Annotated in this window: 49 protein-coding genes (1 of these 49 running past the window's edge); 25 read left to right on the top strand and 24 right to left on the bottom strand. The window is 33.6% G+C overall.

Translation table 11 applies throughout. From position 1 onward, the window contains the following. Nucleotides 1-153: the 5' end (the start) of an LEA type 2 family protein gene (locus DFQ09_RS15670; RefSeq protein WP_115811998.1), read on the bottom strand. It extends 306 nt beyond the left edge of the window; only the first 153 of its 459 coding nucleotides appear in the window; its start codon is at nucleotides 151-153; its stop codon lies off the left edge, out of view. Nucleotides 154-202: 49 nt separating this feature from the next. Between DFQ09_RS15670 and DFQ09_RS15665 the strand changes: the two genes are divergently transcribed. The 5 genes from DFQ09_RS15665 to DFQ09_RS15645 all read left to right on the top strand — a co-directional run bounded on the left by DFQ09_RS15665 (nucleotide 203) and on the right by DFQ09_RS15645 (nucleotide 5,104). After that, complete coding sequence (locus DFQ09_RS15665; protein ID WP_245940374.1) at nucleotides 203-694, top strand: GNAT family N-acetyltransferase; 492 nt, start codon at nucleotides 203-205, stop codon at nucleotides 692-694. Nucleotides 695-697: 3 nt separating this feature from the next. Beyond that, nucleotides 698-1,594 (top strand): peptide chain release factor N(5)-glutamine methyltransferase, encoded by an 897-nt coding sequence (gene prmC / locus DFQ09_RS15660; protein ID WP_115811994.1) that lies wholly within the window; start codon nucleotides 698-700, stop codon nucleotides 1,592-1,594. Nucleotide 1,595: 1 nt separating this feature from the next. Then, nucleotides 1,596-2,267, top strand: coding sequence for a hypothetical protein (locus DFQ09_RS15655; protein ID WP_115811992.1), 672 nt, complete (start codon nucleotides 1,596-1,598; stop codon nucleotides 2,265-2,267). 3 nt (nucleotides 2,268-2,270) lie between these two features. Next, nucleotides 2,271-4,265: an NAD-dependent DNA ligase LigA gene (gene ligA, locus DFQ09_RS15650; protein ID WP_115811991.1), complete on the top strand. Its 1,995-nt coding sequence runs from the start codon at nucleotides 2,271-2,273 to the stop codon at nucleotides 4,263-4,265. Nucleotides 4,266-4,366: 101 nt separating this feature from the next. After that, nucleotides 4,367-5,104 (top strand): hypothetical protein, encoded by a 738-nt coding sequence (locus DFQ09_RS15645; RefSeq protein ID WP_115811989.1) that lies wholly within the window; start codon nucleotides 4,367-4,369, stop codon nucleotides 5,102-5,104. Between the two features lie 65 nt (nucleotides 5,105-5,169). Here DFQ09_RS15645 and DFQ09_RS15640 read toward each other — a convergent pair whose 3' ends face one another. Continuing rightward, the gene (locus tag DFQ09_RS15640) at nucleotides 5,170-6,084 is read right to left on the bottom strand and encodes a bifunctional metallophosphatase/5'-nucleotidase (RefSeq protein ID WP_115811988.1); all 915 of its coding nucleotides are present in this window, start codon (nucleotides 6,082-6,084) and stop codon (nucleotides 5,170-5,172) included. 3 nt (nucleotides 6,085-6,087) lie between these two features. After that, entirely contained in the window at nucleotides 6,088-6,846 is a 759-nt protein-coding gene (locus DFQ09_RS15635) for a 5'-nucleotidase C-terminal domain-containing protein (RefSeq protein WP_115812069.1), read from the bottom strand. A 71-nt stretch (nucleotides 6,847-6,917) separates the two neighbouring features. On the opposite strand from DFQ09_RS15635, the gene DFQ09_RS15630 reads away from it, so the two are divergent. The 16 genes from DFQ09_RS15630 (at nucleotide 6,918) to DFQ09_RS15555 (ending at nucleotide 24,330) form a co-directional block, all read left to right on the top strand. Beyond that, entirely contained in the window at nucleotides 6,918-7,436 is a 519-nt protein-coding gene (locus DFQ09_RS15630) for a DUF6913 domain-containing protein (protein WP_115811986.1), read from the top strand. Beyond that, on the top strand, nucleotides 7,436-8,320 hold the full coding sequence (dapA, locus tag DFQ09_RS15625; RefSeq protein WP_115811984.1) for a 4-hydroxy-tetrahydrodipicolinate synthase: 885 nt from the start codon (nucleotides 7,436-7,438) through the stop codon (nucleotides 8,318-8,320). Before DFQ09_RS15630 ends, dapA begins: the two co-directional genes overlap by 1 nt. A gap of 174 nt (nucleotides 8,321-8,494) precedes the next feature. Further along, a complete protein-coding gene (locus DFQ09_RS15620) occupies nucleotides 8,495-9,295 on the top strand; it encodes an outer membrane protein assembly factor BamD (protein WP_115811982.1) in 801 nt (266 codons plus the stop codon). 11 nt (nucleotides 9,296-9,306) lie between these two features. Continuing rightward, entirely contained in the window at nucleotides 9,307-9,633 is a 327-nt protein-coding gene (locus DFQ09_RS15615; RefSeq protein ID WP_020896009.1) for a DNA-directed RNA polymerase subunit omega, read from the top strand. A gap of 14 nt (nucleotides 9,634-9,647) precedes the next feature. Next, nucleotides 9,648-10,859, top strand: a complete 1,212-nt coding sequence (gene coaBC, locus DFQ09_RS15610) for a bifunctional phosphopantothenoylcysteine decarboxylase/phosphopantothenate--cysteine ligase CoaBC (RefSeq protein ID WP_115811980.1) — start codon at nucleotides 9,648-9,650, stop codon at nucleotides 10,857-10,859. After that, nucleotides 10,852-11,739, top strand: a complete 888-nt coding sequence (gene porD / locus DFQ09_RS15605) for a type IX secretion system protein PorD (protein WP_115811978.1) — start codon at nucleotides 10,852-10,854, stop codon at nucleotides 11,737-11,739. Before coaBC ends, porD begins: the two co-directional genes overlap by 8 nt. A 133-nt stretch (nucleotides 11,740-11,872) precedes the next feature. Continuing rightward, nucleotides 11,873-13,525, top strand: a complete 1,653-nt coding sequence (gene recN / locus DFQ09_RS15600; protein WP_115811976.1) for a DNA repair protein RecN — start codon at nucleotides 11,873-11,875, stop codon at nucleotides 13,523-13,525. A 13-nt stretch (nucleotides 13,526-13,538) separates the two neighbouring features. Beyond that, complete coding sequence (locus tag DFQ09_RS15595; protein WP_147298361.1) at nucleotides 13,539-13,799, top strand: hypothetical protein; 261 nt, start codon at nucleotides 13,539-13,541, stop codon at nucleotides 13,797-13,799. A gap of 70 nt (nucleotides 13,800-13,869) precedes the next feature. Then, nucleotides 13,870-14,688: an enoyl-ACP reductase FabI gene (locus DFQ09_RS15590; protein WP_115811972.1), complete on the top strand. Its 819-nt coding sequence runs from the start codon at nucleotides 13,870-13,872 to the stop codon at nucleotides 14,686-14,688. Nucleotides 14,689-14,922: 234 nt separating this feature from the next. Beyond that, nucleotides 14,923-16,323: a T9SS type A sorting domain-containing protein gene (locus DFQ09_RS15585; RefSeq protein ID WP_115811970.1), complete on the top strand. Its 1,401-nt coding sequence runs from the start codon at nucleotides 14,923-14,925 to the stop codon at nucleotides 16,321-16,323. A gap of 264 nt (nucleotides 16,324-16,587) precedes the next feature. Next, nucleotides 16,588-19,248 (top strand): T9SS type A sorting domain-containing protein, encoded by a 2,661-nt coding sequence (locus DFQ09_RS15580; protein WP_115811968.1) that lies wholly within the window; start codon nucleotides 16,588-16,590, stop codon nucleotides 19,246-19,248. Between the two features lie 160 nt (nucleotides 19,249-19,408). Next, nucleotides 19,409-20,413, top strand: coding sequence for a glycosyltransferase (locus tag DFQ09_RS15575; protein WP_115811966.1), 1,005 nt, complete (start codon nucleotides 19,409-19,411; stop codon nucleotides 20,411-20,413). A 24-nt stretch (nucleotides 20,414-20,437) separates the two neighbouring features. Further along, nucleotides 20,438-21,382: a YbbR-like domain-containing protein gene (locus tag DFQ09_RS15570; RefSeq protein ID WP_147298360.1), complete on the top strand. Its 945-nt coding sequence runs from the start codon at nucleotides 20,438-20,440 to the stop codon at nucleotides 21,380-21,382. 2 nt (nucleotides 21,383-21,384) lie between these two features. After that, complete coding sequence (coaE, locus tag DFQ09_RS15565; RefSeq protein ID WP_317124907.1) at nucleotides 21,385-21,972, top strand: dephospho-CoA kinase; 588 nt, start codon at nucleotides 21,385-21,387, stop codon at nucleotides 21,970-21,972. Nucleotides 21,973-22,044: 72 nt separating this feature from the next. Further along, nucleotides 22,045-23,613 carry a sensor histidine kinase gene (locus DFQ09_RS15560; RefSeq protein ID WP_245940373.1) on the top strand — a complete coding sequence of 523 codons (1,569 nt, stop codon included), beginning with the start codon at nucleotides 22,045-22,047 and terminating at the stop codon, nucleotides 23,611-23,613. Nucleotides 23,614-23,622: 9 nt separating this feature from the next. Then, complete coding sequence (locus DFQ09_RS15555; RefSeq protein ID WP_115811958.1) at nucleotides 23,623-24,330, top strand: response regulator transcription factor; 708 nt, start codon at nucleotides 23,623-23,625, stop codon at nucleotides 24,328-24,330. 67 nt (nucleotides 24,331-24,397) lie between these two features. Here the strand turns inward: DFQ09_RS15555 and miaA are convergent, their stop codons facing one another. The 10 genes from miaA to DFQ09_RS15505 form a co-directional block, all read right to left on the bottom strand. Continuing rightward, a complete protein-coding gene (miaA, locus tag DFQ09_RS15550) occupies nucleotides 24,398-25,315 on the bottom strand; it encodes a tRNA (adenosine(37)-N6)-dimethylallyltransferase MiaA (RefSeq protein ID WP_115811956.1) in 918 nt (305 codons plus the stop codon). 15 nt (nucleotides 25,316-25,330) lie between these two features. Continuing rightward, complete coding sequence (locus DFQ09_RS15545; protein ID WP_115811954.1) at nucleotides 25,331-26,227, bottom strand: ion transporter; 897 nt, start codon at nucleotides 26,225-26,227, stop codon at nucleotides 25,331-25,333. Nucleotides 26,228-26,251: 24 nt separating this feature from the next. Continuing rightward, complete coding sequence (locus tag DFQ09_RS15540; RefSeq protein WP_115811952.1) at nucleotides 26,252-28,198, bottom strand: DUF3857 domain-containing protein; 1,947 nt, start codon at nucleotides 28,196-28,198, stop codon at nucleotides 26,252-26,254. A gap of 5 nt (nucleotides 28,199-28,203) precedes the next feature. After that, the gene (locus DFQ09_RS15535) at nucleotides 28,204-29,568 is read right to left on the bottom strand and encodes an exonuclease domain-containing protein (RefSeq protein WP_115811951.1); all 1,365 of its coding nucleotides are present in this window, start codon (nucleotides 29,566-29,568) and stop codon (nucleotides 28,204-28,206) included. Between the two features lie 80 nt (nucleotides 29,569-29,648). Further along, nucleotides 29,649-30,308 carry a YggS family pyridoxal phosphate-dependent enzyme gene (locus DFQ09_RS15530; RefSeq protein WP_115811949.1) on the bottom strand — a complete coding sequence of 220 codons (660 nt, stop codon included), beginning with the start codon at nucleotides 30,306-30,308 and terminating at the stop codon, nucleotides 29,649-29,651. A 6-nt stretch (nucleotides 30,309-30,314) separates the two neighbouring features. Beyond that, nucleotides 30,315-30,503 (bottom strand): hypothetical protein, encoded by a 189-nt coding sequence (locus DFQ09_RS15525; RefSeq protein WP_115812067.1) that lies wholly within the window; start codon nucleotides 30,501-30,503, stop codon nucleotides 30,315-30,317. A 35-nt stretch (nucleotides 30,504-30,538) separates the two neighbouring features. Further along, the gene (locus DFQ09_RS15520) at nucleotides 30,539-31,777 is read right to left on the bottom strand and encodes a DUF1015 domain-containing protein (RefSeq protein WP_115811947.1); all 1,239 of its coding nucleotides are present in this window, start codon (nucleotides 31,775-31,777) and stop codon (nucleotides 30,539-30,541) included. 97 nt (nucleotides 31,778-31,874) lie between these two features. Continuing rightward, entirely contained in the window at nucleotides 31,875-32,246 is a 372-nt protein-coding gene (locus DFQ09_RS15515) for a four helix bundle protein (protein WP_020895988.1), read from the bottom strand. Nucleotides 32,247-32,320: 74 nt separating this feature from the next. Further along, the gene (locus DFQ09_RS15510) at nucleotides 32,321-33,211 is read right to left on the bottom strand and encodes a 3-hydroxyacyl-CoA dehydrogenase family protein (protein WP_115812065.1); all 891 of its coding nucleotides are present in this window, start codon (nucleotides 33,209-33,211) and stop codon (nucleotides 32,321-32,323) included. A 155-nt stretch (nucleotides 33,212-33,366) separates the two neighbouring features. After that, the gene (locus DFQ09_RS15505; RefSeq protein WP_115811945.1) at nucleotides 33,367-34,326 is read right to left on the bottom strand and encodes a Gfo/Idh/MocA family protein; all 960 of its coding nucleotides are present in this window, start codon (nucleotides 34,324-34,326) and stop codon (nucleotides 33,367-33,369) included. A gap of 267 nt (nucleotides 34,327-34,593) precedes the next feature. On the opposite strand from DFQ09_RS15505, the gene DFQ09_RS15500 reads away from it, so the two are divergent. Then, nucleotides 34,594-35,235: a protein-L-isoaspartate(D-aspartate) O-methyltransferase gene (locus DFQ09_RS15500; RefSeq protein WP_115811943.1), complete on the top strand. Its 642-nt coding sequence runs from the start codon at nucleotides 34,594-34,596 to the stop codon at nucleotides 35,233-35,235. Nucleotides 35,236-35,415: 180 nt separating this feature from the next. Here DFQ09_RS15500 and DFQ09_RS15495 read toward each other — a convergent pair whose 3' ends face one another. The 6 genes from DFQ09_RS15495 to smpB all read right to left on the bottom strand — a co-directional run bounded on the left by DFQ09_RS15495 (nucleotide 35,416) and on the right by smpB (nucleotide 42,725). Beyond that, complete coding sequence (locus DFQ09_RS15495; protein ID WP_115811941.1) at nucleotides 35,416-37,257, bottom strand: Xaa-Pro dipeptidyl-peptidase; 1,842 nt, start codon at nucleotides 37,255-37,257, stop codon at nucleotides 35,416-35,418. Between the two features lie 174 nt (nucleotides 37,258-37,431). Beyond that, a complete protein-coding gene (locus tag DFQ09_RS15490; protein ID WP_115811939.1) occupies nucleotides 37,432-38,445 on the bottom strand; it encodes a TQO small subunit DoxD in 1,014 nt (337 codons plus the stop codon). Nucleotides 38,446-38,518: 73 nt separating this feature from the next. After that, nucleotides 38,519-38,902 carry a hypothetical protein gene (locus tag DFQ09_RS15485; protein WP_147298359.1) on the bottom strand — a complete coding sequence of 128 codons (384 nt, stop codon included), beginning with the start codon at nucleotides 38,900-38,902 and terminating at the stop codon, nucleotides 38,519-38,521. Nucleotides 38,903-39,025: 123 nt separating this feature from the next. Continuing rightward, entirely contained in the window at nucleotides 39,026-39,553 is a 528-nt protein-coding gene (locus DFQ09_RS15480; RefSeq protein ID WP_115811935.1) for a hypothetical protein, read from the bottom strand. A gap of 9 nt (nucleotides 39,554-39,562) precedes the next feature. Next, nucleotides 39,563-42,028 (bottom strand): DUF5686 and carboxypeptidase regulatory-like domain-containing protein, encoded by a 2,466-nt coding sequence (locus DFQ09_RS15475; protein WP_115811933.1) that lies wholly within the window; start codon nucleotides 42,026-42,028, stop codon nucleotides 39,563-39,565. Between the two features lie 238 nt (nucleotides 42,029-42,266). Further along, nucleotides 42,267-42,725 (bottom strand): SsrA-binding protein SmpB, encoded by a 459-nt coding sequence (gene smpB / locus DFQ09_RS15470; protein WP_115811931.1) that lies wholly within the window; start codon nucleotides 42,723-42,725, stop codon nucleotides 42,267-42,269. A gap of 138 nt (nucleotides 42,726-42,863) precedes the next feature. Here smpB and DFQ09_RS15465 point away from each other — a divergent pair, with 138 nt between their 5' ends. Further along, nucleotides 42,864-43,649, top strand: coding sequence for a DUF6503 family protein (locus tag DFQ09_RS15465; RefSeq protein ID WP_115811929.1), 786 nt, complete (start codon nucleotides 42,864-42,866; stop codon nucleotides 43,647-43,649). Here DFQ09_RS15465 and DFQ09_RS15460 read toward each other — a convergent pair. From DFQ09_RS15460 to clpB, 4 genes are all read right to left on the bottom strand, one after another. Further along, nucleotides 43,635-44,147 carry a SixA phosphatase family protein gene (locus DFQ09_RS15460; RefSeq protein ID WP_115811927.1) on the bottom strand — a complete coding sequence of 171 codons (513 nt, stop codon included), beginning with the start codon at nucleotides 44,145-44,147 and terminating at the stop codon, nucleotides 43,635-43,637. The genes DFQ09_RS15465 and DFQ09_RS15460 overlap by 15 nt on opposite strands. A gap of 80 nt (nucleotides 44,148-44,227) precedes the next feature. Continuing rightward, on the bottom strand, nucleotides 44,228-44,926 hold the full coding sequence (gene deoD, locus DFQ09_RS15455; protein WP_115811926.1) for a purine-nucleoside phosphorylase: 699 nt from the start codon (nucleotides 44,924-44,926) through the stop codon (nucleotides 44,228-44,230). Between the two features lie 27 nt (nucleotides 44,927-44,953). Further along, on the bottom strand, nucleotides 44,954-45,616 hold the full coding sequence (gene deoC / locus DFQ09_RS15450) for a deoxyribose-phosphate aldolase (RefSeq protein WP_115811924.1): 663 nt from the start codon (nucleotides 45,614-45,616) through the stop codon (nucleotides 44,954-44,956). Nucleotides 45,617-45,995: 379 nt separating this feature from the next. Continuing rightward, nucleotides 45,996-48,602, bottom strand: coding sequence for an ATP-dependent chaperone ClpB (gene clpB, locus DFQ09_RS15445; protein ID WP_115811922.1), 2,607 nt, complete (start codon nucleotides 48,600-48,602; stop codon nucleotides 45,996-45,998). Nucleotides 48,603-49,178: 576 nt separating this feature from the next. Between clpB and ytxJ the strand changes: the two genes are divergently transcribed. Then, the gene (gene ytxJ / locus DFQ09_RS15440) at nucleotides 49,179-49,565 is read left to right on the top strand and encodes a bacillithiol system redox-active protein YtxJ (RefSeq protein ID WP_115811920.1); all 387 of its coding nucleotides are present in this window, start codon (nucleotides 49,179-49,181) and stop codon (nucleotides 49,563-49,565) included. Between the two features lie 15 nt (nucleotides 49,566-49,580). Then, nucleotides 49,581-50,087: a hypothetical protein gene (locus tag DFQ09_RS15435; protein WP_115811918.1), complete on the top strand. Its 507-nt coding sequence runs from the start codon at nucleotides 49,581-49,583 to the stop codon at nucleotides 50,085-50,087. A 106-nt stretch (nucleotides 50,088-50,193) separates the two neighbouring features. On the opposite strand, the gene DFQ09_RS15430 is transcribed toward DFQ09_RS15435, so the two are convergent. Beyond that, nucleotides 50,194-57,669 (bottom strand): LamG-like jellyroll fold domain-containing protein, encoded by a 7,476-nt coding sequence (locus tag DFQ09_RS15430; protein WP_147298358.1) that lies wholly within the window; start codon nucleotides 57,667-57,669, stop codon nucleotides 50,194-50,196. Nucleotides 57,670-57,671 lie beyond the last annotated feature (2 nt).

Genomic DNA, 57,671 nt, shown 5'->3' with positions numbered 1-57,671 from the left:
CAGAAAAAGGGCTTCTGTTCTTATGGTTATATTTTTAGAGTTAGAGTCAATGACTTTAAAGTTTTCTAACCTCACAAACTCTGGCTTTTTTGTAAACGAGCAGTTAAGAAGTAGTGTACAAGTTAGGGAAAACATTAAGAGTCTTTTAAACATAAAATTGTTTTTATACGTATTTTTGGTGTCTTCTAAAAAATTTAATTCTGTGCGTAAAGATACTATTGTTATTCGAGAAATTGAAACCAAGGACAATCCTAAAATTGCTAAAGCCGTTCGTTCTGTTTTAATAGAAATGGGAGTTCCTAAAGTAGGAACGGCCTATGAGGATGTGGCTTTAGACTGTATGACGGAAACGTACAATGAACCTAAGAAAGCTTATTTTGTTGTAGAACGTGGAGATGAAATTATTGGAGGAGCTGGAATTTCGCCTTTAGAAAATTACGAGGGTAATGTGTGCGAATTGCAAAAAATGTATTTTATGCCAGAGGCTAGAGGAAAAGGTTTGGGAAGCGAAATGATGAGTACATGTCTCAATTTTGCCAAACAAGCTGGTTTTGATCACTGTTATTTGGAAACCTTGCCTTATATGGAAGATGCACGTAAACTCTACCGAAAAGTAGGTTTTAAAAGTTTAGAGAAGCCTATGGGGAACACTGGTCATTACTCGTGTACAGTATGGATGCTTAAAGATTTATAAATAATGGTATTAAAAGAACTTCAGCATATATTTCACATAGAATTAGATGCAATTTATGGTCAGCATGAAGTGGATAGTTTTTTCTATTTGTGTACCGAGCATTATTTAAGTGTGGCAAGAATTCAATTGACATTAGAACCAGAACTCACAATCACTAAACCTGAAACCGATACTTTTTTTAAAGTCTTAGAAGATTTAAAACAACAAAAACCAATTCAATATATATTAGGTGATACAGAATTCTTCGGGTTGCCATTTAAAGTCAATGAAAATGTATTGATTCCAAGACCGGAAACGGAGGAGTTAGTGGATATGATCATTCGAAATCACTCAGGGCCTTATGACTGTACTCAAGACGTGCTGCGTGAAGAATCTCAATTTAAAATCCTAGATATAGGAACAGGTTCTGGTTGTATCGCAATTTCGCTGGCTAAAAATTCACCAAATGCAAAAGTGTATGCTTTAGATGTGAGTCTTGAAGCGTTAAAGGTAGCGACCCAAAACGCAAAATCAAACAACGTAGAAATAACCTTTATTGAAGCAGATATTTTAAACGCGTCCACTTGGAATTTGTTTTTTGAAAATTTAGAATTTGATATTGTGGTGTCTAATCCACCATATGTAAGAGAATTAGAAAAACAAGAAATACAGCCTAATGTTTTAGAGAACGAACCGCATCTAGCTTTATTCGTAGATGATAATAATCCTTTAATATTCTACAAAGCTATTACTGATTTTGCTGTTAAAAAGTTGAAACCAAAGGGTAAATTATATTTTGAAATTAATCAATATCTTGGAGAAGAAACAAAGGCCTTATTAGCTGATGCTAATTTTGAAGATGTAACGTTGTTAAAAGACTTAAATGGGAATGATAGAATGTTGAAGGGTGAAAAGATATAGTATGAGAGTTTTGGTTGTCTTTTTTATTTCAGTGCTTTGCTTTTCTTGTAAAGAGAAAAAAGAAGATGTTTTAGAGGTTGAGTATGAAATTAAAATCGATACGCTTTCAACTATAAATAAGGAAGACGAATTGATAAGACAAAAACTTCAAGAATTAAAAGAAAGATTTTACCATATAAAACTTTATAATTCAGAAATAGTAACAGATACTATTGTTGGGTTTGACTTTTTAGAAAGTGATTCAAACTTAGATTACACATTCGATTACGAGCCTTTTGTTAAAAGAGGTAATTTAGATTCTATTAGTTTATATACCAAAAATATTGAAGTTGTCATCCTTAAATCTAAGTTTGATAAAACGAAATCAAAACTCACTTATGATAGTGATAGTTTAAACATTATTCAAATTGATAATCACAATGTTATTGGAGCAGAAGATGTTCCGAACACCTATATTTCTAAAATATACTTAGATTTAAGCAACAACTATGTTGAAATCGATAAACGTTATTATGAAGACTTATATGAACCAAATTTCAATTTAACCGAAGCTTATTATTATGATAAAGAAATTATTGTAACAATGGGTAACAGTGATGGTTATTTAGGTTATAAGGTCAATTTTTTTATTGACGAACAATTAAATATAAAGCGCATTATTTACATTCCTTAAAAAATGAACACAAAACAAAAAATAGAATCACTCAGAGAAGAATTGCGTCAGCATAATTATAATTACTATATTTTAGATGATGCAACAATAAGTGATTACGACTTCGATATAAAACTAAAAGAACTTCAAGCCTTAGAAGACGCTCATCCTGAGTTTTTTGATGCTAACTCCCCAACCCAACGTGTCGGGGGTGCTATTACCAAGAATTTTAAAACAACGGTTCACGATTCAAGAATGTACTCTTTAGATAACTCGTATTCTAAAGACGATTTGTTGGATTGGGAGACACGTGTCAAAAAAATGGTTGATGGTGAGGTTAGTTATACCTGTGAGCTAAAATACGATGGAGCTTCCATTAGTCTTACTTATGAAAACGGTAAATTATTAAGGGCAGTTACGCGTGGCGATGGTGTGCAGGGAGACGAAGTAACCGCAAACATAAAAACCATTAATACGGTGCCATTGCAATTAAAAGGAGATTTTCCTGAGCGTTTTGATATTAGAGGAGAAATTGTGCTACCAATTGCAGGGTTCTTAAAAATGAACGCGGAGCGTATAGCTAATGAAGAAGAGCCATATAAAAATCCGAGAAACACGGCTTCAGGAAGTTTAAAATTACAAGACAGTTCTGAAGTTGCTAAACGTCCTTTAGAATGCTTATTATATAGTATTGTAGGAAACAATCTTAACATCACATCGCAATCTGAGGGTTTAGCCAAAGCAAGAGCTTGGGGTTTTAAAGTGCCACAAGAAGCAAAATTGGTAAACTCTATTGATGAGGTTTTAGAATATGTTGCGTATTGGGATGAAAATAGACATAATTTACCTTATGAAATTGATGGAGTCGTAATTAAGGTTAATAATCTGTATCAACAAGATGAGTTAGGTTTTACAGCAAAAGCACCACGTTGGGCAATGGCTTATAAGTTTAAAGCCGAGCAAGTATCAACAAAACTAAACGAAATTACGTATCAAGTAGGTCGGACAGGAGCTATAACACCTGTTGCTAATTTAGAACCTGTGCAATTGGCTGGTACGATAGTAAAACGCGCCTCACTTCACAATGCAGATCAAATTGAAAAACTAGACATTAGAGTAGGAGACGAGGTGTTTGTTGAAAAAGGAGGAGAGATTATCCCAAAGATAATTGCTGTGGATTTATCTAAACGACCATTGTATTCTGTGCCAACTCTATATGTAACTAATTGTCCAGAATGTGACACCGAACTCGTTAGACTAGAGGGGGAGGCTAAACATTATTGTCCTAATGATACGGCTTGTCCTCCACAAGTTGTTGGTAGAATACAGCATTACATATCTAGAAAGGCAATGGACATTGACGGACTGGGAGGGGAAACGGTGGCGTTGTTAGTTAAGGAAGGTTTGATTGCTAATTATTCGGATTTGTATGAGTTGACTGTGGAGCAAATAGTTCCGCTAGAACGTATGGCGCAAAAGAGTGCAGAGAATTTAGTAAATGGAATTGAGGCTTCTAAACAAATTCCGTTTGAGCGTGTACTTTTTGGTTTAGGTATACGTTATGTAGGTGAGACAGTTGCAAAAAAATTGGCCAAGCATTATAAGTCTATCGATGCACTAATGTTTGCTTCACTATTAGATTTAGTTACGGTAGATGAAATAGGAGAGCGTATTGCGCAAAGTGTCGTTGAGTATTTTAGTTCAGAAGACAACAAGCAAATTATAGAGCGTTTAAAGTTGTTTGGTGTACAATTAGAAATCTCTGCAGAAAAATTAGCCAACCAAACCGAAAAACTAAAAGGGTTATCTATCGTAGTTTCGGGTGTATTTGAGAACGTCTCAAGAAATGAGCTTAAAAAACTGATAGAAGATAACGGTGGAAAAGTGTCTTCATCTATCTCATCTAAAACAAGTTATTTAGTTGCTGGTGATAAAATGGGGCCAAGTAAGCGGGTAAAAGCAGAAAGTCTAAATGTTCCAATATTAACTGAAGAGTCGTTTTTAGATGCTTTGAAGTAATTTCTTACAGAAATATAGTTGTTTATTCGGTAAAATGTATAATTTTAACGTTTATACGTAAAAAAAATAGTTATATTTGCTTTGTTAATAAGGGATGATTAATGTTATTAAATAAAATTTTAAAAGTAGTTTTACTGCTCTTAGGTGGTACCTATATTTTACTTCAAGGCTTTGCTTTAGAGGTAGAAGGAGATACGGTAGGAGCTATTGGATTCATTTTACTTACAGTCCTATATGTAGGTTGGACCAAAAATAAATCAAAATTGTTTTTAATGTTTTTGGTTGCTTTTACTACAGCACAAATATTAAGTTTTATTGGTTGGCATAGACCGGGACTTAGGGATGGGCAGACTGATTATTTATATTATATAGCAAACATTCTTAGTATCATTTCCTATGCTTTGCTTATTCTTAAAGTCTTCATTCACTTAAATTTAAAAACAGTATTTTCACAACTAACAGTTCCTATAATCATACTTGTGATTTTAGACATATTTTGTGTAACATTAATATCTAGCACTACAGAGAATTCATTCAACTTGTATGAGTACATTTTAGAATATGTCTATAACGCTGTTATAATGCTGCTTTTATCAATTGCGCTAATTAACTACATGTATAGAAATAATTATAAGTCAATGCTTTTTTTAATCGGCTCAATCTTTATAATGTTTTCAGAGATTATTCAATTAGCTTATTTCTATATCCTTAAAGATGATAACTTGGGTTATGTTTACTCTTCCTTTTTAGTTGTTGCATTTATCTTTTACTACCTACAGTCACAGCACTTAGTTACAGAGCCAACACCTGCATACACAGATGATCCTATAGAAGCCTGAGTCTTAAATAAGAATAGGTTTCCAGGCATCTTATTTATGTTTTTAAGAGGTAACTTAGACGCTAGTTAAACTATAATAGAAGCTCCTTCTGCAGTCACCTTTTTACCAGGTTCGAAATAAAAATCAATTTTACCAAGATATAAACCAAAACAACCCACTTGGTTAACTAATACGTTTTTACCGATACTATTTGTTTCTATAGTTGGTTTTGGTAAGAAAGTATGTGTATGTCCGCCGATAATTAAATCGATATCCTTGGTTGCTCTTGCTAGAGTAATGTCACTTACCTTATCAGGGTTATTCTTATATTGATAACCAATATGAGACAAACAAATTACTAAATCGCAAGATTGTTCTTCTTTTAAGATGCGCGACATGTCTTGCGCAATCTCAATAGGATTGTGGTAAACAGTTTCTTTATACATGTCTTTATTTACTAAGCCATCAAGTTCAATCCCTAAACCGAAGATGCCGATTTTTATACCATCCTTAACAATTATTTTATAAGGCTTAACATGTGTATCCATCACTGTATTAGAAAAATCGTAATTGGCTGATACAAACTCAAAATCAGCATTTGGAATTTGAGCATAAAGTCCGTCAATACCATTATCAAAATCATGGTTACCAATAGTTGCGACATCGTATTTTAGCATGCTCATTAGTTTAAACTCTAATTCACCACCATAATAATTAAAATAAGGAGTGCCTTGAAAAATATCACCTGCATCTAATAATAGCGTATTAGGGTTTTCCATTCTAATAGACTCAACCAAAGTCGCACGTCTTGCCACACCACCTTTATTGGCATTTCTTCCGTCTTCAGGCCCAAAAGGATCAATATGGCTATGCACATCGTTGGTATGTAGAATCGTTATTTTTTTCGTTCTAGGCGCACTAAAAGATTGTAAACCTAAGCCACCAACACTAGCTAAAACTGTGGCTGCTGTAGATTTCTGAATAAATTGTCTTCTCTTCATGGCTTAATCTTTTAATTTTATAAAACGTTGATCTTGTTTAGGGTTTAATGTATCTGTCTTTTTAAAGTTGTCAATTAATACATTTCTAATTTTATAATTTAAGACATAGAGTCCTTCATTGGTTTGAAAAAAGTCCATACCATCACCTCCGTTATAGAGGTAATCATTAGTAGCTACGTAATAGGTTCTATTGATATCTATTGGTTTTCCGTTAACAGTAGCCGAACGAACTTCTGAATTTTTATCTAAAGTTAATTGTAATTGATGAGATACAGGATGTGCACGTTTGGCCATAGAAAGGTACACCATCATTTCATTAATCTGCTCTCCTTTAAGAGCAACTACAACGACAGAATTTTCAAAAGGCATAATTCCATACGCAGTTCTGGTTGTAACATTTCCTTTAGAAAGGATGGATCGAATACCTCCATGGTTGAGTAGAACAAAATCAATGTTTTTTTTAGATTGTTGCATAAAGACAGGATTACCTTCGCTATATACAGCATCAGCCATTAAATTTCCAATCGCAGTATTAAATTCTCCATCAGATTTCGTATAGGTTTCTGGTGCATAAGAAATGATACTATCCATATCTTTATTAACGTGAAGCCTGTAAGGAGTTATAAAGTCTTCTACGGCTTTATTGGCGGATAGGCTGTCATCGATATCGATTCGTTTGCCTTCAATTTTAGAAATATTTGATGATGCACAAGAAAAAATGAGCAACAATAAACAGAGTTTTAGAATATGTTTACTAGTCATTGAATAACTTATAAGAAGTTTGTAATAAAATGTAAGTGCTTTTATTAAATTTGCACAAAGGCTAAAGGTAAATGATTTTAAAAGCATTTAAAGAAAAATCTAATCGAAAATATGTCAATAATTTATTAGCTACTCGTCAATCGACAGTTAATAATGACAAAATAAAAACAGTGGCGGTGCTTCTTAATGCGAACGAATTTCATGAATTTGAGGTGTTTAGAGTTTATTTTAAAGAGCTAGGTTTAGTCTCTCCAAAGCATAAAATTATTGCTTTTACTTTAGATGATAAATTAGAGCACAATAAGTGGAATGTACATTGTAGCCCAAAAGACTTTGGCTGGAAAGGAAAAATAAAAAACCCCGACTTAGAAGCTTTTATCAACGAACCGTACGATATGCTGATTTGCTTTTTTAAAAATGAAGTGTTGCAATTAAATCTTATGACGGCAGCATCTAAAGCGAATTTTAAAGTAGGAATTAGTAAAGAAGACGAACGTTTATATGATTTAATAATAGACGTAGAGTTAAGAGATATCAATATTTTTAAACAAGAGTTAAAAAAATACTTAAATATTTTAAACAAATTATAATGACCAAATTTATAGGAACTGGTGTGGCATTAATCACACCATTTAACGCAGATCTGAGTATCGATTTTGATGCATTAGAGCGTTTAGTGGAGTATAATATTGCCAACGGCACAGATTATTTAGTAATTAGCGGAACAACAGGAGAGAGTGTTACCGTTACCCCAGAGGAAAAAAAGGAGTTAATAGCGTTTATTGCTAAAATTAATAATGGAAGATTGCCATTAGTTTTAGGTATAGGTGGTAATAATACTGCAAGTGTTATCAATGAAATTAAAGCAACAGATTTTTCTACTATTGATGGTGTTTTATCAGTTTCTCCTTACTATAGTAAACCAACACAAGAAGGAGTTTATCAGCATTTTAAGGCCATTTCTGCCGTAACTCCAAGACCAATTATTTTATATAACGTACCAGGTAGAACATCCTCAAACATGTCTCCTGAAACAACGTTGAGGTTAGCAAAAGATTGTGATAATATTGTAGCGGTTAAGGAAGCAGGTAATAATGTGCATCAATATTTAGAATTATTAAGAACTAAACCAGAAGATTTCTTAGTGTTATCTGGCGATGATGACTTAGCCTTAGGTGTTGCATTAGCAGGCGGATCGGGTGTTATTTCTGTTATAGGACAAGCATTACCTAAAGAATTTTCAGAAATGATTCGTTTAGGAATTGCAGGTAAAGCCAAAGAGGCTTATGATATCCATTTTAAGTTAATGCCAATAACCGGACTTATTTTTTCTGAAAATAATCCTTCTGGTATAAAAGCAGTTTTAAGTGCTTTAGAAATTTCAAAATTACATGTGCGTTTACCACTTGTTGAAGCGACAGATAACTTACAGGCAAGGATTAAATCAGAGTTAAAAAATCTTGGAAAAAGTTAAACTTAATATAAATAGGTATTCAGGCTAGATACAACGCTTAATTTAGCAGACAATAATTGTTTTTTAAATCCGTTAATAATGCTTACTTTTGCATTCTGTTTAAAAATTAGAAAATGAGCTTGTTATTTCATAGCACATTCTATTTGACAGATGCAAAGCAATTAAAGTGACCAAATGAAAAGAGGACTTTACATACTACTTATCAGTATTCTATTTATTTCTTGTAGTGACTTTCAGAAAACACTAAAATCTGAAGATACTGCTGCGAAATTTGAATTGGCTACAGAACTTTATGACGCTGAAAAGTGGAATAAATCTTATAGATTGTTAGATCAAATACTTCAACAATATAGAGGAAAGCCACAGGCAGAAAAACTAACCTTTATGCATGCAATGTGTTCTTACCAATTAGGAACGTATTACGAAGCAAGTTATCACTTTGATAAATTTACAGATATTTATCCTCAAAGTGAAAAAGCGGAACAAGCTTCATTTTTAGCTGCTAAAGGGTATTATTTTAATTCGCCGGCGTATTCTAAAGAACAGAAAGAAACGATTGAAGCGATAGAAAAATTACAAATTTTTATTAATGAGTATCCTAATTCACAGTATTTAGCTGACGCTAACGAATTAGTTAAAGAGCTAGATTTTAAATTAGAGAAAAAGGCTTTCGAAATTGCAAAGCAATACAATATAATTAGAGAATATAAGGCTTCAATTAAATCATTTAATAACTTTTTGCTAGAGTTCCCTGGTGCTTCCTTAAGAAGTGAAGCTGTTTATTACAGATTTGATTCGGCATATAATTTGGCTGTTTTAAGTATTGAATATTTAAAAGAGCAGCGTGTAAAAGACGCTATCGGTTATTATAAAGTATTAAAGAAGTTGTATCCAGAATCAGAACATATGGAAGCGGCTACTTTAATGAATGAAGAATTACAAGAACAATTAAATACGTTTACGACTAAAAGTTAAACATTATAACGATGGATTTAAAAAAGACAGATGCACCAGTAAGTACAATTACTTACAACAGAAACGAAATAGATGCTGCAACAGATAATATCTATGAAGCAATTTCTGTAATTTCTAGACGTGCAGAGCAGATTAATACTGACATCAGACGTGAGTTAATAGACAAACTAGAAGAGTTTGCTACATATAATGATAGTCTTGAAGAGATTTTTGAAAACAAAGAACAAATTGAAGTTTCTAAGTTTTACGAAAAATTACCAAAGCCACACGCTTTAGCAGTAAAGGAGTGGTTAGATAATAAGATCTATCACAGAAATACTGAGGATCCTCAACCATAAATCTAAAGCCTTAGATGTCTATTCTAAAGGATAAGAATATTTTATTGGGCATTACTGCTGGTATTGCCGCCTATAAATCTGCCAGTTTAGTCAGATTATTCATTAAAGCAGGCGCTAACGTCAAAGTCGTTATGACGCCTGCTTCTAAAGAGTTTGTAACTCCTCTCACACTTTCCACCTTATCAAAAAATCCGGTATATTCTTCGTTTACAGATGAAGAAGATGGCAACCAAATATGGAATAACCATGTCGATTTAGGCCTTTGGGCAGATCTCTTTGTGATTGCTCCTGCTACAGCCAATACTATGGCAAAAATGGCAAATGGTGCTTGCGATAATATCCTTCTAGCTACGTACCTTTCTGCTAAGTGTCCAATTTATTTTGCACCTGCAATGGATTTGGATATGTATAAGCACGATTCAACTAAAGCTTCCTTTCAAAAACTAAGATCTTACGGAAATAAACTTATTCCGGCAGGAACAGGAGAACTCGCAAGTGGCTTAATTGGTGAAGGTCGCATGGCGGAACCGGAAGATATTGTTAGCTATATTGAAAATGATATTTTAGACCAATTACCTTTAAGAGGAAAACGTGTATTGATAACTGCTGGGCCAACTTACGAGGCCATAGATCCTGTACGTTTTATTGGCAATCATTCTAGTGGGAAAATGGGCTTCGAAATAGCAAAGGCTGCCTCTAATCTAGGGGCTGAGGTTGTTTTAGTAACTGGTCCAACGCATCAAAAAATTATACATAATCTCGTCACGGTTACACCTGTGATAACTGCAGAAGACATGTATAATGAAGTGCATAAGCATTTCAATACCTCAGATATTGCTATTCTTTCTGCAGCTGTGGCAGATTATAGGCCAAAGAATGTTGCTGATCAGAAAATAAAAAAGAAAGAAACCACGTTTACTATTGAGTTAGAAAAAACTAAAGACATTTTAAAATCCCTTGGTGAGATCAAAAAAGATCAATTTTTAGTTGGTTTTGCATTAGAAACTAATAACGAATTGGAACACGCTAAAGGAAAACTGACATCTAAGAATTTAGATCTTATTGTTTTAAATTCTTTACAAGATAAAGGAGCTGGTTTTGGAGTGTCAACAAATAAAGTTACATTTATAACGTCTTCTAACGACATTATAGAAAATGAATTAAAATCAAAAGCAGACGTTGCTAAAGATTTAATGCACCTTATATTAAAACAAACTCATGCGTAACCTATTTTTTTTATTTACTTTTTTAGTAACCTCAGTAACGTTTTCTCAAGAGTTAAACTGTACGGTATCCGTAATAGCGCAGCAAACAGGAGCTGAAAATGACATTTTATTTAAAACCTTAGGAAACCAACTTACAGAATTTATAAATAATACGAAATGGACTAAAAAGACGTTTGGTCAACAAGAGCGTATTAATTGCAGTATGGTAATTAATGTAACGGAACAAAGCAATAATTTGTTTTCAGCATCGATTCAGGTATCTTCTTCTAGACCTATTTTTAATTCAACGTACAGTTCTCCTGTTTATAATTATAATGATAGAAATTTTAATTTTGAATATTTAGAATTTCAGAATTTGGTTTTTAATGAGAGTCAATTTGAATCTAACTTAATTTCTGTGTTGTCATTTCATGTTTATATGATTTTAGGAATAGATGCAGATACGTTTGAGCTTAATGGAGGCGATGAGTATTTTAGTCAAGCACAAACTATAGCGAGCTACTCACAACAACTCAATGGTCAGGGTTGGAAAGTAGAAGACGGATTACAGTCCCGCTTTGCTTTAATCGATAATATAATGTCCCCATCATTTAAAGATATGAGATTAGCTATGTATAAATATCATATTGAAGGCTTAGATATTATGAACGAAGGCGCAAAAGAAGGAAAGTCACAAATAATTTCTGTGCTAGACGATTTACAAAAGGTGCACAGAGTAAGGCCAAATTCGTTTTTAATGCGTGTGTTTTTTGATGCTAAAGCAGATGAAATAATGGATATACTCTCTGGGGGACCAAGTGTTAATATTACAGCAGCAATGGATATCTTAAACCGAATTGCTCCAATGCATTCTCAAAAGTGGAGGAATATTAAGTATTAATCTTTATTTATATTCTGTATTTTAAGTTATTGCATCAAGCCGAGGTGCTTTAATAGCTTAAACATATTTCCACTATAATTTCATATTACTTAGCCTTAAAAACTTAATTTTGTAATACAATAAATTTAAGCGCTTGTTAACATCACTTTACATAAAAAATTACGCACTCATCGATGAGTTAAACGTATCTTTTAATAATGGTTTAACTATTATTACAGGAGAAACAGGTGCAGGTAAGTCTATCTTATTAGGTGGTTTATCCTTAGTTTTAGGGAAACGTGCCGATCTGAGTCAGGTGAAAACTGCAGAAGAAAAATGTATCATAGAAGCTGTTTTCGATATTGCTAATTACGATTTAAAGTCGTTATTTAAATCTCTAGACTTAGATTATGATGTGCAAACCATCATTAGAAGAGAAATTTTAGCATCCGGAAAATCTAGAGCATTTATTAATGATACGCCAGTAACTCTAGAGAGCTTGGTGGCTTTGAGTAGTTATCTTATAGATATTCATTCACAACACCAAACACAACAGTTAACGCAAGACGATTATCAGTTTAAAGTTATAGATGCCTTAGCGGATAATCAATTGAATTTAGAAGAATTTTCTAAAGGTTTGAGTGTATTCAAAAAACTTCAAAAAGCATTAGCAGTATTAAAACTGTCTAAAGCTGAATTGATAAAAGAGTACGATTATAATCTGTTTTTATCCAATGAATTAAATGAAATTAATTTAGAGAAAATTAATCTCGAAGATTTAGAAAATCAATATGAAGAACTTAACAATGTTGAAATCATTGGTGAGAAGCTAAGCAGTGCTAAAGCCATATTAGATGCTGAAGGACTAGGTGTCATAGATCAGATTAATTCTGCAAAACAAGAATTATCTAAAATAGCCACTTTTGGAAAACCTTACGAATCTTTAAAGGAACGTATCATTAGTGTAGGGATTGAATTAGATGATGTGCTTATTGAAATTGATAACCTAGAAGATAATTTATCTACAGACCCACAAGAATTAGAACGTATTAATAGTAAACTTCAAATTGTAAATAATCTATTTCAAAAGCATTCCGTTTCAGAGATTGAAGACTTAATTGCGATTAAGGTCGATTTACAATCTAAAATAAATGATACTGAAAGTTTAGATCAAACCATATTAGATAAAGAACAAGAGATTTTAAAAGCTAACGAAAAATTAAATCAAATTGCTTTAAAGATTTCAAAGAATAGAAAAAAAGTAATTCCAATATTTGTATCTAAGTTAGAAGCTATTCTTTCTGATTTAGGGATGCCAAATGCCAGATTTAAAGTCGATTTAGAGCCAACAGAGCAGTTTGTTAAAAACGGAAAAGACAGCTTGCAGTTTTTATTTATGGCTAATAAAGGTTCTAGCTTTAATGAACTTAAAAAGTCCGCATCTGGTGGGGAGTTATCGCGTATTATGTTAGCGATAAAATCTATTTTGGCAGAATATATTCAGCTACCATCAATAATGTTTGATGAAATTGACACCGGAGTTTCAGGTGAAATTTCAAATAAAATGGGTGAAATCATGAAGCAAATGAGTAGTAGTATGCAAGTTTTTACGATTACGCATTTACCTCAAATTGCAGCCAAAGGCAATTCGCATTTTAAAGTATTTAAAACAGATATCGACGATATTACGCATACGCAACTCAAAAAATTAAACGAAGACGAACGTATAGTTGAAGTCGCGCAAATGTTAGGTGGTTTAACAATTACAGATTCTGCCATGGCACATGCAAAACAATTGTTAAACTGATTCAATTGAATAGATGAAACACTATTTTGCTATCCTATTGTTTATGGGAAGTTTTGCGCTTATAGGTTGCGCAGATGATGAAGATCCATGCGATGTAAAGCATGTTATTATTAATGGCGAATGTGTTCCAGATTATATTTTTCCAGACAATCAAACCATACAAAATGGAGATAAATATTATCATCAAGAATTTGGTGTTATCATATACAAAGACACAAATTGGGTAGATGAATGGGATCATATTATTGAAGATCTAAAAATCAGAACCGATTAATACGTTCAAAGTTTTATTAACTTTGAAATCTTTACAATTCAACAAACTATCAACTAAATATATTGTAAACATGTCATACAACTTACTTAAAGGAAAGAGAGGAATTATATTTGGCGCATTAGACGAAAACTCTATTGCTTGGAAAACAGCTATACGCGTCCATGAAGAAGGAGGAACATTTGTATTAACCAACGCACCAGTTTCCATACGTATGGGACAAATAGATGAATTAGCAGAAAAGACAGGATCTCAGATTATTCCTGCAGATGCAACTTCAGAAGAAGATTTACAGAATTTAGTAGCACAGTCTATGGAGATATTAGGAGGCAAAATAGATTTTGTATTACATTCTATTGGGATGTCTATAAATGTAAGAAAAGGAAAACATTATACGGATCAAAACTATGCATGGACTCAAAAAGGAACCGATGTCTCTGCAATGTCGTTTCATAAAGTTATGCAAACGCTTTATAAAGCAGATGCTATGAATGAATGGGGGAGTATTGTAGCCTTAACTTATATGGCAGCGCAACGTGTGTTTCCAGATTATAACGATATGGCAGACAACAAAGCTTTTTTAGAAAGTGTAGCGCGTAGTTTTGGCTATTTCTTTGGTAGAGATAAAAAAGTACGGGTTAATACCATTTCACAATCTCCGACACCAACAACTGCTGGGACAGGTGTTAAAGGCTTTGATGGCTTTATTGCTTATGCTGAGAAAATGTCGCCTTTAGGAAATGCTACAGCCATCGACTGTGCTAACTATACTATTACTTTATTTAGTGATTTAACCAGACGCGTCACACTTCAAAATCTTTATAATGATGGAGGATTTAGTAATATGGGGGTTAGTGATGTGGTTCTAGAAAATTTTATAGAAAAGCAATAACACGTAATCACTTTACTTTAACTTATCTAAGCTTTTACATTACCTTAATGTAAGAGCTTTTTTTTGCCTTAAATTTAATTTAGGCGTCATATTCTATTGTACGAAAATACTTACAAGAGTAAATCAGTGTTTTTTGTCGTTTATATGAGTGTTTTAACGATTGTGTTGTTAAAGCTAATTATATTCTAAAGATTTAACATATTTTTAGAGAATAACTAACTTAAAATTTATTTTATGAAAAAAATTACATTCTCAATTTTATTTTTTGGACTATCCTTACTAGGATTTTCTCAGGTCATTCAAAATTTCGGTACTACAGGAGTAGATAATGACGCGGTTGTCCTTACAATTAACAGCGTAGATATTACTGTTAATGGTGCTGACCCAATTACAGCTATTTCATTAGCTACATTTACTGTTCACTATAATAGTGCAACAGGTGGTACAACTTATTGTGGGGATTGGTATGATTTTGATTTAACAGTTATAGGTGGTGCCTCAGACGGAACAACTATTCCTGCTGGATGTGATGCTGACTTTAACGGCTTAGATGTTACGGGTTTTACTACTATAACGCTTACTTCGAATGATCTTGACGGTTATTTTGATGTAATATTTTTTGATATAGATTTATTAGTTAGCTTTGATGCATCTAGTCCACCATCGTGTAATGCTATGTTATCTGCAACTGAAAATGTAACTTTAGAAGGTGATATTTCATGGTCAGAAGCTTCAGGCCTAGTTGATGGTTATGATGTAGCTGTAGGAACAGCCTCTGGATTATCAGATGTTTATTCTGAAACATTAGGTAATGTTTCTACGACTAATATTGGTGCGCTATTAGAAGGTACAACGTACTATGTTACTATTACACCATTTAACAGTGCAGGGGCATCAATTGATTGTGCAGAACAAACGTTTGTTACATTTGTATTTCCTGTCAATGATGACATTGCAGCAGCCATAGCAGTTACTGTAGACGAAGGATTTTGTGATGGTACAAATACTAATGCACATAATATTCAAGCATCAGGTTCTGCTGAAGCATTTGGATCTTGTTTTCAAGGTACAGAGGCGCTTAGTGATGTTTGGTTTACATTTACCGTTCCTGCAAATGTTGCAACTGTAGATGTTTCTACTGATTTTACAGGGGGAACTTTATTAGATACTGAATTGGCAGTTTATTCTGGTACTCCAGGTAGTTTAGTAGAAATTGGTTGTAGTCAAGATGATGGTGTTACCGATTTATCTAATGGTTTTTCTTGGAATTCTCTAATTACTGATTTAGCAGTTACTGCTGGAGAAACTTACTATATACAAATAGATGGTTATACTACGCAAACAGGAACGTTTTGTTTAGATATTTCTACAAACCAAGTATTAAGTACTAATAGCTACGAAAATGAAGCTGCTTTCACATACTATCCAAACCCAGTTAAAAACACATTATCATTAAATGCTCAAAAAACAATAGAGCAAGTGTCTATGTTTAATATGCTAGGTCAAGAAGTATTAAGAGCTACTCCTAATACTGTTGATAGTGATTTAGATATGTCTAACTTGGCAACAGGTGCTTACTTTGTTAAAGTAACTATAGCAAATGTGACAGAAACAATAAGAGTGATTAAGCAATAAGTATTAAACACTTTATCATATACAGGAAGCCGCTAAAATTAGCGGCTTCCTTTTGTTTTAAACTCTATTAAATCTCTAAGTTATGCCGTATTTATAGCGTTGAAAATAAAAAAAATTAAGTTCAATTGTTAGACGTTTAAATTTATATAGATGGTTTAGTGCTAAACGTTTTTTTTTGCATTTAAACGATTTGAAGGTTAAACCTCAGATTTATATGAATAATTAACATATTTTTAAAGAATTACTAACTTAAATATAAATTTCATGAAGAAAATTACATTAATTATGGCGATTTTGTTTACATCGCTTTCTTTTTCTCAAGTTACCATAGGTACAGGTAACGACGGTGGGACTTTTGAATCACCTCCAGTAACAGCTTATTATGGTTATTCTTATGGTCAATCTATTTATTTGGCTTCGGAAATAAATTCTACGGGTGATATCACATCGATGGATTTTCAGCTTATAACAGGAGCCGATATGTCATCTGCAGATGAAATGGTAGATGTTTGGATTGGACATACTACTAAATCCTCATTCGAGTCTACAACTGATTGGGTAGATGTTTCAACTTTAACACAAGTATTAACTAACGGAACCGTTACAATAGCAGCAGATGTTTTAACAGTTACATTTAGTACTCCGTTTACCTATAATGGAACAGATAATCTAATAATTGCTTTTGATGCAAATGAAGCAGACTATGGAGGTGGATCTGATCGTGTTTCTGCAACAGATGGTCCTACAGCTAATTTGTCATTAGTTTATAGAACAGATACTCCTGCAAATAATCCAGACCCATTAGCTCCACCAACAGGAGTTAGATTTCAGTCTAGAGGTAATGTTACTTTTAATGGAATAAGTGCGTTATGTGCACCAGCAGCAGCTACTGCTTCAATAGTTGAAGATTGTGATAACGCTCAATTCTCAATATTAGTAGATGTAACTGATTTAGGAGACTCTACCAATCTTGAAATCACTAACGATGCAGGCGTTGCTTCAACAATGGTGACTGAAACAGGTGAAGTTACTGTAGGGCCTTTCCCTATTGGAACACCTGTAGTGTTAACGCTTGAAAATGAAAATGAAGATACTTGCGATGTTGTGCTAGACTCAGTTTTGGATTTTTGTCCAACTGCGGCTACGACATTAGATTATTATAACTTACAATGGCCTGCTGCATTAACATTTGCTGAAAATGAAGCGGCTGACCAATTGGTTTTTGCACAAGCATACGAAGCAGGTTTAACTGACACCACTACAGGTGCAGCAGCAGGTATTGAGGCGTGGATTGGTTACAGTGATACAGATACAGATCCATCAGGTACAGGTTGGACTTGGGAAATTGCACCATTTTTCTCTGAAGAGGGAGGTAATAACAACGATCAATTTGCTGTAGCTATGCAAGATCTTGGTTTAACCGAGGGAACTTATTATTATGCGAGTCGTTTTACTTTGAACGCAGGTCCTTATATGTATGGAGGTTTTGAAGGAGCATGGGATGCAACAACTAATCCATCTGGTGTGTTAACGGTTACAGCACGTTTAGCAGTTCCTGGTGATGATTGTGCAAACCCAATTGTTATAAACACTTTGCCATATAACACTACAGATGATACTGTTAATTACACTAATTTTTTCGGGAATGGTGATAGTGTTTGTAATGCTAATTATTTAAGTGGAAATGACGTTGTTTATACATATACACCAAGCGCAGATGCTAATATTAATTTAGGTTTAACAGAATTAACAGCTACGTGGTCTGCTATTCATTTATTAGATGGATGTCCTACGGATGAAGCAACGGCTTGTGTAGGTTTTGCAGGTTCTGCTGGTAGTACCGATAGAGGTATTGAAGGTGTAGATGTTGTTGGAGGAACTACATATTATATTGTGATTTCTACATTCGCAACACCAAATTCTGTGGGTTACACTTTAGATATTACAGAAAACACTTGTGCCAATGCAACGGCTACATATACTGTAGTTAGTGATTGTGGTACTAGTGGTGGATTTAATATCGAAGTAGATATTACAGATATGGGAACAGCTACTGCTGTTACTGTAACTGACGATCAAGGGAATGATGCTCAAGCAGCAACAGAGGCGACAATATTAACATTTGGTCCATATACAAATGCTACAGATGTAGTGATTACAATTGCAGATGATAATGATGGAACGTGTGAGCAATCAAGTGAAGCTTTAACACAATTAGCATGCCCTCCTGTAAATGACGATATTGCTACTGCAATAGCAATTACAATTGATGAAGGGTTCTGTGATGGATCAAACACCAATAGTTCTAACATTTCAGCAACAGACTCTGCAGAACTGATAGGTGATTGTTTTAGTGGTACTAATGCAGCTAGCGATGTTTGGTTTACTTTTACTGTACCTGCAGATATAGCAAGTGTAGATGTTTCTACTGATTTTACAGGAGGAACATTAACAGATACTGAATTAGCAGTTTATTCTGGTATTCCAGGTAATTTAGTAGAAATTGGTTGTAGTCAAGATGACGGTACTACTATTTTATCTAATGGGAGTTCTTACAATTCATTAATTACAGATTTAGCAGTAACAGTTGGAGAAACTTACTATGTACAAGTAGATGGTTATACTACGCAAACAGGAACGTTTTGCTTAGATATTTCTACTAACCAAGTATTAAGTACTGTTAACTACGAAAGTGAATCTGCTTTCACATACTATCCAAACCCAGTTAAAAATACATTAACATTAAATGCTCAAAATACAATAGAGCAGGTGGCGATGTATAATATGTTAGGTCAAGAGGTATTAAGAGTAACACCTAATGCTGTTGATAGTGATTTAGATATGTCTAACTTGCAAACAGGGACTTACTTTGTTAAAGTAACTATTGCAAATGTGACTGAAACTATACGAGTGATTAAGCAATAAGCTTATTAACTTTATAATTCTTAAAAAGCCGCTAATTTTAGCGGCTTTTTTTTTGCTCTAAATCAACGAAAAGCAATGAGATTTATTTCTATATTTTGAATTTATTTTAAGCTATCGTAACTGTTAAAAATTGTATTTGGTTTAATTACCTTTGTGACTTATGAAGGCCATTAATTTTTCATTTATTATTCCTGTTTATAACAGACCCAACGAAATTAAAGAACTACTAGAAAGTTTTTCAAATTTTGAAGGTCAGCATACCTATGAAATTGTAATCGTAGAAGATGGCTCAACCGAAACATCAGAATCTATTGTAAAGTTGTATAATAATCAGCTCAATATTTCTTATTATTTTAAAGAGAATTCAGGGCCAGGGGATTCTAGGAATTATGGTATGGAGAAGGCTAAGGGAAATTATTTTATCATTTTAGATTCAGATGTACTGTTACCTTCAAATTACCTAGTAGAAGTAAAAACGTTTTTAAACACATCTTATTATGATTGTTTTGGTGGCCCGGATGCGGCTCATAGTTCGTTTACTAATCTTCAGAAAGCTATAAATTTTGCTATGACTTCTTTTATAACTACAGGAGGTATAAGAGGAGGGAAGCAAAAAAAGGTAGACGATTTTCAGCCACGTAGTTTTAATATGGGATTGTCTAAAAAAGCCTTTTTGGCTTCAGGTGGATTTGGTAAAATTCATCCAGGCGAAGATCCCGATTTATCCTTGCGATTACGTAAGCTAGGTTTTAAAACGACTTTAATTGAAACTGCTTTTGTGTATCACAAACGACGTATTTCTTGGTCTAAGTTTTACAAGCAAGTTCATAAATTTGGTATGGTAAGACCTATTCTAAATCAATGGCATCCAAATTCTAAAAGTATTGTCTACTGGTTTCCTACAGTATTTAGTTTGGGCTTTATCGTTTCAATAGTTATGGCGATTTTTCAAATGCATCTACTGTTGTATTTTTACGAATTATATTTTGCTACAGCTTTTGTATTGGCTTTAATTTCAAACCGAAGTTTAAGTGTTGCTTTTCAAGCGTTGCTAGCTATAATTATTCAGTTTTTTGGATATGGACTCGGCTTTTTGAAATCGATATTTAATTTGGTTATATTAAGAAAGAACCCTGAAGACTCATTTCCACAACTATTTTTTTAATAATAAATGAAAACGAAGAAGAACTTGAACATATTAGACCATTTAAAAAAGAAGAACTTTAAACGGTTTACTTTATTTTTTGTGGTGGCCTTTGTGTTTCTAATTTTTTCAAAATTGTCTAATGACTACAAACAAACCATAAAATTAAAAGTTAATTTGGTTAATGTTGATGATGAGATACTCTTAAAAAAGGATTCGACGAACTATATTCAAGCGTATGTAGAAGCAAAAGGGTTTTCATTAATGCCCTTTATGTTTAATAACTCTAAGGAGTTAGAAGTGGATGCAAAAAGTGAGGTCACTTTAAAATCTCAAAATTTTGTTTTCGATGTGTTAAAGCACAAATATCTTATTGAAAGTCAATTAGGTAGTGCTTATGAGGTTATTTCTATAATGCCAGACACACTATTAATTGCGTACTCAAAAAGAGCTTCAAAGACGGTTCCTATAAGATTTAAGAAAGCTATTAATTACGCTGTAGGTTATGATTTAAAAGGGGAATTTAGTTTTAATATAGATAGTGTAAAAGTAGTTGGTTCGTTAGAAGAAGTAGATAAAATCGATTCTGTAATTACAGAAGCCCTGGTGCTAAATGATATAAAAAGTGATATTAAACATATTGTGAGATTAGATATTTCTGATTATGATCATATTGATGTATTTCCAAAATCACTAGAGGTAACAGGTAATGTTACGCGCTTTACTGAAGGTATAATAGAAGTGCCTATTGTAATAACAAATCAGCCAGAAAATATTACAATTAATTACTTCCCTAAAGCTGTTACACTTTCGTATTATGTAGATTTAGAAAATTATGATGCCATAAAAGCTTTAGACTTTAAAGTTGAATGCGATTATGCCGAATTAGAAGAAAATCAAACCTTCTTAATACCAAAAGTAGTTAAGAAACCCAATTTTATAAAACATGTTAATATCAAACAGAAACAAATAGATTTTATAGAGCTCTAATTATGATCGTAGGATTAACAGGCGGAATTGGGAGTGGTAAATCCACTATTTTAGAATGTTTTAAATCATTCGGGATTCCTGTATACATTGCTGATGACGAAGCAAAAAAGTTAATGAACCGTTCAAAGGTTATTAAGCGAAAATTAATAAGCTTGTTTGGAGAAAATGCTTACGTTGATGACCAATTGAATAGACCGTATTTAGCTTCAAAAATATTTAATGATAAGACGTTGCTCTCTAAAATGAATGCTATTGTGCATCCAAAAGTAGCATCGCATTTTAACCACTGGCTTAATAATCAAGATTCAGAATACGTTATAAAGGAAGTCGCCATCATTTTCGAAAACAACCTACAAGACCAATACGATTATATTATAACGGTTGTTGCAGATGAAGATCTACGAAAGCAACGCGTTATGAAACGTGATAACGTATCAAGGGAAAAAGTTGAGGCTATTATGAAAAATCAATGGTCTGATGCGGATAAAATAGAAAAATCTGACTTTGTTATTGTTAATGATGATCTACAAAAAGCTAAGAAGCAAGCTCTAGATATTCATAATATGCTACTTAAATTATTAAAACACTAAATATTTACTTTCATTTGTTAACGTTAGGTTAAACCTAATTTATACTAAATGTTAAAATGTTAAATTTGACTGATGAGCAAAAAGCTATTTGTGTTATTGATAGTTTTAATGAGTTTATCTCTCATTGGGATTATTTTTGTACAATCATTTTTTATAAATAACAGTATAATAAATGAAGACAAAAACTTTACGTTTAGTGTAAAGCGTTCGCTAAGTTATGTTTCTAAAGCAATTGAAGAATATGAATTTAGAAATTATTTCGATAAAATAGGACCGTATCTAAACAAAGAGAATAAGATGGATTCTTCCATCATTAAACAATTGTTAATATCGGAAGAGGATGATATTAATGATAAAACCATTGTACATCGTAATACAGTTTTAGAAGAACGATTTAAGGTGCCTTCATTGTTTAATGAGATAGATGCAGATAGTTTTAGTATCAGTAAGTTATATAGTGAGCGTATTACAGAGACTTACAATATTACAACTATAGATGGTGTAAGGCGAATAGACCCAGAAACTAGAATAAGAGAATATTCTTCTTTAAATGCTTTTGATAAACAGTTTTATGAAGATTCTTTTAAAGATTTGTTAAAAGATAAATTGGTTTATAACCGTGTTACGGCAAAACAGGTTGAAACTTTTTTAAGACGTGAATTAGAAGATGAAGGTGTAAGTTTAGATTTTGAATTTGCCATTTATGACAATGATTTAGCAACCAAAGTGCAATCTCAAAATTTTGAAATGTCACCAGACGCTCATGGCGTAAAGATATTTTTAGATAATAATAATGAAAGTAGTTATAATCTTTGGATTGATTTTCCTGAAAGAAAGAAGTATTTAATATCATCTATATTTTGGATGATTGTACTTTCAATAATATTTACAGGTATTATAATTATTGCTTATACGAGTGCCATTTATCAGTTAATAAGACAACGTCAAATATCACAGATTAAGACGGATTTTATTAATAATATGACACATGAGTTTAAAACACCAATTGCCACAATTAATTTGGCGTTAGACTCCATAAAAAATCCTAAAATAATCAATGACCAAGAAAAGGTGTTGCGATATTTAGGAATGATAAAAGAAGAGAATAAGCGTATGCATGCGCAAGTAGAAAATGTATTGCGTATTTCTAAGTTAGATAAAAATGAATTAAATATAAGTAAGGAACGTCTAGATTTACACGACCTAGTAGAAGATGCTATTACACACGTAGAATTAATAGTAGAAGATAGAAAAGGTTATGTAAAAACACATTTAAAAGCAGACCATACATCAGTTTTGGCAAACGATACGCATTTTACAAATGTTATTGTTAATGTATTGGATAATGCTATTAAATATTCGGATAATGCACCAAAAATAGATGTACATACCGAAAACGTTGGAAATAATATTATTGTAAAAATATCAGACCAAGGTAATGGAATGTCTAAAGCCGTTGCGAAACGTGTGTTTGAGAAGTTTTATAGAGAACATACAGGAAATGTGCACAATGTAAAAGGGCACGGTTTAGGTTTGGCATATGTTAAGAAAATAGTAGAAGACCATCAAGGTCATATATCAGTAGAAAGTGAAAAAGGAAAAGGCAGCACTTTTATAATAAAGATGCCGTTAATATCATAAAAACGAATTATGGAAGAGCAAAACAAAAAAATTCTTTTGGTAGAAGACGATCCAAATTTTGGAACTGTTTTAAAAGATTATTTAATGATGAACGATTACGACGTAGTACATGCTAAAAATGGCATGGAAGGTTTTGAAAAGTTCAAAAAGGACGATTATGATCTTTGTATTTTAGACGTTATGATGCCTTATAAAGATGGTTTTACATTAGCCAAAGAAATTAGAGAAAAAAATGAAGATGTACCTATCGTATTCTTAACGGCTAAAGCCATGAAAGAAGATGTACTTAAAGGTTATAAAGTAGGAGCAGACGATTATCTAAATAAACCTTTTGATAGTGAGGTTTTATTAATGAAGATTAAGGCTATAATGCAACGTAAAGCTAAAGATACGGTTGCAGATAGCAAACAATTTGAATTTAAAATTGGTCGTTTTGATTTAAACTCTAAACTACGTTTTCTTAAGTTTGATGGCGGAGATCCTTCTAAATTATCACCAAAAGAAAACGAATTATTACGCTTATTAGCATTACACGAAAATGATTTAATGCCGAGAGAATTAGCATTAACAAAGATTTGGAGAGATGATAATTACTTTACGTCTCGAAGTATGGATGTGTATATTGCTAAATTACGTAAATACTTAAAACCAGACCCGAATGTTGAGATTTTAAACATTCACGGAGAAGGCTTCAGATTAGTTATTAATAACAAATAAGTCTTTACTTTATATATAAAGAATCCAGTTCATTGAGCTGGATTTTTTGTTTCTATACGGCCGTGTATTACTTAATTTGAGTGTCTATATGGCTTATGATGGCTTCAATGTTAGTCTCATAATCGAACCAAGTAATTGCGTCGTCTTTTCTAAACCAAGTAAGTTGTCTTTTTGCAAAGCGTCTTGTGTTTTTTTTAATTTCAGAAATAGCAAACTCTAAAGTAGATTCACCTTCAAAATAAGCAAACAACTCTTTGTACCCAACCGTGTTTAATGCATTAAGATCTTTATGCGGCAAAAGTGCTTTAGCTTCTTCTAGTAAGCCGTTAGCGATCATTATATCTACACGTTGATTAATTCTATCGTAAATCATAGAGCGATCTGCACTTAAGCCAATACTAATGGTTTTAAATTCTCTATTCTTTTCGGAATTAGTAAGAAAAGAAGAATACGGTTTAGCTGTACCAATACAAATTTCTAAGGCTCTGATAACGCGTTGAGGATTATCTATGGCAATTGTATTGTAAGCTTCAAAATCTAAAGTCTTAAGCTGTTCTTGCAATGGAATTAAGCCGCTATTTTCTAGTTGAAGGTTAAGATTTTCTCTAATATTGGCATCCACTTCTGGAAAATAATCTAAACCTTTGGTTACAGCTTTTACATATAATCCAGAGCCACCAACCATAACTACAATAGGATTTTTTTGATGTAAATCGTTGATTTTAGAAATCGCTTCCCGTTCAAAATCACCAACACTAAAATACTCTTTAATTGATTTATGTTGAATAAAGTGATGTGGAGCGGCACTTAATTCTTCTTTGGAAGGCACCGCAGTTCCTATAGCCATTTCTTTAAAGAATTGACGAGAATCTGCCGATATAATTTCAGAATTAAAATGTTGAGCCAGTTTTATACTTAACGCCGTTTTACCAATAGCAGTCGGGCCAACAATGGCAATTACAAAGTTTTGGGGTGTTTTAGACATTATAATACCTACAAATTAATGGTGAAGTGGGTGTCCGCAATTATAACAAAAATCAGCATTATCCCTATGGTTTGAAACGTTGCAATAATCACAGTGTTGCGAGTTAAGATGAACTTTTATATTATCATTATCCAATTTCACTGCTGCATTTTTATTTTGCTCTAAAGCTTCATTTTCTTTGTCTGCTTTTTGGCTAGTTCTAACGTATTCGGCAGAGACAATTCCGGTAGGTACAGCGATAATACCGTAACCTAATATCATGATAAACGTTGTGATGAGTTGGCCTAGTGCGGTTTGTGGTGCGATATCACCGAAACCAACAGTGGTAAGGGTAACCACACACCAATACACACTTTTAGGAATATTATCAAAACCGTTAGCTTCTCCTTCAACTAAATACATAATGGTACCAAAAATCACAGAAGAAATCATGACAGCAAATAAAAATACCATAATTTTTACACGACTTGCAACAATGGAATCTTTGAGTTGGTTTGAGGCGCCTAAGTATCTCGCTAATTTTAAAATTCTGAAAACTCTAAGTAATCGTAAGGCTCTTAGTGTTACTAGAGCTTGAGATCCTACAAAGAAGAATGATAAATACATTGGTATAGTCGATAAAAAATCGATGATACCGAATGGACTAAAGATGTATTTAAATGGTTTTTTTACAGAAACAATCCTTAAAATATATTCAATAGAAAATAATATGGTTACAATCCACTCTCCGATATACAGGAGTCTATGGTATTCTCTGTCGATACTTACCACACTCTCTAACATTACTAAAACGATACTGAGTATTATAAACACTAACAATAAAATATCAAAAAGCTTCCCAGAAGGAGTATCCGCTTCATAGATAACTTCGTGAAGTATCGATTTCCAAGTATGTTTCTTATTCGATTCCATATTCTAAATGTACGAAAAGTTAAATTATTGTTTTTCTAAAATAATAACAGTGTTGTTTTGAAGTTCGACAACTTTATCCATAAACGACTTTAAATACGGATAATATTCAGCCGGATAAATTGGCAGGCTAAATGTAACTTTAAAATAAAGTATAAGCTCATTATTTTGTAGCTCTGCATTAAATATAAGATTACCAGAGTGATTTGGTAATGCATAATTAACAGTCTTTGGAATTTCGAGAACTTTTAAATTTTCATTAAGATTTATTTTCATACTATAGTTATAAACGTCTTTATAACCAAAATCGATAGGGTAGGTTCTTTCCTGAAGTTGAAAGGGGTTTTTTTCAAAAAATTTAATGATAAACGGATTCAAATATATTTTGTTACCAATAAATTCGGGTTCAAGAACAATATCCATGCTCTCATTAAAATTTGATTCAGACGTATTGAAATTGATAACTTCGTGATTATCAATAGTTATGTCTGTGTGATTATTTATTTTTTTATCTAAATAAGTAATTGGATTCTCGTCATATCGTTGTTTAGGATTGTGAGAATGGTAACCTCTAAATGTACTTTGAATATTACCAATTAATTGTTCATCTTCTAAAGAAGAGATCGCAACACGATGTATTCGCATAGAAAAATCTTTAACGGTAATGTTTTCCCAATAACTACCATTCTCAAAATCCATTAGTCGTCCATATTGGTTTAAAGCTCTAAATGGTAGTTCTCCATAGGCTAGGTAAGGGTCTGTGGCATCTAAAAAATAAATTTCATCATCTATTATAGCTTTGACTATTACATAGTTAAAGTCCGTCAGTACAGGATATACTTTCGTAGCTAAACCATTTCCTCTAGTGGACATTAAAACAGGAAAGACCTTAATATCTTCACTAGACAAGAGGTTCTCTAATAATAGATTTATTTCGAATGCGCTACCTACTTTTTCTTTAGTCAGTGTTTTTACAGAAACATCATGGCGGTCAAATTTTCCATTCCATTTATAGTTATTAATAACATGCTTGTAAATCGATTTTGCTTTTGTAAGGTTATCGGAAATGGAAGAAATAGAATCGGGTAAAACACCTTTTACGAGACTCCTTTTGCTGATTTGTCCTCCGAAATCGGAATCAATTTTTAACTCTTTATCAACGTCTTTCCATGTTTTAGACATTTCATCAATTTTACCATCAAAGGTCCTAAAAACACTCATTTCATATTCTACTCTAGAAATATAATTTAGAGCAGTGGTTGTATAATCTTCAGGTTTATAAGCAGGAATATTTTTCATAATGAATTTAGAAATAGTACAATCTGCGCTTGCTCCATATCCAAGTACTAAACAATTTCTTTTTATACTCAAATCATGTGTGTCTAAGGGGATGTTACCCACAAGTTTTTTATGGTATTCATAATTAGCAGGAATACTTGTGTTGTATTCACTGTATAAAACAGGATCGTTACCTTGAAAAAACCATGGTTGATATTTAGTTGTAAATCGAGATTGTGTTTCGTAGCTTACGGTTATTACACTTCCTACTTTTACATTAGGCAAAACAAATTTAACTAATGTATAATTTTCGTTTTCCTCTTCAAAAATGGCTGTTTTTGTTAAATGTGTTTTTACGATTTTACCATTTTCTAAGTTATAGGTTGTGCCTTTTATATTTTTAATTTTTTCTTTAGAAGATTTTCCTTTGTAAAGTTGAACCTCAAATTGGCCTCTATCAATACCTTCTGTTCTTAAAATCTTAATCTTTTGTTCGGTTTGAAATCTTAACCAAAAGCTTTCTTCATCTATAAAACTATTTCCGTAATCATATATAACCAAGGCATTTGCTGTAGAGTCTTTAGAATAAGAGTTGAGTTCTAAATCACTTTTAGTAACGGTCATAGCCACATTATAATCTTGGGAAAAACCTAAAAAAGTAATTAATAGTGCTACAATTGTAAATCTATAAATCATATATTTCAATTTAAATCAATAATTTTGAGTCTTTTGTTTCGCCTCATATAACTTTGAATAATATGCTGCGTATCTCTATTGTTTTCCATTGGAGTAATAAGAGATGCTAAGATAGCTCTATTGTTAATTTGATGGTTTAAGTCAAAAAATCCCATCCCTTTAAAAATTCCATTCTCAATTAAAAACACACTTTTTTCTTCAATACTCCGACCTTTATCAATGATAAGCATGTCTTTATTTGCGTAACTAAATTTCTCTATAAGTGTATCTACGCGTTCATTATAGTATTCTATAGGCTCTTCATTAATGCAAGCTCCAAGACATTCTTTTACTTCATATTTAAAACAGCTTGTTTTTGTGTCATATAAATCAGTGAGTTTTTGACACAAATTAAAATCTTCTGCGGCTTTAAACATAAAATGTTTCGCACTAGCTCTATTGCTAAATGTTGTAATAGGATTGTCTTCTCTATTGGATTTATCGATAAAAAGGTTGACATAACCATTCTTGTCGGTAGAACTATATAAGGCGTGTGTAAAAACAGTTCGTCGTAAGGCTCTATTAAAAATAGGTTTGTTTGCCTTTATTTCGGCACTTTCTTTTAATAATGCCGCTAATTCACTTCCTGTTTTTTCATAAGTTACAGTACTAACTAATTTTTGAATTTTTTTAGACTTAGAATTTGTTCCTGTAAAATGCTGTATAATGCGTTTTCTAATGTTATTGCTCTTACCAATGTAAATGATTTCACCGTTTGCATTGTGAATGTAGTACACACCCGTATCCGAAGGTAGTTCTTCTATAATATCCTTAAGATTGGTAGCGATGTTAGATTTCTTTTCAATCTTAATAGCATCCTTTACAATGACCTTATCTAGGTCTTTGTTCAGTAACATCTTAAATAACTTTACAGTAGCCATAGCATCACCATTAGCTCTATGTCTATCGCTCATTGGGATTCCTAAAGCACGCGTTAGTTTACCTAAGCTATATGATGCCATATCTGGTATGAGCTGCTGAGAAAGTTCCACAGTACAAAGTGTTTTTCTTTTAAATGGAAAGCCTAAACGTTTAAATTCAGTTTTAAGGATTCTATAATCAAATGATGAGTTATGGGCGACTAGGATGCAATCTTCCGTAATCTCAACAATGCGTTTTGCAACCTCATAAAATTTAGGTGCATTTTTAAGCATGTTAGAATTAATGCCTGTAAGATTAACTACAAAAGGTTGAATTTCTCGTTCTGGGTTAACTAATGAAATGAATTGATCTGTTACTTTATGGCCATCAAATTGGTAGATTGCAATTTCTGTAATTCCTTCCTCGTTGAACTTTCCACCAGTGGTTTCTATGTCTAGTATTGCGTAAATGTTGTATCGTTTTTAATGTTTAGTTTTCGACTGAAAACTGATATTTAAAGCGCTCGGGTGCTAATGCGACTGAGAACTAATTAATTATAGTTTCTTGTTCCAAAGATACTACTTCCAACGCGAACCATGGTACTTCCGCAGTCAATTGCTAATTGGTAATCTCCACTCATTCCCATGCTAATGATGTTGAGTTCAGAATTTATAGCTTTAAGTTCTGTGAATGTGTGTTTTAGGGATTTAAATTCATTGTCAACTTGCGTCATATTATCAGTAAATGTGGCCATTCCCATAACACCAACAACGTTAATATGCTTTAATTCGGAAAATTCATCGGATTGTAATAGGGTAGAAGCGTCCGAAGCAGACATACCAAATTTACTATCTTCTTCAGCAATTTTAATTTGAAGTAAACAGTCTATAATTCTATCGTGTTTTTTGGCTTGCTTGTTAATTTCATTTAATAATTTGAAGCTTTCTACTCCATGAATTAAACTCACAAATTCAGCCATATATTTCACCTTATTTCGCTGAACGTGACCAATCATATGCCATTCAATATCTTTTGGCATTTCGGCATATTTATCTGCCATTTCTTGGATTTTGTTTTCTCCAAAAATGCGTTGTCCAGTATTATAGGCTTCCATTAAATCAGACACAGGTTTTGTTTTTGAAACGGCTACAAGAGTAACGTGTTCTGGTAAGTTTGATTTAATTTTTAATAGGTTTTCTTGTATAGACATAATAATTTAATCTCTAGTTAATGCATAGTATATAACATATAGCCAACTGAATATTCCGTGTAAAATTGCCCATAGAATGGATTTATTTCTATCCCATGAAAGTACAACTGCAATAACAGTACCTAAGCCAACCCCACTTTTTATAACGGTATCAGATCCTTGGTTTTGAGCGAAGCAGGCGAAGCTAAAACTCATAAAAAGTAATAATAAGATATATTTTTTAGTCATAATTAGTATTCGTAAATAGTGATACCACTTCTCAATTTCGGCAGAATATAAGTGCTTTTTGGAGGCATTGTTAAACCTTCATCCGCAATTTGTTTCATTTGTTGCACATTAGAAGGACACATGCCAAAACCAACGACATAGTCGCCACTATCTACACCACTTTTAATGGTAATCATTTCATGTTGACCGTTAACATACGAAATTCTATTATCATGTCGTAAATCATCAATGCCTAAAACAGACTGAAGAATCGTTTTATACAGCAGTTGTGCATCTAACTGATCTAAGGCCGTATTAAAATCATAAGCTGTTTTTCTTAAATAAAGCGAATAAAAATCACCATCTAAATACATGCTAAAATGATGTGGTTTTGTTGGCTTGTAAGGCATAATGCCTCTATTTTCAATACGATAGGAAGCATCTAGTTTTATTAAGAATTCTTCTTTGCTTAAACCGTTTAAATCTTTTATCAATCTATTAAATTCATGAATCACTAAATCCGATTCCGGAATTAAATAGGACATAAAAAAGTTATAAGACTCACTACCATTATGGTTAGGATTCTTTGCTTTTTCATCTTTATATAAAAGGTAAGATGAAGCCGATCTATGATGGCCATCAGCAATATAAACGGTTTTCATTTTTTCGAATTCATTTTGAATCGTTTCGATAGTCTTTTCATTATCTATTTTCCATAAATAATGGGTGTCTCTATAGGTCATGGTAAATTCAAACTCGGCATGTTTTTTTTGAACTTCCTTTATAATATCCGCAATTATTGCATTATCAGGATAGGTTAATAATACAGGCTCAGCATTAAAACCGACGGTTTGCAAATAGCTTTTAAAAGTTTCTTCGCGTTTGGCAATGGTATCTTCATGCTTTTTTATGATATCGTTTTCATAATCTTCTGCACTTGCAGCAGCGATAATGCCGCTAAATTCTTCTCCGTGACGGTTGACAATTTTATAAACATAAAACGAAGGGGTGTTATCTTGAATAAAAACTCCATCTTCTTTAAATTCTAAATACCTGTTTTTAACGAGTCTATAGCGTTGTTCCCCGGTAACTTCTTGGTCGTATTTATAACCAGGGTTAACAATATGAAGAAAACTATAGGGATTATATGCCATTCGAGATTCGCGTTCATCAATAGTGTAACTTTGATAAGGGCGTGCAGCGACAAGTCCGACAATTGCTCTTGTAGGTCTTACGGCTTTGAATGGGATTATTTTTGGCATTTTTTTTAGTGAAAAGTGAAAAGTGAAAAGTGAAAAGTGAAAAGTGAAAAGTGTTGAGTAAAAAGTTAAAGTCCTTTTTAGGTAATTTCACTTAAAATTAAGATTCGCTTGAACCGAATTTTTTAGGATTTAATATCATATAGTTTAAAAGATTAGCTACATCTTGTGATTCTTTTAGTAAGTTGTTATAGGTCTCATTTGAAATATAATCACAAGCTAAAGCAAATTCTAGCCAAGTTTGTGTTTCCCCATTTTCAGCATCACAATCTGTAAGCTTACTTATAAAGTGTTTCGGATAGCGTCGTTTTCGATAGGCTTCAGATAAATTAGCGCAAACACTTCGAGAAGATCTTCTAATTTGATCAGTAAGTGAATACGTTTCTTCTCTAGGAAATTTCTTAGAAAGATGAAATATGTCCATTGCTAATTTAAAACCTTTTTTGTAAGCTATTAAGTCTTGTACTTTCATTAATTACTGTATTAATTGAGTAATCTTACTTCACACTTCACACTTCACACTTCACACTTCAGGCTTTACACTTTTTACTTCAAAAATTGCGATGCAATTTTTTCCGCCTTCCGACTTTCAGAATAATCATAAAAGCCCTCACCTGATTTGGCGCCTAACTTCCCTGCCATAACCATATTTACCAATAACGGACATGGAGCATATTTAGGATTCTTAAAACCGTCATACATTACGTTCAGAATAGATAAACATACATCTAGACCAATAAAATCGGCCAATTGCAATGGACCCATAGGATGTGCCATACCTAATTTCATCACGGTATCGATTTCTTCAACACCAGCAACTCCGTTGTAAAGTGTTTCAATAGATTCGTTAATCATTGGCATTAAAATACGGTTGGCCACAAAACCAGGATAATCATTAACCTCAGTTGGTACTTTACCTAAGGTTTTAGATAAATCCATAATCGTAGTCGTTACGTCATCGCTCGTACTATAACCTCTAATGATTTCTACCAATTTCATAATTGGCACAGGATTCATAAAGTGCATGCCTATAACTTTGTCTGGACGAGAGGTTACGGCTGCGATTTGAGTTATAGAAATGGAAGAGGTGTTTGTCGCTAAAATGGTGTTTTCACTACAGACAGCATCTAATTGTTTAAATATTTTTAGTTTTAAATCGATGTTTTCAGTAGCTGCTTCAATAACCAAGTCAACATTTTTAACACCATCTTCTGTACTTGTAAATGTTGTAATGTTTCCTAAAGTATTCGATTTATCGGTTTTACTAATTTTTTCTTTAGCGACCATTCTATCTAAATTTCTGGCAATGGTATCCATACCTCGTTTTAGAGAATCTTCACTAATATCTATAAGTTGAACTTTAAATCCTGATTGTGCAAAAGTATGAGCAATACCATTTCCCATAGTACCTGCACCTATTACTGCTATATTTTTCATTTCTGATGTATTTGTCATTGCGAGACTTTTTTCAAGTCGTGGCAATCTATTTGATTAATAATTTAATATTGAGTTTGAATTTCAATTAAAAAAGTTGACCATATTCAGTCCTCAGTCCTCAGTCCTCAGTCCTCAGTCGTTATGACGTTTCGTTTTTAAAACTGATTAATAATCATGTTTGCTACGCGCAAGGCTTCAGTACCATCGTGCAAAGTAACAATTGGCTTTGTATTGTTATTAATGGCATCTGCAAACGTTTCTAATTCGTCTAAAATAGCGTTGTTGTTTGAGATCTCTGGATTGTCAAAATAGATTTGCTTTTTAATACCTTCCGCATTTTGAAGAATCATATCAAAATCACCAGGATTTTCTGGAGCATCTTTCATTTTAACCACTTCACATTTCTTTTCTAAAAAATCCACAGAGATGTAAGCATCTTTCTGAAAGAAACGCGTTTTACGCATGTTCTTTAATGAAATACGACTTGCCGTTAAATTAGCAACACAACCATTTTTGAATTCGATACGTGCATTGGCAATATCTGGTGTTTCACTAACAACCGAAACTCCACTTGCCGAAATATGCTTCACCGGAGATTGCACTACAGAAAGAATAATATCAATATCATGAATCATTAAATCTAAAACCACAGGCACATCTGTACCACGAGGATTAAATTCCGCAAGTCTATGACATTCTATAAACATCGGATTCTTAATCTGATCTTTAACTCCAATAAAAGCAGGGTTAAAACGCTCTACATGTCCAACTTGGCCTTTAACGCCGTGTTCTGCAACTAAAGTTCTAATCGTTTCTGCCTCTTCAACCGTATTGGTAATCGGTTTTTCTATAAAAATATGTTTTCCTTTTTTGATGGCTAGTTTAGCACAATCATAATGGGAAAGGGTAGGAGTTACAATGTCAACGACATCAACGGCTTCTATTAAATCATCAATAGAATCGAAATATCGATAACCAAATTCCTCTACAACACGTTTAGCGTTTTCAGGATCAGCATCATAGAAACCAATAAGGTCGTATTTATTGGATTGGTTGAGTAATCTCAAATGAATTTTACCAAGGTGACCAGCACCAAGCACACCAGCTTTGAGCATATTTTTTATGTTTTTAACAAAAATAGTGGATTTGTATTAGATAATTCGCAAAGAAAGTCTAAAAGTTCATTGTAAGAATTATCAGTATTTAAATTGATGCTTTCTGTAGGATACATCACACAAAAAAATCTTTATAAAACGAGTATTCGTAAAGCTTTAATTTTGAAGACACGTACGGAATTTGGATTAAGTTTTTTGCGGATTTGAACTTTAAGAGGTTGCAATTTGCCTTTCTTTGAAGTATTTTAGCGTAAACTAAACTACGCTTTGAAAGATACATTTAAGCATCAAGGGATGCGCCAACAACTTGTTGAAACACTTATTAATAAAGGCATTAAAGATAAAGGTGTCTTAAAAGCGATTGGTAAAATTCCGAGACATTTATTTATGGATTCTGGTTTTATTGATCATGCGTATCAAGATAAAGCGTTTCCTATCGCTGCAGACCAAACGATTTCTCAACCTTATACTGTAGCTTTTCAATCTGAATTATTACAAATTGAACCAGGACATAAAGTATTAGAAATTGGGACCGGAAGTGGTTACCAAACAGCGGTACTTTTAGAACTTGGAGCTAGAGTTTATAGTATTGAACGTCAACAAGAACTCTTTAAGAAAACGTCTAAGTTTTTACCTAAAATTGGTTACAGAGCCAAAAGCCTGATTTTTGGCGATGGTTATAAGGGCATGCCTGTTGAAGCTCCTTTTCAAAGTATTATTGTAACAGCTGGTGCTCCTTATGTTCCTAATCCGCTTCTAAGTCAATTAGCTATTGGAGGACGTCTCGTAATTCCTGTTGGAGATGATGTGCAAGTGATGACCTTATTCATTAGAAAAGGACCAAAAGAATTTGAAAAGCATGAGTTTGGTGATTTTAGATTTGTCCCAATGTTAGAGGATAAGAATTAGTTTTTTTATTTTAAGAGCAGAGAGCAGAGAGCAGAGAGCAGAGAGCAGAGAGCAGAGAGCAGAGAGCAGAGAGTCTAGACTTTATAAGGACATGAGTTTATTTGCGAAATGATTTAAGGTAGAATTAAAAGTTATAGAAACGGATATATTATAAACCTAGTAATTCTAAATACAAGGTTACTAATTAGTCGCGTTCTTAAAAGATTCTAAACCTTCTACAATAGGCAGTGTTAATGATGTTTTATCTAATTTAATAGTCAACTCAGTTCCTGCTTTTGGGTGCAACGTAAATTCTTTATCGCTCGAAAATATCATAAAACCAATTTGTTGTCCTGCTTTTATGATTTGATCATCGGGTTGTAAATCAAAATTTACGGTATAAAATTGTCCCGGTTTTAAATCTTCTTCTTTTGTTAAGGATTTGTGATTTTTAGGATCTGCCCAACCTCTTGTAATTATATTGTCGGTTATTTTAACATCACTTCCTTCTTCCCAAGGTAGCGACACTAACCAAACCGAAAGATTTGCAGCAGGTTGATTACTAGATAATGTAATACTCACTTTGGCTAAACCAGAAATATGAAGATCTTCTTTTAAAACGGGTGTGACATATAATAGTCTGTTTATTGAAAAAGCTTCTTTTGCAAGTTCACTGCCAGAAATTGTAACATCATCAGTTAAAGATTCAAATCCAATAGTACCAGGATTAAGTGTTAAATTTCCAGGTAATACTCCAACTACGTTTAAATTTAAAGTTACATGTGAAGCTTCAGGATTTGGATAATCTTTATATGCCGTAGGCATTTGCGGATCATCATTTTCTCTTACTATATAAGATTTGTTTTCCTCCTTTTCAACACCATTATCAATACCATGAAGGTATTTTGTAAACCATTTATTCATCATCGACGTTGGTGGTGGTCCACCATGTCCGTTTTGGTGATAGTAAATCTGAGTGGGTAAGCCTTTTTCTTTTGCAGCTTTATAGATGCGGTAACTATGCTCTGGCATTACATTCCAATCGTTAAAACCATGAGACATTAGTAACGCAGCTTTCATGTTATCCATTTGATTGAGGTAATCTCTACCTGCCCAAAAATCGTTATAGTCACCTGTTTCTCTATCCATACCGTTTTTCATTTCGGTATCTCTAACGGTTTTATTATTGTATGGTCGATTTTCTTCTTTGCCACTATGCACAAAATCATAAAGGACATCAATATCTTCTCCCAAATATCCTCCTGGTGAACGTACCAATCCGTTAGAACGGTAATAATGATAATATGATGTGTTTGGTGCAATAGGAATAATAGCTTCTAAACCTTCAACACCAGTTGTTGCAGCCGCAAGAGGTAAAGTTCCGTTGTATGAGGTTCCTGTCATTCCGACTTTTCCTGTAGACCAATAAGCCATAACTTCTTCATTTCCTTCACGTTCTGTATAGCCTTTTACTCTGCCACATAACCAATCGATTACCGCTTTTGGAGCCAAAGACTCATTTTTCCCTCCTATGGTAGGTGCTCCATCTGATAAACCAGTTCCAGGTGAAGAAGAATGGACGACTATATAGCCTCTTGGCACCCATTTTCTTAAGTGAGAATTAGAGATGATTGGTCGCTGTCCTCTGCGTGTGACTTCCGGATGAACGCGTTCTTTTGCCGATTCACCTAATTCGATGTTCACATCCCACATAACTCCAGGTAAATCAGCTGCAACTCCAGCAAAATAAGGACTTGTGACGTAGATTATTGGTAGTTTTAAACCTTCAGTTTCTGTTTGTTCTGGTCGTGTAACGGCAACATGCATACGGTCTGGCTGTCCATCTCCATCAGTATCAAATTCTGTTTCCACCCATAAATCGTGGCGAATCCATTGGTCTGAATCACTAAAAGCTTCAACAATTTGAGCTTCTCCATCTTTGAAAATAGGTGTTGCTTTTTTTGTTACGTCTTGTGCGCAACTTAAGATTGAAATTGATAAAGCAATAATTAAAGTTGAAATGGATTTTGGTGAAATGATCATAAGAGAAATAATTTGTAATATGTTTTGATAAAAATAGCTCGAATAAATTAGAACCCAAATAAGTGGAATCTGTTTTTTATTCTTAATTCAGATTTTTTTTCGTGACTTTTGAAAATTAAAACTCCTAAAACGATTAGCAAAAGCCTCAGTTTTAGGAGTTGTCATATTGAAATTCTATTTGATGATTTGATGCTCCCAACTTGCACCACTAATATCTGTCATTTTTAAAGTGTACGTTCCACTTGGTAACTTCAGAATATCGGAAGAGTTGAATTTCATTTTGGCTTTGGCTCCCAATGGAGCGATTAAGCTATGTTTACCTGGTTTTACTTTTGCGATATAATAATTTTCAATAGCATCCTCTGGTAGTTTAGCTAATTGATCTTGAGTATAATTCATGACCACATTGTCTTGGTCATCTTTAAGTTCAATACCAATAATCCAAGCCCCATAAACATCAACTCCTTCAACTCTAAAAACATCAAAAGAGAGACCGTTTTCATTCAATTTGCCTTCTGTAATTTCAAGTTTAGGTTTTACAGATTTGTTGTGTAAGGTTCCCCAAAGTCCACCATGAAACACTTGATTGGTATATAAGGTTAACCCAAAAATTAAGAATGAACCCACAATAACAAACCGAGTAAAAATGATATCTTTAATAGGGATTTGTCCAGAGCCTAACCATGCAAACCATTTCTTTTTTGTGAAAGCAACATTTCTATTCATTAAATAATTATCCAATGAAACACGTCCACTTCCTGTTAAAAACAAGAGAAAACCAGTAGCAATACCAAGGATTCCTATTTGCCATTCGTCTAAGCACGTGGTTCCTATCCATCCGGAACCTAATAGAATACCCATTGCTAAACCGAACACACCGATACTCATAAGTCTCGTGAATAATCCGAAAATAATGAATAGACCAACAATACCTTCAATAATGGTAAAAGCGACCATATTGTAGTATAATATATCTGGGTTCTCAACTAAATATTGAATGATAGGTTTTATGCCTAAGGCGTTTGGGAGAAAGTGGTTAAATTTTTCACCGATATAGCCAGGTAATTCTGGATCTAGTTTGTTGGCTAAAATAGTGCGTCTGAAAAACGCAGAAAAATAAGTCCAACCAATGACCATTCTGACTGCTAGGGCTAAGAAACCCGAATCGTTTTTAATATGTAAATTCATGTTGTATATCTATAATGTAAATAATAATTTTCTGCTAACAGAGAATGCTAGACTTCAGTTTGAAGAAAATTAATTATAGATACGCTTTATTATTTTTGAAGAGAATATAGTAAGGAGCTAAAGGCAGAATATCGGCTCTAGCGTTGTAATATTGTGTTATGGGTCTATCAGAGAGTGAAGCTGTATTACTATTAAAATGTGGTAGTTTAACCAATACTGCTTGCGAAAGTTGAAGACTCGGATTAGCCTTAGAAATTACGGTTTCTGCATCAGTAGAAATATCACAAACACCGCTTTTTAAAGAAGATATACTTTTGTTTGAAACTTCCGTCTTTGTAGTTTCAAAAACTTCTTGAATAGTGTTTCTTACTTTGCAAGGCGAAAATACCAACAACACAACTAAACCTATGATGGATAGGATAGAATTCAATTGTTTTATGGGATTTGGGATTTTCACTTTGTAAATATGAGGTTTAGAAATTTAAAAACTTTAAAAGGTTTGTTAATTGTAGTTCTTACAAGAGTTTACTGAACACTTTTCTCTAAATTGATAATACGCTCTAAACTAAATCGGAAGCGACTAGTTTGAACTTTTTGATAAATGGTCTTCTGGAACAGGAATTTCCTTAGATTCTTGATTCCAATAGAGATTAACAATCCACCAACGTTTTCCATCGTTAAATAATTGTATACTGTTAATGCCACGGATTAAAGGTGTATCGTCGTCTTTACTATTATAAGCTTCATACGTACTAAGCACATGTGCAATATTTCCGAAGGTTTGAGTATCTCTTTTTATTTCTAATTCATGAAAACCATTATCCATTAACCATTTTTCAGAAAACTTAATGTAATCTTCAGACGACATATAGCGCAACGTGGTTTGCTTTTTTTCATACTTTCCGGTTGCAATCAGTTTTGCATCTTTATAAAATAGGTGTTTAAATAAATCCCAGTCTCGTGCTTCTCCTTTATCTCCGGAAATTACAGCGTATAAAGTAGCGACAGTACTATCTATAGACGCGACATGTTTTGAATAATCTTTTTTTTCTTGGGCTGAGATACCAGTAAAAATTAAAAATGCTAAAAGTAAAAGAGTGTTTTTCATATGATAAAGTTAAAAGAATTTTAAACCAAAAACAATAGCGTCGCTTTGAAATCCGCTTTGGTATGAACGAAGATAATCAACACGTAATAATCTCCATTTTCCCCAGCCAATATTATCTAAACCAACGGAATATTCTTGATACGGTTTAAAATCAGGTGTCGCTAATAGATGAGCACCTACGACTAAATTAAAATTCAACTTGTTTAATAAGGGCATTTTTCCTAATAAAAACCCGTTGAAATCGTGTTCGACATGGCCTTCAAAATAAGCGTCATTTGTACTGGCAGAATAATAGTCTAAGTTGTTAAAGACATTAGTGTAATTGCCATCAAAGCTAGTATGGGTTTGGTTACCATTAAAATGTTGGTAGTCCATAAAGGCTATATCGTCCGCATTAAAAAAGGTTCCCGCTTTTAGGTTATACATCAATCGACCTTTGTCCCTAATGTTAAACGACTGTCTTAAACTTGCTTTAATTTGATCAAAATTATAATCGCTATTGGTGGCACCAAAACCTTTTTCGTAACCCAAATATAAGGTAGGATAATCGTCGTTACCTACATTATATTTTGCATCAGGATAACTTAAATATTCTTGTCCAAAATTAATACGTGCATCAATATTCCCTCTTATAATATGGTGTGTTTCAAACGGAGCAATTCCAAAGGCTGTTTCACTTAATGGATTATTACTAGTATAGGTGTCATGCTCATCATTAAAAAAAGTTTGATTTGTGGTGTTGAAAAGGGCCTTTCGTCTTTCATAACTCAAACCTGCATACAATCTGAAGCCATTAAAAAGCTCTTCAGAATAGTTTAAAGCAGCATAACTTTTATCGTATAATTTGATGTAATTATCTTCAAAAAATAGCGTGCTTACAGAATTGATTAATGGAGAAATAGGATTTGAAGGATTAAACTGTTCCGCGGAAACCCCTCCAGATAAGCTTAAAAATGAATTACTAATACTATTAAATTTATAGGTTAAAGAACCTGTAGCGCGCAAGCGTTCATCAGAAAATCCATATTGAATATCTCCACTTGCTCTAAAGAAGCGGTTGAAATCGTCATAATTTTTAGTGTAAAATACATTTGCTTTTGCGGTATAGCCCTGAACGGTGTTGAATTGCACTCCTAAAATCGGAATGCTATAACCTAAACGATAATCCTTATGGGAATTCTGATAGGTGTAACCTAAGACCTTATTTAGATTAAATTTGTTGTTAACACCATCGATAGAATCTAGGTACGGTTTAGACTCGCGTAAAATTTGAATACTATCTTTTCTTAGGTAATCTGTACGTTCTTCAGATGTAAGAGGCACAGGCCTAATAGTGTTCCAAAATATAGAATCTTTTTTATTGGCTTCTTTTTCGTAAGCCACAATTTCTCGACTGAAATCTTTTCGAGTTAATCCTGTATTAAATTCGTAATTGCTGTAAACAGCAGTAAAACGCCCTTCACCTTTAATTCCGAATAAGGCATATTTAAAATCTATACTTTGAGAAATTTGAGCCCAAATATCATCAGATTCTGAATATGAAAAACTCTGTTGTAGTGAGATGACATCAACCATCGGAATACGCGCTTGAACGCCTGTAATATCTAATTCAATAGCAAAAATATCCCATTGGTCCTCAACAATATAAATGAAGCCCGAGAACACAGGGTCATTTTTACGTTTTGGTGTGACTTTGACTTTATTGATAAGATTTCCCCTGTCGTCGTAAAACACACCTTCGAGCTTATAACGATAATAACCAAAGGCATTATTGGCGATAGGTGAAATAATTTCGTTACCAAAACTAATGGTGCTATTGTAGAAGTTGAAATCAACATCTAAAGCACTATTAAAGCTAAAACCATTGCTATCTCCACTTATTTTTGATGCTGTAATTTTTTCTTTAAGCTTATCAGGGTTTAGAAACTGAATTTTAGAAATCGTTTCAGATAAATATATAATTCCACTTCGTGTTGAATCTAAACCTCCACCTAAATCACCAACATCTTGACCCATTATTTTTTCGGGAGCATCTTTAATTTTAATTAAGCCTCTAGAGTAGAAATCAGCTTTAAACGAATTTATTTTATCGAGATTAGCTTGTCGTTGGGCAATGGCTTGGCGCATTATGGCATTTGCAGGATCGTTTTCAGAATCGATAACAACTTCATTAAGTGAAACGGACTCTTCTGCTAAAGTGATATTTAATTCAAATGGAAATTTTTCTACCGTAATGGTCTTCTTTACGGTTTTATAACCGAGATAACTGTAAACAATGGTATACGTTTTTGGTGTTGAAATATTAAGCTCGTAATGACCATCATCATTACTAGTAGTCCCTTTATACGTGTTTTCTATAAGGATATTTACAAAAGGTAATGCGTCGTTATTTTGGTCTGTAATGTTTCCTTTGATTTGTGCGGAAAGCAAAGTAGTGAAAGCAACTAGGAAAATACTTAGTAGTTTTTTAGTCATAGTGATTTGATTGATGATTTTATTTGAATCAGATTATCGCAAATTTTATGCCTTAATAAATTTTAGGATTGAATTAGCTATTATTTATAGCGACGCAATTTAATTGTAAATGGTTACATCAACCAATAGATAACGTTCTAAATTATTAAACACAAGACATAACAATTTATGAGATACGGTTAATACATCTCAAACTTAGACTAAAAATAGTGGAGTAAAAGTTATAACAATCTTAAATTTATCGGAAATCTTTCTTTATACGATCTAAGTTTCGCTTATTGTCACGATCTTTAATAGTCTCGCGTTTGTCGTAGAGTTTTTTACCTTTTCCTAATCCAATGATAAGCTTAGCTAAACCTCTGTCGTTAAGAAACAATTTTAAAGGAATGATAGCATTACCTTTGACATCCATCTCTTTCTTAAGTTTTTTAAGCTCTTTTTTATTAAGTAAAAGTTTACGCTCGGCTTTTGGTCTGTGGTTATAATAGGTGCCGTATTTGTATTCTTCAACCGTCATATTAATAACAAACAATTCCCCTCTGTCATTAAATTCACAAAAACTTTCAGCAATAGATGCTTTACTAGATCTTATGGATTTAATCTCAGTTCCGGTAAGTACAATTCCAGCCGTATATTTATCAGATATATCGTACTGAAATTTTGCTTTCTTATTTAATATGTTAATCTTTTTTTGCATGGGTGTCAAAGATAGTTTTTAAAGTTATAAGTTAAAAAGTTTTGAAGTAACAAAGTTTCTAATATTACGTTAATGCGTTGTTTTAATTGTAATCTTATCTCTAGTTTTGCGACTTTAATAGAAATAAAAGAATTCTTAATGAAAAAATATATTGTTGTCTTACTTGTCGTTTTATTATCTAGTTGTAAAAATGAAAATTCAAACTCCGTTAAATCGGGTAGTGAATCTAATCCAAAAACCTTAACAGCAGACGATATTATTACAAAATCTATTGCAGTTTCTGGTGGGGAACGTTTTAAACAATCGAGTTTAAAATTTGAATTTAGAGACACTTATTATCAGGCGTTGCGGAAGAATCATGAGTTCCTTTTAGTTCGTGTTTTAGTGAAAGACAACGATTCAACTTTTGATATGTTGAGCAATGTAGGATTTGAACGTTACCATAACGATGCTTTTGTAAAACTTGAAGATTCTATCGCAAATGTGTATTCTGCCTCAGTAAATTCAGTCCATTATTTTTCTGTATTACCTTATGGTTTAAATGATACTGCTGTTAATAAAACGCTTTTAGAAAGTGAGAAAATTAAAGGCAAGGATTATCATAAAGTAAAAGTGACTTTTAATGAAGAAGGTGGAGGTGAAGACCATGAAGATGTTTTTGTGTATTGGGTGAATAAAGAGACTTTTAAAGTTGATTACTTAGCGTATTCTTACACTGAGGTTAGTGGTATAGGTATGCGATTTAGAGAAGCCTACAATGAGCGTTATATTACAGGCTTGCGTTTTGTGGATTACAATAATTATAAAACAGAAAACACTTCAATTCCACTTGAAAATCTAGCAAAAGCGTTTGAAGCGGACGAGCTAAAATTATTATCTAAAATAGAACTCGAAAATATAAAAGTTGATTTAGTTAACAACTGATAATTCAGAGGTTTTACCACTTTTTGATAGGGTAACGATATAAAGATTAGCGTTGTTATTATCTGCTATATCCTCATATTTCTTGTTGCCTAACAAATTATTTACAAACTTGGGAGTAGTATTACTGTGACCAACAATTAATACGGTTTGACCTTTAGTTGTTTCTATAAATGCGTCGATATTCATATCTGAAGGATCATAGAATTGAATGTCTAAGTTTTTTGCTTCGGCAGTAGGTAAAGCTGTTTGTTTTGTTCTGTTGTATTCTGTAGAATAGATTGCATCAAATTTTATAGTTTTAAAATGGACTCTCCAATTCTGAGCGCGCTCCAAACCTATGTCATTAAGATTGGGATTTCGGTTTGATTTATCCGTACGCTCTTTTTCAGCATGTCTTATTAAATAATAGGTAGATACCTCTTCTTTTTTTTCTGGTTGCTCTGCACAAGAAGAGAATACAACTAAAGAGATAAGCGCAACTAGAAATAATTTATACATAATGATATAGATTAGTTAATTAACGCTAATTTACTACTTCTATACTAAACAGGCTTAACGCGTGTGATAATTAAATAAGCCTAAGCTAATTCTAACGCAATCTCTATCATGCTTTTAAAAGTGGTTTCACGTTCTTTACTAGTTGTGCTTTCGCCTGTAACTAAAGAATCTGAAATGGTTAAAAGAGCTAAAGCATTCACATTATGTTTGGCAGCGACGGTATATAGTCCGGCGGCTTCCATCTCAACACATAATACTCCAAATTTGGACCATTTCTTATAGGCTTCTTTGTCATCTTCATAAAAGATATCAGACGATAAGACGTTACCTGCTTTAATAGGAATGTTCTTAGCACGTGCTGCTTCAGTAGCTTTTATAAATAACTCGAAACTTGCTGTTGGTGCATAATTAGCTCCACCAAAACGCAGTTCATTAACACCCGAATTAGATGAAGCTGCCATAGCTAAAACAACATCTCTTATTTTAACATCTTTTTGATAAGAACCAGCACTACCAACTCTAATAAGGTTTTTTACACCATAGTCTGTTATAAGTTCATTAGCATAAATTGATATACTAGGCACTCCCATACCAGTTCCCATTGTAGAAACACGTTTACCTTTGTAGGTGCCTGTATAGCCAAACATACCTCTAACTTCATTAAAGCATTTTGGATCATCGAAAAATGTTTCGGCAATCCATTTCGCTCTTAATGGGTCTCCTGGCAATAATATAGTTTCTGCAATTTCGCCTTTTTTGGCTCCGATATGTACACTCATGCTACAAAGTTAAGCAAAGTGTTTTAATTAATATGCAGCGTTTGACATTAGATTATTCATCATTGCCACTCCAGATGAAGCTCCAATTCTGTCGACTCCAATATCTACATATTTTTGCGCTGTTTCTGCATCTCTAATGCCGCCAGAGGCTTTTATCTTAAGTTTGTCTCGTACGGTTTTTCGCATGATTTTAACAGCTGTCAAAGTTGCTCCACTTTTTGAGAAGCCAGTAGACGTTTTTACAAAATCGGCTTTAGCATCTATACAGATTTCACAAGCTTTTACGATTTCGTTTTTTGAGAGTTCGCTAATTTCTAAAATTACCTTAAGCGTTGTATTGCCAATGGCAGTTTTAATTTTACTGATATCTTTGAGAACAGCAAGGTAATTTTTGCTTTTGAGACGGCCAATATTTATGACCATATCAATTTCTGTTGCTCCTTGTTCGATAGCTGTTTTAGCTTCAAATATTTTTGCTTCAGTAGACATCGCTCCTAAAGGAAAACCGACAACGGTACAGATTTTAACTTCAGATCTTCCTAAAGCTTGTTTTGCAATTTGGACATAACAGCTGTTGACACAAACTGAGTAAAAATCGTATTTTAAAGCTTCATCGCAAAGTTTCAAAATGTCTGCTTCTGTAGCAGAGGCACTTAATAAAGTGTGGTCTATGTATCTATTCAATTTCATTTTATTATAAGTAGGGTTATAACATAAATTTGCTATAGTAATTATCTACAACGTAGAGGGATTACTAGATATTAATTAAAAATCTTAAGTAGTGTTGGAATTAAATAGCTCGACAAAACTAGTCATTTATCCGTTAAAAGGGGTGTTAAAAAAAATAATTTATCATGTCGTTCGTCGAAAAATTGTTGATAACTCTTAAACTATTTAATTTTTAAGACGATAGAAACTCAATTCGGTAGGATTTTTTTTACGAGGATATTTTTTTGTGGAAAAAGTATAAAAAGAAAGAGCAACACGCCTCTCAATTGCTTGAAACTTGTGTTGCTCTTAACCAACCAATCATTATATAGACTATATAAACCCTATAATGTTACACTGTTTAAATAGTCTCTGTCGTTAATTCACTTTGATTTCTAAATACTAACTGACCATCAAACTCATCGAGTAAAATAATACTATCAGTGGTGACTCTACCAGATAATATTTCTTTACTTAACTGATTTAAAACCTCTTTTTGTATGACACGTTTTACAGGTCTTGCTCCATATTCTGGATTGTAACCTTTGTCAGCTAAAGAATTTACAGCTTCAGGTGTAGCATCAAACGTAATACCTTGTTTAGCGATCATTTTAGTAATACCTTTTAGTTGTAAACCTACGATATCTAAAATGTTGTCTTTAGATAAAGGTGTAAACATTATAATATCATCAATACGATTTAAGAATTCAGGTCTTACACTTTGTTTTAAGACTGCTAAAACATCCACTTTAGCAGCTTCAATGGCTGAAGGAATATCCTTAGTAGCTTCAAAACGCTCTTGTATAATCTGACTTCCCATATTAGAGGTCATAATGATTATAGTGTTTTTAAAATCTGCAATTCTACCTTTATTATCTGTTAAGCGACCTTCATCTAACACTTGTAAAAGAATATTAAATGTATCTGGATGCGCTTTTTCAATCTCATCTAACAAAATTACTGAGTAGGGTTTTCTTCGTACTGCTTCAGTTAATTGACCACCTTCGTCATAACCAACATATCCTGGAGGTGCACCAACCAATCGACTAACAGCATGACGTTCTTGGTATTCACTCATATCAATACGCGTCATAGCATTTTCGTCATCAAACAAATACTCAGCTAATGCTTTTGCTAATTCTGTTTTACCAACTCCTGTAGTTCCTAAAAACAAGAAGGTTCCTACTGGTTTATGAGGATTCTGAAGTCCTGCTCTAGAACGACGAACAGCATCACTAACTGCTTCTATAGCTTCTTCTTGTCCGACAACACGTTTGTGTAACTCATCTTCAAGTTTTAGTAATTTCTCACGATCACTTTGAAGCATTTTGGTTACCGGAATTCCAGTCCATTTAGCCACAACATCTGCGATATCTTCATAAGTCACTTCCTCTTTTATTAAAGACGTGCTTTGCTGTTCAGCTAAATCCTTTTGAAATTTTTCAAGCTGTTCGGTCGCATCTTTAATTTTTCCATATCTAATTTCGGCAACCTTTCCATAATCACCATCTCGCTCAGCACGTTCAGCTTCAAGTTTATAATTTTCAATTTCCTCTTTTATATTCTGAACGTTATCGACGACTTCTTTTTCAGACATCCACTTTGCATTCAGCTCGTTTCGTTCTTCTTTAAGATTAGCTAAATCCGATTTTAAACTTTTTAACTTGGTTTCATCTTTTTCACGCTTTATCGCTTCATGTTCAATTTCTAACTGCATAATTTTACGATCTAGAACATCTAATTCTTCGGGTTTAGAATTGATTTCCATTCGTAATTTAGAAGCAGCTTCATCCATTAAGTCAATCGCTTTATCTGGAAGGAAACGGTTGGTAATATAGCGTTGCGATAATTCTACAGCCCCAATAATAGCTTCATCTTTAATTTGAACTTTATGATGCGCTTCATACTTCTCTTTAATACCTCTAAGAATAGAAATGGCACTCTCGGTATCTGGTTCATCCACTTTTACCATCTGGAAACGACGTTCTAAAGCTTTGTCTTTTTCAAAGTATTTTTGATACTCATCTAAAGTTGTTGCTCCAATGGCTCTCAATTCTCCACGTGCTAACGCAGGTTTTAAAATGTTAGCAGCATCCATGGCGCCTTGTCCGCCGCCAGCACCAACGAGAGTGTGAATTTCATCTATAAATAAAACGATATCTCCATTACTTTCTGTAACTTCTTTAATCACCGCTTTTAGACGCTCTTCAAATTCACCTTTAAATTTTGCACCGGCAATTAGGGCACCCATATCCAAAGCAAAAATCTGTTTGTCTTTTAGGTTTTCTGGAATGTCTCCATCGATGATTCTGTGCGCTAAACCTTCCGCAATAGCGGTTTTACCTGTACCAGGCTCACCAACTAAAATTGGGTTATTTTTTGTTCTACGTGATAAAATTTGAAGGATTCTTCTAATTTCTTCATCTCTACCAATCACAGGATCTAGCTTTCCATCGCGTGCTAATTGATTAAGATTCTTGGCGTATTTATTCAATGAATTATAAGTTTCTTCTTGACTTTGAGAAGTAACCCGATCACCTTGGCGTAATTCTTCGATAGCCGCATTTAGACCTTTTTCTGTGACTCCTTGATCTTTTAAAATCTGAGCAATTTTACTTTTAGATTTAAAAATAGCCAAAATGAGATGTTCAATAGAAACGTAGTCGTCATTCATCTTTTTAGCGATGATAGACGATTCGTTTAGCATTTTACTAGCTTCTCTAGATAGCATAATATCACCACCTGAAACTTTAGGAAAGCTTTCAAGATCTTTATCTAATATTTGTTGAAGCATAGGTATGTTTACATTCAACTTTTTAAGTAAGAATGGCAATACATTTTCATCAACAGCAAAGAGCGCTTTAAAAATATGCTCATTTTCGATTTGCTGATGACCAAAACCTTGAGCAAGTTGCTGCGCTTGCTGAATGGCCTCTTGCGATTTAATGGTATAGTTGTTAAAATTCATCTTATTGTGTTTTTATATGAGTTGGGATAAAGACGATTTATTAGTTTCTCAGTCTAAACCCAAATTAAAATTATTTTATTTATTGTTATGTTTGTATATACTTTGGCAATTATCTTACCAATTTGAGTTTGTAAGAATAAAATGACAAAATGACTGATTTAGTGCTTTTTAGAGTGACGTTTTGACTGATGGTCAGCTGTTTTATCATAATTTCACGAATCTATGTATTAATTTATTATTGAAAAAAAGTTCAGTTACGTTCATCATTTGAAGAAAACATAATGGAATAGGAAAAAATGTCACATGAAGTTGTATTCTCCGTTATTTTCGACTGATACACACAATCTATTAAAAGTAATTTTGAAAATGGAATATTAAACTTATTGATATTAATAAGGTGTGACAGCAGAAGACTAAAGTCCATTTATAAACTGCAAAGCCAGTTATGATAACCAGATGTAGGTTGAACGAAACTTACCTTATGATTTTGACTATGGAAGGTCGCAGAATAGAGGTTTTTCAATTTATATAGCAATGAGATTTGTAAGTTTCTAGTTTATACACGACATTTATAATATGGGAATTTTTAATAAACTATTTAGCGGTTCGTCTGAACCAAAAGAAGAGAAGGTGTTACCTTGGTTACCTTTAAATGCGATGGATCAATTAGATATTATTCTAGAAAAATCTAAAACCAAAACGCAATTAATTTTTAAACACTCTACACGTTGTGGAATTAGTAGAATGGTTATGAATCAATTTGTATCTGCATATGATTTAGAAATGAATGTGGATTTGTATTATTTAGATTTGCTGAGTTTTAGAGATGTTTCTAATGAGGTTGGTTATAAGTTTCAAGTGATGCACCAATCACCTCAGCTTTTAGTAATTAAGAATGAAGTAGTAGTAGCGCACGCGAGTCATGGTGGTATAAATGAGATTGTGTTAGAGCAATTTGAATAGCAATTATTCCATGATATGAAATATAAAATCTCAAAACAAGATTTAGATAAGCGTAGCCATATCATTATTGATGGTGTTAATGATGCTTTTCTAAAGTTTATTGTTGATGAAGAAAAAGAAAACAATTCAATTCTTAGTGATGAGAATATATTAGCCTTAGAGCGTAAAACTAAAAAGAGCATCTATTTTAATATCTATTTATTTGGAGTGTTGGGATTATTTTTCTTAATACTTGGGTGGTATCAATTTATGTACACTAAACCCTTGATAGGTATGAATTTATATACGCAATTCCCTCTAATCTCTAATGGGGCTATTGAAATAGTAGGTGGAATAGCATTATTAATTGGCTGTTTTTATAGTTACATAAAACGTAAGGTTGTATTAGAACGCTTAGTGAAATCAAAGCTTATTGAAGATTTAAAAAAGCTACAACAAGAAAAAAATAATAAACCAATTCCTCAAAGTAAAAAAAGAAAACGCTTTAGGCAGTCGTACAAAGTAGGAAAAAAGAAGTCTTAATGTATTCGTAAATTTTACTGCAACATCAGAAATACATATTAAAAAAACAACCCTTAAATCAATAGGATTTTAAGGGTTGTTCAAATTAAAAACAAAAAATCACGGGTTAATATTTAATAATTATCTTCTTGTTGAATGTACCTGTATTCGTTTCAGCTTTTATAATATAAGCACCTTCAGAAATTTGTTTTACTGCAATTTTGATGTCATTAGACATTGGTAAATTGGTCGCATTCCAAGCGGCTACTGTTTGGCCTGCGACATTAATTAAGTATAGCTGTTTAACCTCAACGGAAGGTGGTGTCTTCACATAGATTTCGTCAGTATCATGTAGGTATCTAACTGTTATATCTTTAAACTCGTCTTTAATGGTTGATAGTGTTTCATCTTCCTGAAATACTAAGAAGAATCGATCACTATAAGTGCCAGTTTCTAAGTTTATTTGGAAGTTTACGTCGTTAAATCGAGTATAAGTGCCTTCAACAGCATCGAAAATATAGACATCAATAGCATCATCAAAGTTCTCTAGTTCTGTAAGTCCTATTTCAATATTACCTGTTTCTCCAACCACCATTTCTAGAGGATATACTTTGGTCTCGTCGAATTCACCTACACCTTGGATGACATAGTTTTGTCCTTCAATTAGGAATGATAAATCACTTGGGAAATCGTCTGCGTTCAGTGCATCATAACCATAATCGACACCATCTGTCGCAACATTATCTGTTGTGAATCCTAAAAGTAAATGTCTCACGGCACCTTCTGGTGTAGTAAAGTTAAAACGTAAACGTCTTATTACACTTTCTTCATCATTAGGAATGTTAACATAATCTTCGTTATCATTACTAGATCTTAAGAATATAGATTGCGAGCCTTCTTTCTTAAAGATACGCTGCGCATTATTAAAAACTAATGTACCCCCATCACCATCGGCTTCAACAAAGAAACCTTGTCCTACCGGTATATAACGACCGGGTATTTTTGAAGCAGTTCCACCGCCATCTCCACCTATTTCTACAGGTGTAGTTGCTGGTACACCTCCCGTTTTGGTTAAGTAAGAGTATCTGCCGAGGTATTCTGATAAAATATGACTAGGATTGTTTGGTGCTTGTTCCCAGAAAATTAATGCAGATCCATCAAGTAGTGCTGCTTCATTGTCATCAATAAAGGTATGAGCATCTATAGCAGAAGGATATGGGTTGCCTAATAGTGTTTCATTGCCTCTAGTTATGGTGTGTGTAATAGTACCATTATTAGGTTGACCACTAAAGGTGTAATTTTGCTCTGAAGTTCCAATTCCGCTACCTTTCATTGTAAATCCTAATCCAACACTGATTCCAGTATTTTGATTAATATGGTTCCAATCAGCATAAGCACCTGTTAAGTTTGCGTACGTATATAACCAACGGCTACTTATAGTTGCAGGACTTGTGCCTGGTGCATCATTGTTTGTGGTCCATGATACAGGGTTTGTACCGTCATATAAAATCGATGCTAACGCATAAGTTCTATTAGTTGTACTACCCGCGTTACTCACAGGGCTTCCCCAATAGTTATAATTGAATTCATTACTGGTTCCTTGTTGATCGCGTTCTAGTTTACCTGTTCCTGAGTAATCGACAATACTTCCTGTTGGTTGTAATAGTTGTGATTCACCTTCTAAGTCTAAAGTGCCATCTATTTTTAGGTATTTATTAACCTGAAGTGGCTGATCACTTTGAATACTCAATGTATTATTATCGACCAGTAACCCTAGAAGTGTTGTTTTTCCTAATTGAGGGCTAGAAGCAGATCTGTTTGCCGCAACATTAGTTGCTGTTCTTACAATATTCCAAGTTTGTAAATCATTGGGAACAATATTATCTTCTTTTGAGTTCGGTATTTGTTGGACAGCACTAGCAGACCATGTTGTCTCATTATCCCATGAATCATCTAATCTTGAAACATAAGGAATAGGTGCATCTTCCACTTGAATAAGAGTCATCGCATTTAATTTTCCTGAATTAGGTGACGCCGTTGAAATATCATCGATTATACCTGCAGCCACATTATTTCCATCAGATCCTGTATTCATTTGGTAATACCCTATTAAACTATTCCATTGTAAATTGCCTGTAATTTCAAGAGGTATAACTTCACCCATAACATTAGAACCGTCTTGTTTTATCTCTTGGTTCATCATTTCTCTAATTTGAGTTTGAGATAATTGAGTATCCCATATGCGGACTTCATCAATTTTACCATCAAAATAGTTAATTGGCGAGTCACCCGTTCTATCCATGGCTCCAATTAAAGCTTTGTTTGCATTTGTTGTTGGTGTAGTACCTGCTCTTGTACGAACCTCAAAACCATCAATATAAAGAATATAAGTCGAGCCATCAAAAGTTACAGCTGCATGGTACCATTTGTCAGAGTTTATCGGCTGAGTTGAAACAACATTGGTATTGCCGTTATAACGGAATTGTAAACGATCACCAATTAGACTTAAATCATAACCAGATGCTGTTGATGTTCCATCTCTTTTTGAAAAAATCGTTTTAGTACCAGTAGTAGTATTGACTTTTATCCATGCCTCAATACTAAAGTCAGTGTTATTTAAATTATAGTTGTCACCAAAATTTATATAATCATCACCACCATCAAATACTAAACTTGCACCACAATCTGGAATAATGACCTTCATAGTAGCAATCGTATTAGGAGAACATACTCCTGTGTTAGTTGCTGACCATTGTAAGGTATAAGTTTCACCACTTTCACCCGTAAATGTAGAATTATGAGCTGTTATATCAGAGAAGAAATAACTATCTGCTGTTTGACCAGATGTTACACTCCATTGCCCTGTAACATTATTACCTGTTAATGTAACGGTGTTATCATCACAACCAGAAGTTGTTATGTTGCTACCTGTTGTTGCTTCAAAATAAGGTGTAATTTCAATATCTATAGTAACTTCGGCAACATCACATGGACCGTTTGATCCCGTTCCATCCGGATCGTTGGAAGTGAATGTTAAGGTCACGGTTCCAGTTTCATTAGTTCCAAAGTTATATGTGGCATTTATTCCGTTACCAGAAACTCCAGAAAATGAACCTGTTCCACTTGTAGACCATGTGCCTAATGTAGCACTACCATCAAGAATGGCACTTAAAACAAGACTGTTTTCAGATTGACAAATGGTTTGTGGTAACGTAGTAATTAATACTATTGGTGCTTCATTCACCACAAATTCACCACTCGATGTTTTTGGTGTACCACAACTACCTGTTGTATATACCGTAAACGTGTAATTTCCGGGTACAGTTGGAGTTCCTGATATGGTGTATCTAGAACCGTCAAATGTTGTTACTATACCTGTAGGATTTGTATTATTAGGAAAAGGTCCTGTACCTAAATTACTACCATCTAATTGCCATTGAATATCCGCACCAGTACTACCGCCACCTGCACTATATAAAATATCGTCGATCTCATTTCCTTGACAAATAATTTGATCATTAATGGTCTCAGGTGGAGATACTAGTAAAATAAATGGATCTAGCGAACTAAAAGAAATGTCATCTATACCAAAATCATTACCACTTGTTCTCCAATTTAAGTTTCTAATTTCAATTGTGATCGTTTGAGGTCCAGGCCAATTTGGTGATGTCCAATCACCATAAAAACGTTGCCAATTATCTGCACCAGGCGCATTGTTATTCGAACGATTTGGTAATATAGGAGCAGTTCCTAAATTTGTCCCATCTACATTAAAAGTTAATTGGGCTCTGTTGTTTGTGTTATTTTGCCAATTCATGCTCATTCCCCAAGCAGAAAAGTAATAAGCTGTATTAGGTTCAACTATAATGTCCTGTGACCATACTACTAGTGAGCTTCCATGACCGTTAACTGCCATAAAATTACCCGAACCTGTGGTGTGATCATATCCCCAAAAATTATCATGAACATTTTGTCCATTTGTTGTAATAGAGTATCCATTGTTACCACTATCATTATAAAGTTCTCCTTGACCAGCAGGAACAAGCCCAGGAAGGTCCTCCTTATAATTATAATCGCTACTAAACCCAGTATTACCTAATTCAAAATCACCATTGGTAACTAATTCATTTGCAATTTCAACAAAAGCAGAAGTTACACAGTAATTAGGGGCAGGACCAGTTGCGATAACTTGATAGCTTCCGGCAGTATCAACATAAGCCGTTGCTGATGTATTACTGTGACCACCATGGTCATAATTTGAGTCACCAGGGCTTGGATATGTAATGATCCATTCAAAAGTGGTTCCGGGCATTGAAGAGATTGCTGTAATTTCTACTTCATTATTATGTGGTGCTGAAGGACAATAGTTGGTTGTAAATGTAATTTCTGGTGAAGGGTTTACATTTACTGTCACTGTTTCAAAAGCCGGACAATCATCGCTATTTGTAACCTCAACTTGATATTCTGTTGTCACAGATGGAGTAACGGTAATTTGTGATAGGTCTGTGTCTGCTGGGAGACTTGAAAAATCTCCCGATAATACAGACCAGTTATAGCCAATACCAGTGGTAAGGAGCGTTGAGGCTTTCACTTGAAAGTTATCAATTACAACATGAGGATTTGTTTGATCGTCATAGCCGCTCCAAAAAGAATAACTATATGTAGAACCGTCATTTACATTTAATCTAATTTGTAAATTACTAGGATTCGTAACTCCTGGCAGTGTACTTGAGTATCTACTCCATGAGGTTGTACCGGAAGGTAATAAGCGGTCGCCGGCAAAAGACCAAGAAGTACCATTATCTGTACTATATTCAACTCTTACTCTCTTGTTATTACCACCAGGATCTTGGCGTTTAGCGTCAAAATATATCTCAAAGTTTTGATAATTAGGTAGATCAGAACCGTTTATGTTAAATATCCAATCTCCATCATCATCTGAACCTCCTGGATTGTTAAACCAATCTTGACTTCCATCTCTCCAATCGTCATTTTGTCGTAAGCCTTGTTTACGGTCATTGATGGCAAAATAGGGAGGAATAGCTGACGCATTTCTACCTTGTTGAGTACGGTCAAATGAAATATTACTACTAACAAAGCTGTTTATATTAGGTGCTTCTTGTCCATTTAATTGACCATAATTATTTCCACTGTTAAAATCATAATTAACAATTACGACTTCAGCTGTTCCTGCACCAGCAACGCTGACAGATACAACCGTATCTTCTCCAGAACATATCGTATTTGGAAATGCTTCAACAGCAGTTATTTCAGGTATTTCTAATACAGTAAAAGGAGCAGAGGTACTACTGCAGCCAGTAGATGAATCTGTATATGTAAAAGACACATTAATGCCTACACTAACGCCTGTAACAAGACCACTGTTGGTTATGGTAGCAATTGTAGGGTCGCTACTCGTCCACGTACCACCTGTTGATGGTGATAAGGTATGCGTTTCATTCTCGCAAATTTCATTATCTATTGGGTAATTACTAATTACTGGTAATGGGTTAATAGTTACTGTATTTGTAGTATTTTCACAACCTGTTATACTATCTGTAAACGTAAAAGTCACGGTACCTGTACTAACAGGTGTAATAGCACCACTAGTACTATTTATAGTTGCAACACTGAGATTATTACTAACCCAAGTACCACCAGTGGATGGAATTGTTATTTGAGAATTGTCATCTATACAAATGTCATAACTACTTACGCTTACAATTGGTAATGGATGAACTATAATAGATATTGTATTACTTACTTTTGGATCACATGCAGAAAGATCAGTAGTCATTTCTGCATATATAGTGTAATCAGTTGTTGGAACGAAGGCAGGTGTAAATGTCGGAACTGCAGTTGTTCCTTCGCTAACGCCATTGATAAACCATTCGTAATACTGTGTTGTTCCTGCATTTAGAGGTGTTACAGTAAATGTTAAATTGTCACCTAGACAAATTTCGTCATTCAAATCAATATCATTTGAAGCAATTGTAACACTTGCACTTGATGCAGGATCTAATACGGTTACTGTTGCAGTACAAGTATCAGTATTCCCATAAACATCATATACAGTTAAGGTTACAGTATTTGTTCCTAAATCATCACAGTTAAAATTATATTTATTTAATGACATTGATGCTATGGCACAGTTATCAGTAGAACCATTATCGATATCAGTAGCATTTATAGTGGCATTTCCTCCAGCATCTAATGTTATACTAATATTTTGACACACAACAACAGGTGGAGTTGTATCTGTAATAATCACGTTTTGTGTTTGTGTAAAGGTGTTTCCGTTTCCATCATCATAAGTCCAGGTAATGACGGTTGTACCTTGGACTGTAATAGGAAGTGTTGCGTTGTGTGAACCTGCAATTACACCAGAACAGTTGTCTGTTGCTGTCGGAGCTGTTAGAGATGTAACAGAACATTGAGCTGTAATATTAGAAAGTGTTACTGTATTTGGTGTCGGTGCAATAGTATCATCAACCACAACAGTTTGGTTGACGTTAATGTCATTTCCGTTACCATCATCAAAGTTCCAAACGATAGTGTAAGTACCTTGGGCATTATAAGTTGAAGGATCAGAAGTTGTTCCTATAATTGTTCCAGCACACGCATCAGTAGTTGTCGGAGCAGTAGCAGTAACAGAACATTGTCCATTAAGCGTTGCTAGTGTTGGAGTAATAGGATCAATAGTGTCTTCAACATTAACAGTTTGGTTAACATTGATATGATTTCCGTTACCATCATCAAAGTTCCAAACGATAGTGTAAGTGCCTTGAACATTATAAGTTAAGGGATCAGAAGTTGTTCCTGTAATGGTTCCTGCACAAGCATCAGTAGTTGTCGGTACAGTGGCAGTCACAGAACATTGTCCATTAAGCGTTGCTAGTGTTGGAGTAATAGGGGCATTATTATCAAGAATAACAATATTTTGATATACATTAATAGAGTTTCCACTCGCATCCGTTACCGAATAGGTTCTAGTAATGGTTCCGTTATTAATAGCAGGATCTGCAGTTTGACTTACAAAAGCCACAGTCGGAGTACCACAGTTATCAGCTTCATCGTTTACCACAGTAATATCTGCTGCAGGCACATCACCTAAACATTGCACATTAATATCTGCAGGATTAGATGCTGTTGGGTCTGTATTATCAAGGATAACAATATCTTGGTATACATTAATAGAATTACCACTAGCATCCGTTACAGAATAGGTTCTAGTAATGGTTCCGTTATTAATAGCAGGATCTGTAGTTTGACTTACAAAAGCCACAGTCGGAGTACCACAGTTATCAGCTTCATCCGTTACTACAGTAATATCAGCAGTAGGCACATCACCTAAACATTGCACGTTAATATCTGCAGGATTAGAGGCTGTTGGGTCTGTATTATCAAGGATAACAATATCTTGGTATACATTAATAGAATTACCACTAGCATCAGTTACAGAATAGGTTCTAGTAATGGTTCCGTTATTAATAGCAGGATCTGCCGTTTGACTTACAAAAGCCACAGTCGGAGTACCACAGTTATCAGCTTCATCCGTTACTACAGTAATATCAGCAGTAGGCACATCACCTAAACATTGCACAT

Origin of the sequence: Winogradskyella pacifica (assembly GCF_003386275.1) — a bacterium.
Taxonomy (GTDB): Bacteria; Bacteroidota; Bacteroidia; order Flavobacteriales; family Flavobacteriaceae; genus Winogradskyella; species Winogradskyella pacifica.
Note: the sequence above shows the minus strand (reverse complement) of the source record. Positions and strands in the feature narration are given on the sequence as shown.

Coding starts and splice junctions, on each gene's coding strand:
- prmC (WP_115811994.1), top strand. CDS start 698: ATGGTATTAAAAGAACTTCAGCATATATTTCACATAGAATTAGATGCA.
- DFQ09_RS15655 (WP_115811992.1), top strand. CDS start 1,596: ATGAGAGTTTTGGTTGTCTTTTTTATTTCAGTGCTTTGCTTTTCTTGT.
- ligA (WP_115811991.1), top strand. CDS start 2,271: ATGAACACAAAACAAAAAATAGAATCACTCAGAGAAGAATTGCGTCAG.
- DFQ09_RS15645 (WP_115811989.1), top strand. CDS start 4,367: ATGTTATTAAATAAAATTTTAAAAGTAGTTTTACTGCTCTTAGGTGGT.
- DFQ09_RS15640 (WP_115811988.1), bottom strand. CDS start 6,084: ATGAAGAGAAGACAATTTATTCAGAAATCTACAGCAGCCACAGTTTTA.
- DFQ09_RS15635 (WP_115812069.1), bottom strand. CDS start 6,846: ATGACTAGTAAACATATTCTAAAACTCTGTTTATTGTTGCTCATTTTT.
- DFQ09_RS15630 (WP_115811986.1), top strand. CDS start 6,918: ATGATTTTAAAAGCATTTAAAGAAAAATCTAATCGAAAATATGTCAAT.
- dapA (WP_115811984.1), top strand. CDS start 7,436: ATGACCAAATTTATAGGAACTGGTGTGGCATTAATCACACCATTTAAC.
- DFQ09_RS15620 (WP_115811982.1), top strand. CDS start 8,495: ATGAAAAGAGGACTTTACATACTACTTATCAGTATTCTATTTATTTCT.
- DFQ09_RS15615 (WP_020896009.1), top strand. CDS start 9,307: ATGGATTTAAAAAAGACAGATGCACCAGTAAGTACAATTACTTACAAC.
- coaBC (WP_115811980.1), top strand. CDS start 9,648: ATGTCTATTCTAAAGGATAAGAATATTTTATTGGGCATTACTGCTGGT.
- porD (WP_115811978.1), top strand. CDS start 10,852: ATGCGTAACCTATTTTTTTTATTTACTTTTTTAGTAACCTCAGTAACG.
- DFQ09_RS15595 (WP_147298361.1), top strand. CDS start 13,539: ATGAAACACTATTTTGCTATCCTATTGTTTATGGGAAGTTTTGCGCTT.
- DFQ09_RS15590 (WP_115811972.1), top strand. CDS start 13,870: ATGTCATACAACTTACTTAAAGGAAAGAGAGGAATTATATTTGGCGCA.
- DFQ09_RS15585 (WP_115811970.1), top strand. CDS start 14,923: ATGAAAAAAATTACATTCTCAATTTTATTTTTTGGACTATCCTTACTA.
- DFQ09_RS15580 (WP_115811968.1), top strand. CDS start 16,588: ATGAAGAAAATTACATTAATTATGGCGATTTTGTTTACATCGCTTTCT.
- DFQ09_RS15575 (WP_115811966.1), top strand. CDS start 19,409: ATGAAGGCCATTAATTTTTCATTTATTATTCCTGTTTATAACAGACCC.
- coaE (WP_317124907.1), top strand. CDS start 21,385: ATGATCGTAGGATTAACAGGCGGAATTGGGAGTGGTAAATCCACTATT.
- DFQ09_RS15560 (WP_245940373.1), top strand. CDS start 22,045: ATGAGCAAAAAGCTATTTGTGTTATTGATAGTTTTAATGAGTTTATCT.
- DFQ09_RS15555 (WP_115811958.1), top strand. CDS start 23,623: ATGGAAGAGCAAAACAAAAAAATTCTTTTGGTAGAAGACGATCCAAAT.
- miaA (WP_115811956.1), bottom strand. CDS start 25,315: ATGTCTAAAACACCCCAAAACTTTGTAATTGCCATTGTTGGCCCGACT.
- DFQ09_RS15545 (WP_115811954.1), bottom strand. CDS start 26,227: ATGGAATCGAATAAGAAACATACTTGGAAATCGATACTTCACGAAGTT.
- DFQ09_RS15540 (WP_115811952.1), bottom strand. CDS start 28,198: ATGATTTATAGATTTACAATTGTAGCACTATTAATTACTTTTTTAGGT.
- DFQ09_RS15530 (WP_115811949.1), bottom strand. CDS start 30,308: ATGTCTATACAAGAAAACCTATTAAAAATTAAATCAAACTTACCAGAA.
- DFQ09_RS15525 (WP_115812067.1), bottom strand. CDS start 30,503: ATGAGTTTTAGCTTCGCCTGCTTCGCTCAAAACCAAGGATCTGATACC.
- DFQ09_RS15520 (WP_115811947.1), bottom strand. CDS start 31,777: ATGCCAAAAATAATCCCATTCAAAGCCGTAAGACCTACAAGAGCAATT.
- DFQ09_RS15515 (WP_020895988.1), bottom strand. CDS start 32,246: ATGAAAGTACAAGACTTAATAGCTTACAAAAAAGGTTTTAAATTAGCA.
- DFQ09_RS15510 (WP_115812065.1), bottom strand. CDS start 33,211: ATGAAAAATATAGCAGTAATAGGTGCAGGTACTATGGGAAATGGTATT.
- DFQ09_RS15505 (WP_115811945.1), bottom strand. CDS start 34,326: ATGCTCAAAGCTGGTGTGCTTGGTGCTGGTCACCTTGGTAAAATTCAT.
- DFQ09_RS15495 (WP_115811941.1), bottom strand. CDS start 37,257: ATGATCATTTCACCAAAATCCATTTCAACTTTAATTATTGCTTTATCA.
- DFQ09_RS15490 (WP_115811939.1), bottom strand. CDS start 38,445: ATGAATTTACATATTAAAAACGATTCGGGTTTCTTAGCCCTAGCAGTC.
- DFQ09_RS15480 (WP_115811935.1), bottom strand. CDS start 39,553: ATGAAAAACACTCTTTTACTTTTAGCATTTTTAATTTTTACTGGTATC.
- DFQ09_RS15475 (WP_115811933.1), bottom strand. CDS start 42,028: ATGACTAAAAAACTACTAAGTATTTTCCTAGTTGCTTTCACTACTTTG.
- smpB (WP_115811931.1), bottom strand. CDS start 42,725: ATGCAAAAAAAGATTAACATATTAAATAAGAAAGCAAAATTTCAGTAC.
- DFQ09_RS15465 (WP_115811929.1), top strand. CDS start 42,864: ATGAAAAAATATATTGTTGTCTTACTTGTCGTTTTATTATCTAGTTGT.
- DFQ09_RS15460 (WP_115811927.1), bottom strand. CDS start 44,147: ATGTATAAATTATTTCTAGTTGCGCTTATCTCTTTAGTTGTATTCTCT.
- deoD (WP_115811926.1), bottom strand. CDS start 44,926: ATGAGTGTACATATCGGAGCCAAAAAAGGCGAAATTGCAGAAACTATA.
- deoC (WP_115811924.1), bottom strand. CDS start 45,616: ATGAAATTGAATAGATACATAGACCACACTTTATTAAGTGCCTCTGCT.
- clpB (WP_115811922.1), bottom strand. CDS start 48,602: ATGAATTTTAACAACTATACCATTAAATCGCAAGAGGCCATTCAGCAA.
- ytxJ (WP_115811920.1), top strand. CDS start 49,179: ATGGGAATTTTTAATAAACTATTTAGCGGTTCGTCTGAACCAAAAGAA.
- DFQ09_RS15435 (WP_115811918.1), top strand. CDS start 49,581: ATGAAATATAAAATCTCAAAACAAGATTTAGATAAGCGTAGCCATATC.